This is a genomic window from Blautia difficilis (assembly GCF_014297245.1).
Taxonomy (GTDB): Bacteria; Bacillota; Clostridia; order Lachnospirales; family Lachnospiraceae; genus Blautia_A; species Blautia_A difficilis.
On the sequence record NZ_JACOQG010000015.1, the window covers coordinates 1 to 57,671 of the forward strand.

At 43.0% G+C, this 57,671-nt stretch carries 52 protein-coding genes, 1 tRNA gene, 1 pseudogene and 1 riboswitch (1 of these 55 running past the window's edge); of the genes and pseudogenes, 49 read left to right on the forward strand and 5 right to left on the reverse strand.

The window, feature by feature from the left end; genetic code table 11:
- Positions 1–116 precede the first annotated feature (116 nt).
- The 12 genes from H8Z82_RS10090 (at position 117) to H8Z82_RS10140 (ending at position 17,436) form a co-directional block, all read left to right on the forward strand.
- Positions 117–4,175 (forward strand): fibronectin type III domain-containing protein, encoded by a 4,059-nt coding sequence (locus H8Z82_RS10090; RefSeq protein WP_186995046.1) that lies wholly within the window; start codon positions 117–119, stop codon positions 4,173–4,175.
- Positions 4,176–4,233: 58 nt separating this feature from the next.
- Complete coding sequence (locus tag H8Z82_RS10095; protein ID WP_117844730.1) at positions 4,234–4,575, forward strand: hypothetical protein; 342 nt, start codon at positions 4,234–4,236, stop codon at positions 4,573–4,575.
- A 9-nt stretch (positions 4,576–4,584) separates the two neighbouring features.
- Positions 4,585–4,806, forward strand: a complete 222-nt coding sequence (locus H8Z82_RS17140) for a hypothetical protein (protein WP_156331203.1) — start codon at positions 4,585–4,587, stop codon at positions 4,804–4,806.
- Positions 4,807–4,931: 125 nt separating this feature from the next.
- Positions 4,932–7,469: an Ig-like domain-containing protein gene (locus H8Z82_RS10100; protein WP_186995047.1), complete on the forward strand. Its 2,538-nt coding sequence runs from the start codon at positions 4,932–4,934 to the stop codon at positions 7,467–7,469.
- A complete protein-coding gene (locus H8Z82_RS10105; protein WP_243176443.1) occupies positions 7,466–8,716 on the forward strand; it encodes a DUF4430 domain-containing protein in 1,251 nt (416 codons plus the stop codon). Before H8Z82_RS10100 ends, H8Z82_RS10105 begins: the two co-directional genes overlap by 4 nt.
- Entirely contained in the window at positions 8,709–9,701 is a 993-nt protein-coding gene (locus H8Z82_RS10110; RefSeq protein ID WP_186995048.1) for an energy-coupling factor transporter transmembrane component T, read from the forward strand. Before H8Z82_RS10105 ends, H8Z82_RS10110 begins: the two co-directional genes overlap by 8 nt.
- Entirely contained in the window at positions 9,698–11,455 is a 1,758-nt protein-coding gene (locus H8Z82_RS10115; RefSeq protein ID WP_118330059.1) for an ABC transporter ATP-binding protein, read from the forward strand. Before H8Z82_RS10110 ends, H8Z82_RS10115 begins: the two co-directional genes overlap by 4 nt.
- A complete protein-coding gene (locus H8Z82_RS10120) occupies positions 11,434–12,324 on the forward strand; it encodes an ECF transporter S component (protein ID WP_243009328.1) in 891 nt (296 codons plus the stop codon). The genes H8Z82_RS10115 and H8Z82_RS10120 overlap by 22 nt, the downstream gene beginning before the upstream one ends.
- Positions 12,311–14,446 carry a fibronectin type III domain-containing protein gene (locus H8Z82_RS10125; RefSeq protein ID WP_178761952.1) on the forward strand — a complete coding sequence of 712 codons (2,136 nt, stop codon included), beginning with the start codon at positions 12,311–12,313 and terminating at the stop codon, positions 14,444–14,446. Before H8Z82_RS10120 ends, H8Z82_RS10125 begins: the two co-directional genes overlap by 14 nt.
- Before the next feature lie 321 nt (positions 14,447–14,767).
- Positions 14,768–15,034, forward strand: a complete 267-nt coding sequence (tenpIN, locus tag H8Z82_RS10130; RefSeq protein ID WP_117887189.1) for a type III toxin-antitoxin system TenpIN family toxin — start codon at positions 14,768–14,770, stop codon at positions 15,032–15,034.
- Positions 15,035–15,260: 226 nt separating this feature from the next.
- Positions 15,261–15,971 (forward strand): tRNA (N6-threonylcarbamoyladenosine(37)-N6)-methyltransferase TrmO, encoded by a 711-nt coding sequence (tsaA, locus tag H8Z82_RS10135; RefSeq protein WP_186995071.1) that lies wholly within the window; start codon positions 15,261–15,263, stop codon positions 15,969–15,971.
- A 145-nt stretch (positions 15,972–16,116) separates the two neighbouring features.
- A complete protein-coding gene (locus H8Z82_RS10140; RefSeq protein ID WP_025580286.1) occupies positions 16,117–17,436 on the forward strand; it encodes an aspartate kinase in 1,320 nt (439 codons plus the stop codon).
- Between the two features lie 375 nt (positions 17,437–17,811).
- Here the strand turns inward: H8Z82_RS10140 and H8Z82_RS10145 are convergent.
- Positions 17,812–18,209: pseudogene (locus tag H8Z82_RS10145) on the reverse strand (IS1634 family transposase); the annotation flags it as partial.
- Between H8Z82_RS10145 and H8Z82_RS17145 the strand changes: the two are divergent.
- The 15 genes from H8Z82_RS17145 (at position 18,184) to H8Z82_RS10215 (ending at position 33,126) form a co-directional block, all read left to right on the forward strand.
- Positions 18,184–18,468 carry a restriction endonuclease gene (locus tag H8Z82_RS17145; protein ID WP_019161061.1) on the forward strand — a complete coding sequence of 95 codons (285 nt, stop codon included), beginning with the start codon at positions 18,184–18,186 and terminating at the stop codon, positions 18,466–18,468. The pseudogene H8Z82_RS10145 and the gene H8Z82_RS17145 overlap by 26 nt on opposite strands.
- Positions 18,469–18,890: 422 nt before the next feature.
- A riboswitch (cobalamin riboswitch) is annotated at positions 18,891–19,087 on the forward strand.
- A gap of 118 nt (positions 19,088–19,205) precedes the next feature.
- Entirely contained in the window at positions 19,206–20,198 is a 993-nt protein-coding gene (locus tag H8Z82_RS10150) for an ABC transporter substrate-binding protein (protein ID WP_186995049.1), read from the forward strand.
- Position 20,199: 1 nt separating this feature from the next.
- Entirely contained in the window at positions 20,200–21,285 is a 1,086-nt protein-coding gene (locus H8Z82_RS10155) for a FecCD family ABC transporter permease (protein ID WP_173716563.1), read from the forward strand.
- Complete coding sequence (locus tag H8Z82_RS10160; protein ID WP_019161065.1) at positions 21,282–22,055, forward strand: ABC transporter ATP-binding protein; 774 nt, start codon at positions 21,282–21,284, stop codon at positions 22,053–22,055. The genes H8Z82_RS10155 and H8Z82_RS10160 overlap by 4 nt, the downstream gene beginning before the upstream one ends.
- A gap of 22 nt (positions 22,056–22,077) precedes the next feature.
- The gene (locus tag H8Z82_RS10165; protein ID WP_186995050.1) at positions 22,078–22,866 is read left to right on the forward strand and encodes a sirohydrochlorin cobaltochelatase; all 789 of its coding nucleotides are present in this window, start codon (positions 22,078–22,080) and stop codon (positions 22,864–22,866) included.
- Positions 22,863–23,219, forward strand: a complete 357-nt coding sequence (locus tag H8Z82_RS10170; RefSeq protein ID WP_186995051.1) for a CGGC domain-containing protein — start codon at positions 22,863–22,865, stop codon at positions 23,217–23,219. Before H8Z82_RS10165 ends, H8Z82_RS10170 begins: the two co-directional genes overlap by 4 nt.
- Before the next feature lie 486 nt (positions 23,220–23,705).
- The gene (locus H8Z82_RS10175) at positions 23,706–26,063 is read left to right on the forward strand and encodes an ATP-dependent DNA helicase (RefSeq protein WP_186995052.1); all 2,358 of its coding nucleotides are present in this window, start codon (positions 23,706–23,708) and stop codon (positions 26,061–26,063) included.
- Between the two features lie 125 nt (positions 26,064–26,188).
- Positions 26,189–27,682, forward strand: coding sequence for a serine hydrolase (locus tag H8Z82_RS10180; RefSeq protein WP_186995053.1), 1,494 nt, complete (start codon positions 26,189–26,191; stop codon positions 27,680–27,682).
- A 181-nt stretch (positions 27,683–27,863) separates the two neighbouring features.
- On the forward strand, positions 27,864–29,138 hold the full coding sequence (locus H8Z82_RS10185) for a sn-glycerol-1-phosphate dehydrogenase (protein WP_186995054.1): 1,275 nt from the start codon (positions 27,864–27,866) through the stop codon (positions 29,136–29,138).
- Between the two features lie 2 nt (positions 29,139–29,140).
- Positions 29,141–29,623 (forward strand): 2-C-methyl-D-erythritol 2,4-cyclodiphosphate synthase, encoded by a 483-nt coding sequence (gene ispF / locus H8Z82_RS10190; protein ID WP_186995055.1) that lies wholly within the window; start codon positions 29,141–29,143, stop codon positions 29,621–29,623.
- Between the two features lie 27 nt (positions 29,624–29,650).
- Positions 29,651–31,060: a cysteine--tRNA ligase gene (cysS, locus tag H8Z82_RS10195; protein WP_186995056.1), complete on the forward strand. Its 1,410-nt coding sequence runs from the start codon at positions 29,651–29,653 to the stop codon at positions 31,058–31,060.
- The gene (locus H8Z82_RS10200) at positions 31,045–31,524 is read left to right on the forward strand and encodes a Mini-ribonuclease 3 (RefSeq protein WP_019161072.1); all 480 of its coding nucleotides are present in this window, start codon (positions 31,045–31,047) and stop codon (positions 31,522–31,524) included. Before cysS ends, H8Z82_RS10200 begins: the two co-directional genes overlap by 16 nt.
- Positions 31,521–32,258 carry a 23S rRNA (guanosine(2251)-2'-O)-methyltransferase RlmB gene (gene rlmB / locus H8Z82_RS10205; protein WP_019161073.1) on the forward strand — a complete coding sequence of 246 codons (738 nt, stop codon included), beginning with the start codon at positions 31,521–31,523 and terminating at the stop codon, positions 32,256–32,258. Before H8Z82_RS10200 ends, rlmB begins: the two co-directional genes overlap by 4 nt.
- A gap of 80 nt (positions 32,259–32,338) precedes the next feature.
- A complete protein-coding gene (gene sigH / locus H8Z82_RS10210; RefSeq protein WP_044997041.1) occupies positions 32,339–32,941 on the forward strand; it encodes an RNA polymerase sporulation sigma factor SigH in 603 nt (200 codons plus the stop codon).
- A 113-nt stretch (positions 32,942–33,054) separates the two neighbouring features.
- A tRNA-Thr gene (locus tag H8Z82_RS10215) sits at positions 33,055–33,126 on the forward strand.
- Between the two features lie 816 nt (positions 33,127–33,942).
- Here the strand turns inward: H8Z82_RS10215 and H8Z82_RS10220 are convergent.
- Positions 33,943–34,398, reverse strand: coding sequence for a Uma2 family endonuclease (locus H8Z82_RS10220; RefSeq protein ID WP_330607920.1), 456 nt, complete (start codon positions 34,396–34,398; stop codon positions 33,943–33,945).
- A 488-nt stretch (positions 34,399–34,886) separates the two neighbouring features.
- Here H8Z82_RS10220 and H8Z82_RS10225 point away from each other — a divergent pair, with 488 nt between their 5' ends.
- Positions 34,887–36,554, forward strand: a complete 1,668-nt coding sequence (locus tag H8Z82_RS10225; RefSeq protein ID WP_019161076.1) for a glutamine--tRNA ligase/YqeY domain fusion protein — start codon at positions 34,887–34,889, stop codon at positions 36,552–36,554.
- A gap of 128 nt (positions 36,555–36,682) precedes the next feature.
- On the opposite strand, the gene H8Z82_RS10230 is transcribed toward H8Z82_RS10225, so the two are convergent.
- Positions 36,683–37,075: a hypothetical protein gene (locus tag H8Z82_RS10230; protein ID WP_019161077.1), complete on the reverse strand. Its 393-nt coding sequence runs from the start codon at positions 37,073–37,075 to the stop codon at positions 36,683–36,685.
- A gap of 180 nt (positions 37,076–37,255) precedes the next feature.
- Here H8Z82_RS10230 and H8Z82_RS10235 point away from each other — a divergent pair, with 180 nt between their 5' ends.
- The 7 genes from H8Z82_RS10235 to H8Z82_RS10265 all read left to right on the forward strand — a co-directional run bounded on the left by H8Z82_RS10235 (position 37,256) and on the right by H8Z82_RS10265 (position 45,293).
- Positions 37,256–37,849 carry a Maf family protein gene (locus H8Z82_RS10235; RefSeq protein WP_019161078.1) on the forward strand — a complete coding sequence of 198 codons (594 nt, stop codon included), beginning with the start codon at positions 37,256–37,258 and terminating at the stop codon, positions 37,847–37,849.
- A 31-nt stretch (positions 37,850–37,880) separates the two neighbouring features.
- Complete coding sequence (locus H8Z82_RS10240; RefSeq protein ID WP_186995058.1) at positions 37,881–38,546, forward strand: HAD family hydrolase; 666 nt, start codon at positions 37,881–37,883, stop codon at positions 38,544–38,546.
- Positions 38,539–39,342 carry an HAD family hydrolase gene (locus H8Z82_RS10245; protein ID WP_186995059.1) on the forward strand — a complete coding sequence of 268 codons (804 nt, stop codon included), beginning with the start codon at positions 38,539–38,541 and terminating at the stop codon, positions 39,340–39,342. The genes H8Z82_RS10240 and H8Z82_RS10245 overlap by 8 nt, the downstream gene beginning before the upstream one ends.
- A 1-nt stretch (position 39,343) precedes the next feature.
- Positions 39,344–39,601 (forward strand): glyoxalase, encoded by a 258-nt coding sequence (locus H8Z82_RS10250; RefSeq protein ID WP_186995060.1) that lies wholly within the window; start codon positions 39,344–39,346, stop codon positions 39,599–39,601.
- A gap of 243 nt (positions 39,602–39,844) precedes the next feature.
- Complete coding sequence (locus H8Z82_RS17355; protein WP_243176444.1) at positions 39,845–42,421, forward strand: COG1470 family protein; 2,577 nt, start codon at positions 39,845–39,847, stop codon at positions 42,419–42,421.
- 145 nt (positions 42,422–42,566) lie between these two features.
- Positions 42,567–44,639: a molecular chaperone HtpG gene (htpG, locus tag H8Z82_RS10260; protein WP_019161083.1), complete on the forward strand. Its 2,073-nt coding sequence runs from the start codon at positions 42,567–42,569 to the stop codon at positions 44,637–44,639.
- Between the two features lie 318 nt (positions 44,640–44,957).
- Entirely contained in the window at positions 44,958–45,293 is a 336-nt protein-coding gene (locus H8Z82_RS10265; protein WP_019161084.1) for a sporulation initiation factor Spo0A C-terminal domain-containing protein, read from the forward strand.
- 7 nt (positions 45,294–45,300) lie between these two features.
- On the opposite strand, the gene H8Z82_RS10270 is transcribed toward H8Z82_RS10265, so the two are convergent.
- Positions 45,301–45,801, reverse strand: a complete 501-nt coding sequence (locus tag H8Z82_RS10270) for a DUF5721 family protein (protein ID WP_186995061.1) — start codon at positions 45,799–45,801, stop codon at positions 45,301–45,303.
- Between the two features lie 220 nt (positions 45,802–46,021).
- On the opposite strand from H8Z82_RS10270, the gene H8Z82_RS10275 reads away from it, so the two are divergent.
- Complete coding sequence (locus H8Z82_RS10275) at positions 46,022–46,861, forward strand: DegV family protein (RefSeq protein WP_019161086.1); 840 nt, start codon at positions 46,022–46,024, stop codon at positions 46,859–46,861.
- 118 nt (positions 46,862–46,979) lie between these two features.
- Positions 46,980–47,402 carry a hypothetical protein gene (locus H8Z82_RS10280; RefSeq protein WP_186995062.1) on the forward strand — a complete coding sequence of 141 codons (423 nt, stop codon included), beginning with the start codon at positions 46,980–46,982 and terminating at the stop codon, positions 47,400–47,402.
- A 112-nt stretch (positions 47,403–47,514) separates the two neighbouring features.
- Here H8Z82_RS10280 and H8Z82_RS10285 read toward each other — a convergent pair whose 3' ends face one another.
- Positions 47,515–47,715 carry a cold-shock protein gene (locus H8Z82_RS10285; protein ID WP_008705499.1) on the reverse strand — a complete coding sequence of 67 codons (201 nt, stop codon included), beginning with the start codon at positions 47,713–47,715 and terminating at the stop codon, positions 47,515–47,517.
- A gap of 323 nt (positions 47,716–48,038) precedes the next feature.
- Between H8Z82_RS10285 and H8Z82_RS10290 the strand changes: the two genes are divergently transcribed.
- From H8Z82_RS10290 to purN, 12 genes are all read left to right on the forward strand, one after another.
- A complete protein-coding gene (locus H8Z82_RS10290; protein ID WP_019161088.1) occupies positions 48,039–49,328 on the forward strand; it encodes a dihydroorotase in 1,290 nt (429 codons plus the stop codon).
- A gap of 23 nt (positions 49,329–49,351) precedes the next feature.
- Complete coding sequence (gene pyrF, locus H8Z82_RS10295) at positions 49,352–50,278, forward strand: orotidine-5'-phosphate decarboxylase (protein ID WP_019161089.1); 927 nt, start codon at positions 49,352–49,354, stop codon at positions 50,276–50,278.
- Positions 50,279–50,288: 10 nt separating this feature from the next.
- Positions 50,289–51,077, forward strand: a complete 789-nt coding sequence (locus tag H8Z82_RS10300; RefSeq protein WP_019161090.1) for a dihydroorotate dehydrogenase electron transfer subunit — start codon at positions 50,289–50,291, stop codon at positions 51,075–51,077.
- Positions 51,077–51,979, forward strand: coding sequence for a dihydroorotate dehydrogenase (locus H8Z82_RS10305; RefSeq protein ID WP_186995063.1), 903 nt, complete (start codon positions 51,077–51,079; stop codon positions 51,977–51,979). Before H8Z82_RS10300 ends, H8Z82_RS10305 begins: the two co-directional genes overlap by 1 nt.
- Before the next feature lie 52 nt (positions 51,980–52,031).
- On the forward strand, positions 52,032–52,712 hold the full coding sequence (gene pyrE / locus H8Z82_RS10310; RefSeq protein WP_019161091.1) for an orotate phosphoribosyltransferase: 681 nt from the start codon (positions 52,032–52,034) through the stop codon (positions 52,710–52,712).
- 24 nt (positions 52,713–52,736) lie between these two features.
- The gene (locus tag H8Z82_RS10315; protein ID WP_019161092.1) at positions 52,737–52,889 is read left to right on the forward strand and encodes a hypothetical protein; all 153 of its coding nucleotides are present in this window, start codon (positions 52,737–52,739) and stop codon (positions 52,887–52,889) included.
- Between the two features lie 110 nt (positions 52,890–52,999).
- Entirely contained in the window at positions 53,000–53,473 is a 474-nt protein-coding gene (locus H8Z82_RS10320; protein ID WP_186995064.1) for a VanZ family protein, read from the forward strand.
- A complete protein-coding gene (locus H8Z82_RS10325; protein ID WP_173743737.1) occupies positions 53,457–53,780 on the forward strand; it encodes a DUF6142 family protein in 324 nt (107 codons plus the stop codon). Before H8Z82_RS10320 ends, H8Z82_RS10325 begins: the two co-directional genes overlap by 17 nt.
- Positions 53,781–53,807: 27 nt before the next feature.
- Complete coding sequence (locus tag H8Z82_RS10330; protein ID WP_186995073.1) at positions 53,808–55,832, forward strand: aminopeptidase; 2,025 nt, start codon at positions 53,808–53,810, stop codon at positions 55,830–55,832.
- A 128-nt stretch (positions 55,833–55,960) separates the two neighbouring features.
- Positions 55,961–56,461: a 5-(carboxyamino)imidazole ribonucleotide mutase gene (gene purE / locus H8Z82_RS10335; RefSeq protein ID WP_019161096.1), complete on the forward strand. Its 501-nt coding sequence runs from the start codon at positions 55,961–55,963 to the stop codon at positions 56,459–56,461.
- A 68-nt stretch (positions 56,462–56,529) separates the two neighbouring features.
- Positions 56,530–57,555 carry a phosphoribosylformylglycinamidine cyclo-ligase gene (gene purM, locus H8Z82_RS10340; protein WP_186995065.1) on the forward strand — a complete coding sequence of 342 codons (1,026 nt, stop codon included), beginning with the start codon at positions 56,530–56,532 and terminating at the stop codon, positions 57,553–57,555.
- On the forward strand, positions 57,549–57,671 hold the beginning of the coding sequence (gene purN, locus H8Z82_RS10345; RefSeq protein ID WP_019161098.1) for a phosphoribosylglycinamide formyltransferase. Its footprint extends 501 nt past the window's final position; the window shows 123 of its 624 coding nt (coding positions 1–123); it begins with the start codon at positions 57,549–57,551; its stop codon lies off the right edge, out of view. Before purM ends, purN begins: the two co-directional genes overlap by 7 nt.

The following is a 57,671-nucleotide window of genomic DNA, read 5'->3' on the forward strand; positions in this document are numbered from 1 at the left end:
CCCCCCCCCCCCCCCCCCCCCCCCCCCCCCCCCCCCCCCCCCCCCCCCCCCCCCCCCCCCCCCCCCCCCCCCCCCCCCCCCCTTTTACCATATTTTTCAATAATAATGTTGTAAATGTGATAGGTGTAAAATTTACAGATTTAACTGATGAACAACAATCTATTATTGAAAAATATGGTATAGAAGTAGTTTTGCCATCTGATGATGTAAAGAAAGATATAAAATCTGCTACAATTGATACGAGTTTTTTAGGCGAACGTCCATTAAGCGTAGAATGGATTAATATGCCTATTTTGAAATTTGCAGATGGAAAAGAAGCACAAGCAGAAGAAGATGGGTATAGTTTCAAAGTTGAAGTAGTTGACGGTACTGGTGAAGTTGTAGACAATGGAGCTAAGGGAAACTCAAGTAATCCAAGTAATTGGCCATCTTACTATGAAAAAGCTAAAAAGGCTTGTAACATTATTATGAACTATTGCCAAAATAAAAATGCCTTTGGATCTAAAGAATCCCCATCCTATGAAAATACAGATATTTGGGCCATTTTTACAGCAGCTAGATGCGGCTATATTCCATATGGAGATACAAATTATTTTGACAAATGGTTTGCAAATACCAAAGAGTATTTGCAGTTACTTAAAAATCAGGGAACTGATGTTTCTCAATGGAAGACAACAGAACTTTCGAAATTAATTTTAGCTATTGAAGCTATTGGATATGATCCAAGGGACATTTCGTCTGTAGACCTTCTTTCGGCAGTTGGATCAAGAAAAAGCACAGAACTTACTTACACAACTGTATATGCTATTAATGCAATAAAAGCAGGTGGGTATACCGCTGACACTTTTAAAGATACAGAACTTAACCAATGGGCACATGATACAGCAAAAGCTTTGTCAAATGCCGAAGACAAAATTTTTGCAAATGCCGACAATACCATAGGATGGCAGCCACTTATTTTCTGGTACAAAAAGCCTGGTTACGATGATGTAACAGAAGCTGTAGACAAGGCATTACATAAGCTTCCAGCAATTGCACAACGTTCAACAGGTTCATTCTGTACACCAGGATTTGAAACAGGATGTATGTCTTATGGAAACAACGCATGGAATGATGCACAGGCAATGCTTTTTGCAGGAACATTTGGTGTAAATGTTTTAGATTCTTCCAGTGGATATACTAAGAATGGAAACAATATTCTTGATGCATTCTTTGATTTGGTAGATGTAGACGGAGTTCTGGATGGAAGTATTCATGGATTTACAAACTATGATGTACCACAGATTGCCCGTGGTTTGGATGCATTTATCAGACAATACGAAAATACCGCAAGCTTCTGGGAGTTTACAGACGTAAAAGTCCCAACCAAGTCCGTCAACGACATGATTCTTGCCCTTAACGATAACAGTACAAAAGAAGAAATTGAAGCAGCAAGAAACGCTTACAATGCATTAGACGAAAAACACAAAGCAATCTTTAACAAAGACACACTGAGAAAGCTTCTTGCAGCAGAGAACGGTAAAGGTGATTCTATTACAAAAGTAATCGCAGCTATTGATGCTCTGCCGGCAGCAGATAAGCTGACATTGGAGGATAAGGATGCTGTAGTAAAGGCAAGAAATCTTTACGATGCACTTGATGATGAAGCAAAATCTGTAATCTCCAATTATTCTAAGCTGACAGAAGCAGAAGCCAGGATAAAAGAACTGGAGAAGGGGCAGACACAGAAAGAAAAGGATAAAGCAGCTGCTGAGAAGGTGGTTGCGGCAATTAATGCACTTCCTTCTTCAGATGCATTAACCCTTGATCCGTATGTTCTGCAGCTTCTTGACCGCGTACAGGCAGAGTACAATGCTCTTACGGATGCGCAGAAGGCTCTGGTTACGAATTACAGTACGTTACAGTATCTGAGAAATCTGATCCCTGATCTGAAGGCTGCGGCTGCAGTTGTTGATAAGATCAAGGCGATCGGTGAGGTTACTTCCGATAATTATCTGAAGAAACAGGCTCTTGTAGTGGAAGCCAGAACGGCTTATGATGCCCTGACAGCAGATCAGAAGAAGCGTGTGACAAACTATGCAGAGCTTGAAAAAGCAGAACTGTTTATCAGCAGACAGAGTACAGATGAGAAGGTTGCTTATGTGATCTCCTTTATCGATGAACTGAATATCACTACTTCATCTTCAGGCGCTCTTTCTGACGGACCTCTGAGACTGACAGAGAAGAATAACAATGTTCCGACAGAGAAGATCTGGAATGACTGGAAGGCTTATGTGGTAAATGCAAGAGCATTGTATGATACGCTTGATGACCAGCAGAAAGCCCAGGTTACAAATACAGCTTCTCTGGAGAAAGCAGAAGGTTATATTTACCAGCTGAAAGCCGATGCACTCAAGGCAATGCTTAAAGCACTCCCGGATGCGCAGACAGTACGTGGATATGAGGCACCTCAGCCGACTACAGTTCCATCAGCACAGGAGGCAGCTTCTGTTGAAGAGGAACAGGCGGTACCGGCACAGTCTGAGGGATCTGATTTCTCAGATGGAAGTGCGGACGCATTCAGCAGTGATGCAGTTGATGAGCAGGCAGCTGAGACAGTGGATATCCCTCAGGCAGAAGCAGCAGAAGCTGAAGATACTGAAGATGTCCAGACAGATGTTGATTTCTCCTCTGATGAGGAAGTTCCGGCAGCAGGTGATACCTCTAAGCGTGAACTTACAGAAGCAGAGCTGAAACAGATCGCAGAAGCCAAGAATGCTTATGACAGATTAACAGAAACAGAAGAGAAGAAATTCAGAAGCGAGAACACCGCACTGGTTGAGAATATGGAGAAGCTTCTTGCCATGGCACTGACTTATGAGAAAGGCCAGAGTGCATATCAGCAGTTCTTCGCAGATGAAGCAGCACAGATTTATGCAACAGTAAAAGATCACCCGGTAGACAGAGATTCCTACGCAGATGTTAAGGCTTTCCTTGACCGTTATGCTAAGGATTATCAGGGACAGGAAGATGCCATGGCAGGCCTGAAAGTCAAAGTCGGCAGTCAGGAGATGACTTTTGCAGAGGTTATCGCAGCACTGACGGCACAGGCTGACAAGGCAGGTAAGGACATTTCAGATGCACAGCAGGCAGATGAGTGGATCAGCAATCTTCCGACTGCCGTTACCAAAGAGAACATTGCAAATGTAGAAGCAGAGCTTGCAGCACTTCAGAAGCTGATTGACGGCATGAGTGTGGAAGGCAAGTCCTACATGTGGAATGCGAAGCAGTTAGAGCTGATCAAGACGATCGTGGCAGATTACCACATTGAACTTGCGGGTAAACAGGGTGCATTTAAGGCAGATATGCCTGCAGATCTTCAGACAAAGGCAATCAACTATAAGACTGTCCAGATCAGCTGGAGCAGCGTGGATAACGCAGACGGATACATGGTATACCGCAGAACTGCAGACAGCGGATGGAAGAAGATCGCATCCCGGGTAACAGACATTTCCTATAAGGATCAGAAAGCAGTTACAGGAACAACCTATTATTATACTGTTAAGGCGTACTCTTACGCATGGGGCGAGATGACTGTAAGCAGCTATGACAAAGATGGTGTTGCAGGAAAAGCCAGACTTGGCAAAGTAAAGATTGCTACGGCAAATTCTGAAAGCTACAGTACGATCCGCGTAACATGGAATAAGGTTTCCGGTGCAAATGGATACAGAGTATACCGTTCTACTTCAAAGGATGGCAAATATGCAGCCATTGGTTCTACTGCAAAGAACAGCGCAGTTACTTTCCTTGATAAGAAAGCAGTTACCGGTAAGACTTATTATTACAAAGTACGTGCTTACCGCAATGTAAGCGGAAAGAAAGTATACGGAAGCTATTCAGCAACAGAGAAAGCAAAGGCAGTACTTTCTGCTCCGACCCTGTCCGCAGGCTCAACTTCAAAGACAGCAGTGCTTGAATGGAGTAAGGTAAAGGGTGCCGATGGCTATCAGGTATATGCCAGCGATTCCCAAAATGGTACCTATACCCGCATAAAGATCACCAAAGGTACAGGTGCGACAGACGAGAGCCTCCTCACCGGAAAGACCCGTTACTATAAAGTACGTGCTTACAGAAAAGTAAACGGAAAAGCAGTTTATGGCTCTTTCTCAAAGATTAAAAAAGTAACTGTTAAATAATAAAATCAGTATGCAGTGTGTTATCAACACACTGCATACCCCAAAAGAAGATAAGAGAATGAAAAAAGCATTTATAATTATAATTTTATGTATGATTTTGCAAATTTTTACAGTTACTGTATATGCAAATGATAGCAATGTAAATATTGTAAGCGCTGATAATTATGAATCGCGGGAATTTAATCAATGGAAGCGCGCTAAGTATAATTTTTCATTTAATGTATCTACCGAAAAGAAAACTATAAAGGCATTATGTAGTGCTGTGTTAACTGCAACTGGAACAGCAATTACAGCTATGTATGGTTCAAAATTGCGCGTGATTATATCAATATATTCAGATTCAGCAAGAACAAAATTAGTTTCTGAATATAAAATGTCTACAGATTCCTATCCTGTATAATTTATATATATGAATAAAATAAAAATATTTTTGCTGACTATTTCATTAATGTTTTTGGCGAGCCTGGCAGCTATATTTATATCAAGAGAATTTATATTCCACAATAAAATTTCAGATTTGAGCTGCCTGTTAAACATATGGAAAGATACTTATGGATGGAATTTTCTGATAAATGTAATAATCGCTCTGATAATTGCTGCAAAATTTGGAAAGAATGATACAAAAAAATAAGGCAGATGTCCTTTCTACCTGCTATATGACAGGGGGAGAGTCATCTGTCATTTTGTAATTTCAGGAATTGCGGGTGCTATTTTACCCGGATGTAATTTTTTAGATTAAAAACGCGGAGGAAACAAATGAATAAACAATGGATGGCACTGCTTCTCAGTACAGGAATTGCTGTGACCGCATGTCCTGTACCCGCAGCCCAGATGCCACCGGCTGAGCAGATACACGGGGAGGCAGAAGAAACTTCTGTCCCTGTACAGCATGATGATTCTGACGACAGAGAAACTGCGAATGAATTCCAGTCTGACACCGAACCATCTCAGTCAGAGACAGACGATGGCGCGGCCGGAAATGAAGAAGAAAATAATGAAGCCGGTGAAGAAAAGCTGGATATACCAGCCATGATTTCCTGTATTCAGGAAGCAGCGGCGCTCGAAGAAATTGATCTGTCCTCAGAAACGGTCTCGAAGTTCTTTCTTGCCAGTGACACCTATGACAGTCTGACAGAAGAGGAGCAGGCAGAAATTGATGCCGGAGTCAAAGAGGCTCTTGAAACTGTCCGAAACCGTATTGCGGCACTGATTTCTTCTGACAGTGGAGTGACCGCCACGGGAAATCCCTGGTATGTGCAGACCCATGTGCAGGAGAACCCGGATCAGGAACAGACTATACAGGAGCTCTCCGAAGCATATCCGGGGACTCTTCCACAGCTTCTTTATGATATAAATATTTCCTATACGGATATCCGTACGGGAGAAAGCTATCAGCCAATGACGATGATCTCTCTGACCTTTCCTGTTCCGGATGGCTATGAGAGTCTGACGAAGCCGAGGATCCTTAGAAGTACCGGGGATTCGTTTATGGAACTGACTCCTCAGACGACAGAAGATAACTGTTTCTATCTGGATAGTGCCAGAACTTTAAACCATCTGATCATTGCTGACTTTCCCGCAGGACTTCAGGGAATCTCTCTTAACAGTAAATCCGTTAAGATCAACCGGGGGCAGAAATACACCCTGAAGGTGGTCCCGGTACCGGAATCGGTTACGGAAGAGTATACAGTGACATGGAAAAGCAGTGACACTTCTGTTGCGAAAGTAAGCAAAAAGGGAGTTGTCACAGCAGTAAAGAATGGCAAAGCTACGATTACCGCTTCTGTAACACAACACCCGGAAATGACGGCCTCCTGTAAGGTAACGGTCATGCAGGGAGCAAATGCCCTGAAGAAATCGGTCAGTCAGGTTATGGCAGAGACCAGCGCCTATATGCGTGCAACAGATACCAATCCTTCTGTTGGCAGCGAATGGTATGTGCTTGGACTGGCGAGAGGCGGTTTAAGCCTGAAGGAGAAATATTTTTCTACCTATTATAATCACACGGCAAATTATATCGAGGAAAAGAAGGGAATCCTTACCAATACTTCCAAATATACAGAGTATTCCAAGAGAATCCTGGTCCTGACCTCAGAGGGGAAGGATGCCCGCAATGTGGGTGGTTACAATCTATTTCAATATATCTCTGATTTCAGCCTTGTGAAGGAACAGGGATTAAACGGTCCGATCTGGGCACTCCTTGCCCTTAACTGCCACCCGGAATATTCTTTCCCGGAGAACCCGTCTGCGAAGGAGCAGAATTCGGAATCTGCGCTGGTGAATTTCCTGCTGCAGAGTGAACTCCCGGGTGGCGGATGGACGCTGATGGGAAGTAATGCGGATTCTGATATTACCGGCATGACACTGCAGGCGCTGGCACCGTATTATCATAAATCAGGTTATGAGAATGTGACTGCTGCCATTGACAGAGGGCTGAATAAATTGTCGGAAATGCAGAATGACAGCGGCGGATATTCCACGATGGGTGTGGAGACAGAGGAGTCCTGTGCGCAGATCATCACGGCTTTATGCAGCCTTGGGATTGACCCGGAGACAGATTCGCGTTTCATCAAGGGCGGTCACTGGACAATAGAGAATCTTCTTTCCTATCATATCGATGGAAGTGGATTTATGCATGTAAAGGCAGGTGCCGGAAATAACGGAGGTGCGGCAGCAGGTACTCTGGACGGGATGGCTACAGAGCAGGGATATTATGCACTGGTTGCCTACCAGCGCCTGAAGGATGGCAAGACGAGCCTTTATGATATGTCAGATGTGAGTATCAAAAAAGGTGGCAAGGGAGATGGTTCCGGTACCGGTCTGAAAGAACCCACGCCGATTCCTACCCCGACGCCGGTTCCTGCCACAACACCGTCAGGCGGCAATACGAAAACGCCGGGTGGATCTGGGAAATCTCTGGGTGGTAAGTCTTCCGGCAGCAAAAGCTCCACGGGTTCCGAAAGCTCAGGAAAGGATAGTGGCTCTGGTTCAAAGGATTCTAAAAACAGTAAATCAAAGAACAGTAAGTCATCAAAGGATAAGAATTCCGGCGGCTGGGATTTCGAAGCAGAGCCTTATACAGAGTCGGAAGAGACTTCACAGATGGATACCGGTGAGGATGGATATCAGGAAACTGCCGGGGAGAGTGGAACCGGAAGTCTGACCTCAAAGAAGAAAGAATATGGTATGATCTTTGGTTTTGCGGCAGGCGGTGCTCTGGCGGGAGGACTGGCAGGCAGCGGCATTAAGGCCGGAGTGAGGGCTCTTATTAAGAAGCGGAGGAAGAAGAAATGAGGATAAAGAAAAAGGGACTTGCCCTGTGGCTTGCACTGTTTCTGGGGATAAGTTCGCTCTCAGGTTGTGGCGGCGGGGATGACGGCATGACACAGCTTTCCGAAAAAGGAGCTGAGATCTTAAACAGCACGGAGGAAGATTCTGATACAGATGTGGAACCTTTGAAGCAGAAAACAAAGCTTCCTGAGGACGGAATCATCACCCAGGCACAGATGGAAACGATCGCCGGAAAGGACGAAAAGTATTATTTTACCGGAAAAACGGACAGCGGGATCAGTTATAAATGGACTTACAATGGAAGCCAGATTCAGAATCCGGTGGAGCAAAAACTTCTGGTACAGTGCAGTGAAGATGGAACAGAAGAGGTAAAGAAGCTTGCCAATGATGCGCCTTATGCGTTGAAAGTCACACTGGAGAAGATGAATCTGGCAGCGCCTGCGAAGCTGACCCTAAATCTGAAAGAAAAATGGGACGCGGATAAGGTTCTTTACTGTCTGGAAGAAGATGGAAAGCTTTATCAGCTTGATACTGCAAAGATTACTACCAGAGAAACCGGAAAGAAAAAAACAGAGCGCACAACACTTACCTTTAACGTGACTAAGACAGGAGGAGATTTCTATCTGATCGGCGGTTCTACCACAGGTGAATCTACGGATGAATCCGATGACAAATCCAAGGGCACTGCTGATAATAAGGATACACAAAACGGTGAAAATTCCACTGGAAGTTCTGGCGGTCAGTCCAGCACAGATGGAAATACCAGTTCCGGACAGACAGACTCTTCCGGCGATGGAACAGGCAATACAGACACTTCCGGTGGCGATGACAGCTCAGATACAGCCATGACCTGTACTTTCTCTATCGAGTGTTCTACGATCCTGAATAACTGGGATGATCTGAAAGAGTCCAAGGCAGAATTTGTGCCTGCGGACGGCTGGATCCTGTATCCTTCGGAGGTGGAGTTCTATGAGGGGGAGACGGTATTTGATGTGCTGAAGCGTGTATGTAATCAGGCCGGTATTCAGATGGAGTCGGAGTGGACACCTATGTATAACAGTTATTATGTATCCGGTATCAATAACCTGTATGAGTTTGACTGTGGCAAGGATTCCGGATGGATGTACTGTGTCAACGGCTGGTATCCGAATTATGGCTGCTCGAAATATACGCTGGAGGACGGCGATACGGTAGAATGGCGTTATACCTGCAATCTTGGCAGGGATGTGGGGGATCAGTATTATGACTGATGCTTTTTCCAGGTGCCATCCTGTTTTAAATTTCTTTTATTTTGCCGTGGTGCTGGGGTTTACCATGTTTATCCAGCACCCGGTTTACCTGGCAGTCTCTTTTGTGGCTGCCACAGCTTACTCCATGTGGCTTAACGGAGTAAAGAAGGTTCTGAAGATCAATTTTCTTCTGACGCTACCGAGTCTCCTTATCGTGGCACTCTTAAACCCGATGTTTAACCATTACGGAGTCACACCGCTTCTTTATATAGAAAGCAGCGGAAACTGGGTTACGCTGGAGGCAATGGTATATGGAATCGTTCTGGGATGTGTACTTTTTATTATGATTTTGTGGTTCTCCTGCTATAACCAGATCATGACAAGTGATAAATTTATCTATCTTTTTGGCAGGATTATCCCTGCGATGTCTCTGATGCTGTCTATGGCGCTTCGGTTTGTGCCTCACTTTATGGCCCAGCTGAAGGTGATCCGCAATGGACAGAAATGCGTGGGGATGGATGTGAGCAATGGCAAATGGTTTAAGAAGATCCGTTATGCGTTAAATATGGTGTCCATTCTTGTCACATGGGCACTGGAAAATGCGATTGAGACGGCTGATTCCATGAAAAGCCGCGGCTATGGGTTAAGAGGACGTACGGCTTTTTCTATTTACCGTTTCAACAGAAGGGATAAACTACTGGGAACTATGCTTGTCGGGCTTTGTGTGATTTTCGGATATGGATGCTGCCGGGGAGCTGCTTTTGCACAGTACAATCCCAGAATCCTGCTTGCCGGTTTTACTGTTTTCGGAAGGGTTCCGAAGCAGTCGTGCAGTCCGCTGCTGGCTGCTGTCACATTTGTCAGCTTTGGCGTGTTCTGTTTTCTGCCGCTGATTCTGGATCTGTGTGAGGAATCTGCCATGAAGAAAAGCAGAAGCCATATGCGGGGAGAGATGGCAGTGACCTACAGAAAGATTTATGAAGATATGGAAGGAGAAGCGAGATGAAGATAATAGAAGTGAAAGATTTTTCCTTCTGTTATGCGAATGGCAGCAGGGAGTCACTGTCTCATGTGTCACTGGATGTGGAGGAAGGTACGTTTAATGTGCTGTGCGGTAAGAGTGGCTGTGGCAAGAGTACGCTGCTTCGCCAGCTGAAGTCGGATCTGGCTCCTTTTGGCAGCAGTTCCGGGAAAATCTGTTATTATGGGCGGGATTTAAAGGAAGTCGGCCACCGGCAGCAGAGCCAGGAAATCGGCTATGTACTGCAAAATCCTGAAAATCAGATCGTGACAGATAAGGTGTGGCATGAGCTTGCGTTCGGTCTGGAAAGTCTGGGATATGATACGCCTACGATCCGTCTGAGAGTGGCAGAGATGGCGAGCTATTTCGGGATTCATCAGTGGTTTTATAAGAATGTCTCGGAACTGTCCGGAGGGCAGAAGCAGCTTTTAAACCTGGCGGCGATCATGGCTATGCACCCGAAACTTCTGATTCTGGATGAACCGACTTCTCAGCTTGATCCGATCGCGGCTTCTGATTTTCTGGAAACGGTGAGAAAGATTAACCGGGATATCGGCACTACCATAATTCTGACGGAGCACCGGCTGCAAGATGTCATCCCATGGGCGGACAGGGTATATGTGATGGATAAGGGCAGTCTGCTCACGCAGGGGGCACCACGGGAAATCGGTGAGTTTCTGAAGAGGGAACATCATGGAATGTTTCTGTCCATGCCGGTTCCCATGCAGGTTTATGCAGAGGTAGAAAATGATCTGCCATGTCCGCTGACTGTAAGAGAGGGAAGGAACTGGATCACACAGGTGATGGCAGCAGCTTCTGATACAGTTTCTGTTTGTGAAGAAAGTTATTTTTGTAAAAATAAACAAAAACTGCAAAAAAAGCTGAATACAGTCAGAGATAAACTGCTGCCTGGTTCCAAAAGCTCTATGCCACCGGCTATTGAGGTAAAGGATGTGTGGTTTCGTTATGAAAAAGACGGAAAGGATGTTGTGCAGGATCTGAACCTGGAAGTAAAGCAGGGAGAATTTTATGCGCTTGTCGGTGGAAACGGAACGGGGAAAAGTACGACTTTATCGCTGATCAGTCGTGTCCGTGCTCCCTACAGAGGCAAGATTCTCCTGAATGGGATTGATATCCGCAGGTATACGGATACCCAGCTTTACAGAGGGTATCTGGGTGTGCTGCCACAGAATCCCCAGAGCATGTTTATCAAGAAGACAGTCCGGGAGGATCTGTATTCTATCATCGGTGGGGCAAAGGAGAAGAAATCTTCCGAATACACTGCCAATATGAGGAAGGCAGAGGCAATCGAGGGAATCGTAAGTCTGACCAGACTGGAAGGACTGCTTGACCGTCATCCGTATGATTTAAGCGGTGGAGAACAGCAGCGTCTTGCACTGGCTAAGGTTCTGCTGTTGCAGCCGAGGCTTCTTCTGATGGATGAACCAACGAAGGGGCTGGATGCAGAATATAAACAGGAACTGGGAGACATTTTAAAGAAGCTCAAAGCTCACGGGATCACTATCTTTATGATCTCGCATGATGTGGAGTTTGTCGCAGAATATGCAGACAGGGTCGGCCTGTTCTTTCAGGGAAATGTGGTGACGTGTAAGAGTGCAAGGGATTTCTTTGCGGGAAACAGCTTTTATACGACTGCTGCCAATCGCATGGCAAGGCATTATTTTCCTGATGCTGTTACCGGAAAGGAGGTGGCTGCGTGCTTGAAGGCAAGGCTTTAGACCAGTTTATGGACCGTTTCTTCGGGGATTCCTGTGCACAGAGCCTGCCCGGGGAAGAGGAATCCGGACAGGAATTAGAGGAATATGAACTGAAAGAGGATGGAATCATTATCCAGCCGATCCATAAAGGAAAGATTGAGAAGCGTACCTGGATTGGTCTGATCATGTTTCTGGCTTTTGTTCCGCTGGTGCTTTTTATCCTGGTTCATAAGTTTCATGGTAAGCATGATGTAGTGATCAGTCTTTTAATACTTGCCTATGCCACGATCCCGTTCTTTATGGTATTTGAGGGCCGGCATCCACAGGCAAGAGAGATTATGGTCATTGCCGTAATGGCGGCTCTTGGGGTCGCAGGCAGGAGTGCTTTCTTTATGATCGGAAGCTTTAAGCCGATTGCGGCCATCGTGATCATTACCGGGGTTTCCTTAGGTGGTGAGGCGGGGTTTCTGTGTGCCTGTTTGATCATGATGATCTCAAATATGTTTTTCGGGCAGGGACCGTGGACACCCTGGCAGATGTTTTCCTATGGAATGATCGGATATCTGGCAGGAATCCTTTTTCAGAAAGGGATTCTCAAAGCCAGGAAGGTGGATCTGTGTATTTACGGATTCTTAAGTGTATTTCTGATCTTCGGCGGGATCATGAACCCGGCATCTATCCTGATGGCATATGGACACATCACAAAGAAGAGCCTGATCGCATTTTATATCTCAGGTGCGCCGGTAGATCTGGTGCAGGCAACTTCTACAGTGATTTTCCTGTGGATCCTAAGCAGGCCACTGCTGGAGAAACTGGAAAGAGTAAAAAGAAAATACGGGCTGCTGCAGCGGCCCGAAAATAAGGAGGAAAATGAATATGGCAAAGAATAAGCTATGGCAGGCCATTAAGGGGCTGACTCTTGCAGCCGGAATGGCAGTGGGGATTTTTGCGCTGGGACAGACCGATGTTCTGGCAGATACCCTGACGCTGACTGTGGAAAAGAACACGATTGGCCAGGGTATGATCCTGGATCCTGTACAGGTGGAATTTACGAAAGGAGAAACCTGTGCAGATGTTCTGCTCCGCGGGTTAAGTGAGAACGGGATTACGCCGCTTTATGACACAAATACAAGTTATGGTTTCTACTTAAGGGGAATTGCCAACTGTGACAGTGGAAGCCTGAATCCACCGGCATGTATCCAGAAGGTTCTCTCCGAGACTTCTACCTGGACCGGTGATGCCTATAAGCTTACTGGTAACAAATATGCACCGGATCTGACAGAATTTTCCTATTGTTCCGCTTCCGGATGGACATATACCCTTGATAATGTATTTATGGGTGTCGGAATGGGTGCGAGCCATCCGTCAGACGGAAGTGTCCTGCGTGTTATGTTTGCCCTTTGCGGCGGTACGGACATTACAGGATGTGATCCGTATAATAATAACAGGCAGATTTTTGAGGCGGCAGATAAGAGCGAGCTTATCCGCATGATGGGAAAGGCAAATGCAGAGCGTTCCAGATGGTCCCAGGTCAGCGGATTCTCCGGCGCATATGCCGAAGCGGACAGTGCGCTGACTACGCTGGATGCGTCCGCAAACAGAGTTTATGAAGCGGTTCAGCTGCTTAAAAGTATTGAGTCAAAGCTTCCGGCAGCACCGAAGCTGATCAGCTTGAATGCTTCTGATCTGACTCTTACAAAGGGAGATAGCTATACACTGACTTATACGATTGTTCCGTCTGATGCGGTGGGAACTGTAAGCTGGACTTCTTCCAACAGTTCTGTTGCAAGCGTAAACAGTGGTGTGGTAACAGCAGTGGGAGAAGGTTCGGCGGTAATTACTGCGAGAGTTTCCGGAAGTGTCTATGCGACCTGCAATATTTCCGTTTCTTCCAGACTGGTCAGTGTGACAGGAGTGAGTATTTCTCCGTCCAGCCTGAATCTCTCAACCAAAAGTGGTTCCAGGACACTGGATTACATGATCACGCCGAATGGAGCAAAACCGTCCTCTTTGTACTGGGAATCTTCCAACTCTTCTGTAGTAACCGTAGATGGCTCCGGCAAGGTAACTCCTGTGGGTGCCGGTTCTGCAGATATTACACTGACTACGGACAATGGAACGAAAGGCACCTGCCACGTGACTGTTACAGCACCGGCACAGAGCATTGCTTTGAGTGACAAAACGCTGACTCTGGCAATTGATCAGGGAACCTATACCCTGACCTGGACGTTCAGTCCGAAGGGAAGCGGCGGGGAACTGGTATGGACCTCTGATAATGCAGGCGTTGCCAAAGTAGACCAGAAGGGTGTTATCACACCTGTTTCTGTAGGAGAAACCGATATCCGTGTAAAAACCGATCAGAATGTAACCGCAGTATGCCATGTAGTTGTAAAGGGTACTGCGAAAGATCTCTTTGCAGCAGGAATGCCAGAGATCACAACCTGCAAGGCGGCAGGAAATACAGTTCTTCTTACATGGAATAAATATGAAAATGCAGATTCTTACATTATTTTAAGACGTAAGATGGGTGAAAGTAAATTCGCAAAGATTGCTACGGTCAAAGACCTCTCCTATACAGATACAGCGGTTTCTCCGTCAACTCCTTATTATTACAGTGTACAGGCTGTTTCCACCAAATGGGGCGGCGCCATTAAAAGCAGTTATGACAAAAACTTCTCTGTAACAATCAATGGAATTGCACCGACACCAACTCCGGCACAGACAGTAAAACCGAAAACCCCGGCTGTCACAGTAACTGCCGGTAAGAAACAGGCTACACTGAAATGGAAAAAGGTAAGCGGTGCCAAAGGGTATGTAGTATACCGTGCCACATCCAGATCCGGTAAATATAAGGCAGTATCAACGATTAAAAAGGGAAGCACTGTTTCTTATATAAATAAGAAGCTTACGTCTAAGAAAACATACTATTACAAGGTGCGGGCATATCGTACCGAAAACGGTAAAAGAATATACAGCAGCTATTCTAAAGCAAAGAGCGCTAAGATCAAATAATATAAATTCACACAAGTCCAGTGTGTTAGAAAGCATATTGCTGTGAACAGAAACGATGTTAGAGCGTGTTTGAAAAATTAAAAATATAGGATTGTGCTATTTAAGAAAATATGTTATATAATACAATATATAGAGAGTTAATTCTCTATTCGCATGATGAGATGAGTGACGGTTCTGACTCATCGGTAAAATAAATATAACCGAGAGATGAGATGAGTGACGGTTCTGACTCATCGGTAAAATAAAATATGACCGAGCGAAGAGCATAACGAGAGGGAGTTCATTTTCCCTCTCGTTTATATGTATATAAGGAGAATAAAATTGGAAATTGACTATGCTGTTTATAGCCTTTCAGATAGATTTTACGAGAAATATCCGAATCCGCCATATAAAGAACTTTTAAAGAAAAAGGAAAGAGGATATGCTTGTTTACTTATTCAAAGTCATTATGGATATTTTATATGCATTCCATATAGAACAGAGATTTCCCATAAATATGCATATCACTTTCGCAAATCGTCTCGTTCGCAAGAACATAGATCAGGACTTGATTATACTAAAATTGCTATTATAAAAGATATTTCGTAACTATTCAGCAGTCTGCTATCCCGCGAGGTGTTTTGGCATGAACATGCCAAAATCCCGAGACATACAAGTCAAAATCCCTCCGGGCAGGATCGCACTGCGATGGAGAGGAATTATGTCGCTGAAGCGACCCGTCGCAGGCGGAGAATCCTGCAAGCAGGATTCTTTCTTGTGGATTTTGACTCGTAACTGTGAAGGTACTGAACAGTTACAAAAGGAGAATAATACAATGGTTCCAATCGCACATATAGAAAATAATTTTCCAACCAAATTCGGTATTCCCAGGCAGAGTGGCCGTGTAGGGGCACTTAAAGCGAGAATTGTATTCGAACCGGAATATCGAAATGTGGATGCATGCCGTGGTCTGGAGGAGTTTAGTCATATCTGGCTGATCTGGGAGTTTTCGGAGGCAAAGAGGACAAAGTGGTCACCGACTGTCCGCCCGCCCAGACTTGGGGGAAATGTGAGAAAAGGAGTTTTTGCCACAAGATCTCCCTTTCGTCCCAATTCCATAGGATTATCCTGTGTGAAGCTTGAGAAAGTAGCTCTGGATGAGCCGGACAGCCCTGTACTTTATGTAGAAGGTGCAGATCTGATGAATGGAACACCGATTTTCGATATTAAACCGTATATTCCTTATGCGGATTGCCATCCGGAAGCAACAGGAAGTTTTACCGAATATTCCAAAGATCATCATCTGAATGTAGAATTTCCCCAGGAGCTCCTGGAAAGAATACCCGGGGAAAGCAGAGAGGCTCTGATCGCAGTGCTTGCAGATGATCCCCGTCCTGCTTATCAGAATGATCCGGAACGGTCTTACGGAATGCCTTTTGGAGAGAAGGATATTCATTTTCGGGTGGATGGAGATATCCTTCGTGTTTATAATGTGACAGAATTTGTAAAAAAACAGCAGGAATCTTCGGCAGATTGTGGAAAATAACCATTTTCGGATATTTCTGTAAGAAAGGCTTGCAAAATTGGTGTTTATTCAATACAATATTAAACAGACTTTATGTTGGTAGAGTGACAAAGACTGATGGGAGATCGGTCTGAAAATATTTAGTGACATATGAGGAGCAGGAAAAATGAAGAAAATTGTTAAATTCGGAGGAAGTTCTCTGGCAAATGCAGAACAGTTTCAGAAAGTAGGGGAGATCATCAGAAGTGATGAGAGCAGACGTTATGTGGTTCCGTCCGCTCCCGGAAAGAGATTTGATGGAGATACAAAGGTTACAGATTTACTTTATAAATGTTATAATACTGCAGTTGAAGGGGAGGATTTCATACCGATCCTGCAGGAGATCAAGGGAAGATATTATGAGATCATCCGCGGACTGAACCTTGATCTTTCTCTGGAAGACGAATTTGTTCAGATCGAAGCTGATTTCAAAGCACAGGCAGGCACAGATTATGCAGCATCAAGAGGAGAATTTCTTAATGGTAAGGTGATGGCAGCATATCTGGGTTATGAATTTGTTGATGCAGCAGATGTGATCCGCTTTGATAAGAACGGAAATCTGGATGCCGAGAAGACAGACAGACTTCTGTCCAAAAAGCTGGCAAAATGTGAACATGCCGTTATCCCTGGATTTTATGGCGCTGGTGAAGATGGAAAAGTTAAAACTTTCTCCAGAGGCGGTTCTGATGTGACTGGTTCCCTTGTGGCAAAGGCTATTAAGGCAGACCTCTATGAAAACTGGACAGATGTTTCCGGTTTCCTGGTAACAGACCCACGTATTGTTAAAAATCCGGAAGTGATCGAGAGCATTACCTACAGAGAACTCAGAGAGCTTTCTTATATGGGTGCAACTGTTCTTCATGAAGATGCAATCTTCCCGGTTCGTAAAGAAGGAATTCCGATCAATATCAAAAACACAAACAGACCGGAAGACAAGGGTACTTTTATTGTTGAGAGTACATGCAAGAAACCGAAATTTACAATCACAGGTATTGCAGGTAAAAAGGGATTCTGCTCTATCAATATTGAAAAATCCATGATGAACAGTGAGGTTGGTTTCGGACGTAAGGTACTTCAGGTATTCGAAGATCAGGGAATCAGCTTTGAGCATGTTCCATCAGGAATCGATACAATGACTGTATATGTACATCAGGATGAATTCGAAGAAAAGGAACAGCAGGTAATCGCAGGAATCCATCGCGCAGTACAGCCGGATTTCGTAGAAATGGAATCTGACCTTGCACTGATCGCTGTTGTAGGACGTGGTATGAAATCCACCAGAGGTACAGCAGGAAGAATCTTCTCAGCACTTGCTCATGCAAATGTAAATGTGAAGATGATCGATCAGGGTTCCAGTGAGCTGAATATCATTATCGGTGTGGAGAACAGAGATTTTGAAACTGCGGTAAAGGCAATTTATGATATCTTTGTAATTACCCAGATCTAATTGAGAATTGCAGGAGCTCCTTCACAGCGGAGCAATTTGTGGATATGATGTTTACCAATTATAGGATAAACAAAATAATGGACCGTCAGAAATCAGCATAGAGATTTCTGGCGGCTTTTTATATTATAGGAAATTACTCCGTAATGTTCCTATAACATAAAAAAGCCCTCCGGGCAGGATCGCACTGCGACGGAGCGGGATTATGTCGCTGAAGCGACCTGTTGTAGGCGGAGAATCCTGCAAGCAGGATTCTTTCTTGAATTCAGGAGTTTTTACATGATCCTGCCTTTGACAGTTATTAGAAGAAAAAATCGCTGTATCCATTGATTTTACTGGGGTTCAGCGATTTTTGCCGTTGTTTTGAAGTATAATAATTTATTCCTTCCCTTTACTTTTTTTCTGTATTGTTTTCATTTTGCTCTTTGTTATAAATTGATAGTCTGTCCTAAAACCACAGCTTTCATGAAGAGCATTCGTAATCTTTTCGCGTTTATACAGCGGGATGAATCCCTGTTCCTGTATTTCTGCAAAATTCATTGCCTTTAGAGAGTCCAATAATTCTTCACAGGTATATTGCAAATTTAACTTTTTCTCAAGATAACGGTAGATTGTTAATGAGAGAAAACAGATTAGAAGATGAGCTTTAATCCTGTTATCATCCTGTAAATAAACTGGTCTTGCAGAAAAATCAGTTTTCATAATACGAAAACATTCTTCAATCTGCCTTCGCTTACTTTTAAAATATCATTGACATCATCATCCAAAAGATCTGTACTGCTGAATGGATTCTATATTTCGACACCGGTAGGAAATTATAATCCTGACTGGGCAATTGCTTTCTATAAGGGAAAGGTAAAGCATATTTATTTTGCAGCTGAAACCAAGGGCTCTATGTCCTCTATGCAGCTGCGTTCGATTGAGGAATCTAAGATACACTGCGCACGGGAACACTTTAAGGCTATCAGTAGTGACAGCGTTGTTTTTGATGTTGTGGATAGTTATCAGAGTCTTTTTGATATGGTGATGAGATAAGGCGTTAAGGGATAATATTTCCTCAACAATCATAGGAAAGAGTGCTGTGTATGTCATCTTTTGTATCTCTCTGTGAATAGCACGAATGTAATTCAATGTCTTATGGATTGCAAGACATGCTATATGAGTGGTGCGCGAACTTTATCCCCCCCCCCGGCAGGGGCGGTCAACCTCTGGGAATTCCAGCAAATACAAAAAAGTAAGATTATCAAAAATATTGTTAAAGAAAATTCTTTACTTTGGTTAAAGCGTAAGTTATAATAATTTTGCTTAAAAGCTATAAATGAGCAAATACCGAAAATTGCACAAAATTTGTAGCTGGTTGTACACATTACGCGAACATTAAACTACTTTATTCTTTTTTACTGTCCGCATACTGAAGATTTAATTGTGCAGTTTCTCAAATTTGCTCATTTATAGTTAAAAGAATAAATGTGCCAAGTGCTGAAAAATATATAAAATTTACACTATTTTCAGAAGAGGGAATCAGGTGAGAATCCTGAACGATCCGGTCACTGTATTCAGTTATGCCACATTCATATCCATTGCATTTTTATGTGAGAAGGGAATGGGGATTTAAGCTGTAAGCCAGGAAACCTGCTTGGTTCATAGAAAGAAACTTCCGTGTAAAGTGCTGTCTTTCGTATCATGTTTTTTTGTGATGCCCGCTTTTTCATGGAAGCGGACTTTTTTCTTTTAAAAGCAAAAAAACAAAAGAAAAAATAAGGAGAAAAAGCATGAAAAACATGAAAACAGCAGCAGGAATGTTATGTCTGGCAGGAATTCTCAGCCTGGGAATGGGAACAACTGTATTTGCGGAGGATGGAGACAGCCATTATCCCGTAACAATCACAACCTACAATTATGAGAACGAACCGGTTGAAATGACTTTTGAGAAAGCTCCGGAGAAAGTATTTGCATATGCAAACTCCAATATCGAAGAGCTTCTGGCACTTGGTCTCGGTGATAAGATCGTAGCTGCTTGCGGTCTGGACGGTGATGTGCGTGAGGATTTAAAAGATGAATTTGACAAGATTCAGTATATGGATACCAAGCCATCCAAAGAGGAAGTTGTTGCAATGGAGCCTGATTTTATTGCGGCATGGTATTCTTCTTTCGATGATGACTGGCTTTCTGATGTAAGTTTCTGGCAGGAGAGAGATGTAAATACATACATGTCCCTGAACAGTGCTGCAAAGGGACCGGCTTCTGAGTTCCCACGTACAATTGAAGACGAATATGAGGATATCCTGAACATTGGCAAGATCTTTGATTGCGAAGACAAGGCAGAGGAAATCGTTGATCAGATGAAGGGTGAGATTGATAAAGTAAAAGAGCATGTAGAAGGAACAGACCCGTTATCCGTAGCAGTTCTTGAGGATGAGGGAGATTCCTTCCGTGTATATGGAACAGAGACACTTGGCGGAAATATTCCGGAGACACTTGGTGCAGAGCTGAAGCTTGGTGCAGAGAACTCTGAAAACGTTGGTGCAGAGGATCTGATCGCAGCTGATCCGGACGTATTATTCATGATCAACTATGATGGATTTATGACATCTGATGAGGCAATCGCTGATATTACAGATAACCCTGCATATGCGAGCCTTTCAGCAGTTAAGAACAACAAAGTATTCTCTGTAAACTTGAATGAAGTATACTGCAGCGGTGTCAGAACCTATGACGGAATTATGACATTTGCAAAAGCATTATATCCGGATCTGTACGAATAAAATGAAAAGAAAACCGGATTTTAAAAATGGAATTTTTCATGGAAAGCCGATCTATGTGCTGGCGGTGATATTACTGACTGTGCTTCTGGTGATATCCATTCTGACTGCAGTTACCATTGGTTCTGTAGATCTTTCTGTGAAAGATGTGTATAGTGTAATTTTGTATAAAGTGTTTGGAATCGGGGATCCGGAGGTTTATGGTGTAGGAGCCATGTCTGATATTGTGTGGTTTATCCGCCTTCCCCGTATTCTTCTTGCAACAGCCGTTGGCATGGGTCTGGCAGTTGCAGGTGTGGTAATGCAGGCCATTGTGAAAAATCCGATTGCAGATCCGTATATTCTGGGTATTTCCTCTGGTGCATCTCTTGGTGCAACAGTGGCAATCTTTCTTGGAGTTGGAGCCGTATTTGGCTCCAACTCTATTGGAATCTGCGCATTTATCGGAGCCTTCCTTATTTCTGTACTGGTACAGATCACTGCAAATATAGGAGGCCGGGCAAATTCAGTCCGACTTCTGCTTGCAGGTACAGCACTTGGAAGTGTGTGCAGTGCATTTTCAAACTTTGTTGTCTATATTGCGGGCGACAGAGATGGAATCCAGACAGTTACTTTCTGGCTGATGGGAAGTTTGGCAGGTGCGAAATGGGAAAATCTGGCTGTGATTATTCCCTGCGTTTTTATAGCAACCCTGTTTTTCTGCACCCAGAGCCGTATTCTCAATATGATGCTGCTTGGAGATGAGGTATCCATCACATTAGGAACTGACCTGCACAGATATCGTCAGGTGTATCTTGTAGTGACAGCACTGTTGATCGGTTTTGTGGTATATTCCGCAGGTATCATTGGATTTGTAGGACTCATTATTCCTCATGTGGTACGAATGTTCTTTGGAACCGATCACAAGAAAATGCTTCCACTGTCAGCACTTAGCGGTTCCATTTTCCTGATCTGGGCAGATGTTGCTTCCAGGATCATTATTCCCAAGAGTGAAGTCCCAATCGGAATCCTGGTATCCATGATCGGAGCACCTTGCTTTATTTATCTGCTGGTACGCAGATCTTATGGATTCGGAGGTGAGAAATCATGAAACTGACAGCTTCTGATATCCATGTGGAGCTTGGCGGAAATGAGATTCTTAAGGGAATTGACGCAGCCATAAAGGAAAAGGAATTTGTAGGAATTATAGGACCAAACGGAAGTGGAAAAAGTACATTGCTGAAATGTATTTACCGTGTACTGAAGCCAGATACCGGTGTGATCATGCTGGATGGAAAACCGCTGAACGAATATAAGGTAAAGGATTCTGCAAAAGCACTGGCAGTGGTGTCCCAGCACAACTACTATAATTTTGAATTTTCCGTACAGGAAATTGTAATGATGGGAAGGGCTCCTCATAAGAAAACCATGGAACGGGATAATGCCGAGGATTATAAGATCGTGGAAGAATGTCTGGAAAAAGTGGGAATGCTTCCCTATCGGCACCGTGTTTTTTCAAGTTTGTCTGGCGGTGAGCAGCAGCGAATCATTCTGGCAAGAGCTCTGGCACAGAAAACTGACTGTCTGATCCTGGATGAGCCTACCAACCATCTTGACATCAAATACCAGCTCCAGCTTCTGGATATTGTAAAAAGTCTTGGGGTTACTGTGATCGGTGCTTTGCATGATCTGAATATTGCAGCAGCATACTGCGACCGGATCTATGCCATGAAGAACGGTCGTCTGGTGGCTTGCGGAACTCCAGAAGAAGTCATTACAGAAGATTTTATACATATGTTATATGAAGTAGATGCAACTGTAAAAAAGGATGAATACGGCATGCTGAATGTTACATACCATCCTTTGCATGTGAAAAAATAAAGGAAAAGTGGAGGAAAGCTGAATGAGCGATACAGCAAAAAAAGGAATTCTTGTAGTCAGCTTTGGTACCAGTCATGAAGATACCAGAGTAGTGACCATTGATGCGATTGAGAAAGAAATTGGAGCTGCTTTTACAGATTGTAAAATTTATCGCGCATGGACCAGCAAAATGATTCTCGCCAGAATTGAAAAGAGAGATCATATTCACTATGACAATGTGGCAGAAGCAATGGAGCGTATGAAAAAGGATGGAATTACAGATGTGATCATTCAGCCTACTCATGTAATGAACGGTGTGGAAAATGATCTTATGAAAAAGGATGTTCTGGCGTATGCAGATCATTTTCAGTCTGTGAAATTCGGAGCTCCTCTGCTTACAACAGAAGAAGATAATGAGTATGTGGTGAAAGCGGTTGCAGATGAGTTCCCTGTAATTAAGGATAAGGAAACGGCACTTGTGCTTATGGGGCATGGAACCGAGCACTACGCAAATGCCGTTTATGCCGCACTGGATTACAGATTCAAGGATATGGGATATGAAAATGTGATCGTAGGAACTGTGGAAGGTTATCCTGAAATTGATCAGGTCATGAAACAGCTTGGAAAATGCGGGGCAAAAAAAGTGGTAATCGCACCGTTTATGATCGTTGCCGGTGACCATGCGAAAAATGACATGGCAGGAGAGGAAGAAGACTCCTGGAAAAATATCATCAGCAAAGCTGGCTATGAAGTGCAGACAGTTCTGAAAGGACTGGGAGAATATGAAAGCATTCGAAAACTCTTTGTGGAACATGCGAGGGAAGCGGTATGATTAAAATTGGGACACTGACCTGCCTTCACTCCAATAATGTGTGTGCCAGAGTGGGATGCCTGAAGGCTTTTCAGAATCGCAGTGACTTTTTTGATGGATATTCTCCGGACACACTTCTGGGAGCAATGATGACCTGTAATGGATGCAAAAGTGCAAATCCCAAAGAACCGGATGTAGATGAGGGAATTCAGGAAAAAATAGACAGGCTGGTCAGCGAAGAAATTAAGGTGATGCATGTGGGAGCCTGTCGTCTGGACAGGGAGAAAAAAGAGTGCCCACGAATTGCCAAAATCTGTGAGATGATAGAATCCAGGGGAATCCAGGTGGTAAGAGGAACTCACAGAGAATCATGAAACAGGATAGAGAAATCGTATAGGGGAAACTTCCAGGCAGATTGTGGAAAATAGTCTGTCTGGAAGCTTTTTTTATTGCTGTGTTTTGCCTGGTTTTATTGACAATATACGTAGGAATTAGTAAAATCCTGTCTTTGACAGTTATTAGAAGAAAAAATCGCTGTATCCATTGATTTTACTGGGGTTCAGCGATTTTTTCCGTTGTTTTGAAGTTTCATATGCAACACCTCCTTACCCCTTATTACACCACACAATAACAGAAAATAACATGCATAAAAACAAAAAAATGACACAAAAAAAGCAGGTTTTACAAGGCCTGCAAGTACTTTTTCTATTATTCAACTGTCAAACTCCCGTGGAGAATCCTGCAAGCAGGATTCTTTCTTGAATTCAGGAGTTTTTACATGATGATGAATTCTGTGTTATAATGAACGGACGATGTTGGATAATTATTTGGCAGCTATTGTTGCGTGAGGTGTTTTGATTATGGATAAGCCGGTGGTTCGTATTTCCGTCAGAAATCTGGTGGAGTTTATATTAAGAAGCGGGGATCTTGACAACCGGGGAGGATCTTCTGACAGAGAAGCAATGCAGAAGGGCAGCAGACTGCACAGAAAAATACAGGGCAGGATGGGAAGTCATTACAGAGCGGAGGTCTCTCTTAAATATAAAACAGAATATGAAGATGTAAGTATCCAGGTAGAGGGCAGAGCTGACGGAATCTTCACAGAAGATGGACAGTGCTGGATCGATGAGATCAAGGGTGTTTATGCAGATGTCAGTCAGTTGGAGAAGCCTGTGGAGGTTCACCGCGCACAGGCAATGTGTTATGCCTGGATCTACGCACAGGAACAGAAAACAGAGAAGATCGGAGTGCAGATGACATATGGGAATCTGGACACAGAGGAGCTTAAGTTTTTCAGAGAGGAATATATGCTGGAAGAACTCAGACTGTGGTACCAGGAACTTCTGGACAGATATCATAAATGGATCGCATACCAGATTGCATGGAAAAAAGAACGGAATGTGTCCATGAGTGATCTAGAATTTCCTTTTGAATATCGTGAGGGACAGCGAAAAATCGTATCCGGTGTATATCACACGATATCCACAGAAAGACAGATTTTTATCCAGGCACCTACAGGAGTTGGAAAGACCATGTCCACGATCTTTCCTGCAGTGAGAGCAGTTGGTGCAGGATTAGGGGAAAATATTTTCTATCTTACAGCAAAGACTATTACCAGGACTGTAGCTGAAGAAGCGTTCTCCATATTGAAGGCGCATGGACTGAAATTTAAAGTGATTACCATTACTGCGAAAGAAAAACTGTGCTTCTGCGATAAAACAGAATGCAATCCTGAGAACTGTCTGTGGGCAAGAGGACATCTGGACAGAGTGAATGATGCTGTTTTTGAACTGTGGACTACGCAGGACAGCTATGACAGGAATACTTTGCTGGAATATGCGAAGAAATGGCAGGTGTGTCCCTTTGAAATGTGTCTGGATCTGGCAGTCTGGGTGGACGCTGTGATCTGTGATTATAATTATGTATTTGATCCCAATGTTTATCTGAAAAGATTTTTCGGGGAGGGTACTTCCGGAGAATACATTTTTCTGATCGATGAAGCTCACAATCTGGTGGACAGGGGAAGGGAAATGTACAGTGCTCATGTGGACAGAGCGGACGTACTGGAGGCGAAGAGACTGGCCGGGGATTACAGCAAAGGTCTGGTGCGAGCACTGGAAAAAGTGAACCGACAGCTTCGAACTCTGGAAAAGGAGTGTACAGAGTATGAAATCCTGCCAAATCCCGGAGCAGTTTCCCTGGGAATGCTTCAGGTGATGGGGGAGATGGACAAGCTTCTGGAGGAGCTTCATGGAAAGGAACTTCCGGAGCAGCTGCTGGAGTTTTATTTCTGTGTGAGAGATTTCCTGAACATTGATGAACTTCTGGATGAAAATTATGTGGTTTATACAGAAATAGGAGAAAGGGGAAAGGTGATCCTGCGGCTTTTCTGTGTAAATCCTGCAGCAAATATCCACAGATGTCTGGAAAAGGGAAAAAGTGCGGTTTTCTTTTCTGCGACCCTGCTTCCCATGGACTATTACCGTACACTTTTAAGCACCAGAAAGGATGACTATGGGATTTATGTGACTTCCCCTTTCCGGCAGGAGAACAGGTGCATTCTTACAGGACGGGATGTGAGCAGCAGGTATACCAGAAGAGGATATGAGGAATATCACAGGATTGCATCTTACATTGCCAGAACTGTATGGACAAGAAAAGGAAATTATATGGTATTCTTTCCTTCTTATAAATTTATGGAGGATGTTCTGGAGGTGTATGAGAATGAGTTTTCAGCAGAATGGGTTCGCTGTATTTCGCAGACATCAGGAATGAATGAGAGGGAGAAAGAGGAATTTCTAGAGGAATTTTCTGCATCAGAAGGAACACTGGTAGGATTTTGCGTAATGGGCGGGATTTTTTCAGAGGGGATTGATCTGATGGGAGAGAAACTGATCGGAGCGATCATTATAGGAACCGGTCTTCCTCAGATCGGAACAGAAAGGGAGATCCTCAGGCAGTATTATGATAAAAAGGGTGTGAATGGATTTGATTATGCATACAGATATCCGGGAATGAATAAGGTGCTGCAGTCAGCCGGGCGTGTGATCAGAACTCAGGAGGACACAGGCATCATACTTCTGTTGGACGAGAGATTTGCAGGGGGAGATTACAGGAATCTGTTTCCTGCTGAGTGGTCTGACAGGGGAAACTGTACTTTAAATACTGTGGAAGAACAGCTAGGAAGCTTCTGGAACAGGATCAGAGAAAAGGACTGAGTTGTAATACTGGAATCCTGGTCTTTGCTGGAAAAGAGATAAAAATCTTGATATCCTGAATAAAACAATATATACTTTGCTTACTGTGAATGGGATGTGAAAAGAAACCGTAAAAGGAGTTTTGCATGAGAAAAAATAGACAAACAGCTAAATATTATATTAAAAGTTATATCATAGCCGGAAGTCTGGCCGGAGTCATTTCCATGGCACTGGCTTTGCCGGCTCCTGTTATGGCTGCACAGCAGAGTCTTGCATCTGTCACCGGGCAGGCACAGATTCAGCCCATGGGAGATGGAAGCGGTAAATATATGATGAAGAGTGACGGATTTTACTGTCTGGATGTAAACGGTGCCGGAAGTACCCAGGCAGAGATCCATTATTTTGAGAATTATGAGATAGACGGAACTGTATTTGATGGATATTATTATCATGATACAGATGGGAAATTCAAAGCCTGCAGTCCACATATGGAGCATCTGAAAGGTGTTGCAGTGTTTGGGGACAAGACAGAGGAGGAATCTGATACACAGAATACCCAGGAGGCAGAGAAATTTGACGGATATTACTTTGTGAACAATCTGGGGCGTCTGTCAGCAGCACCGCAGGTAAGGTATATTGACAATCTTACAATAGACGGGATTACTCTGAACGGATATTACTATTTTGATGAAAATGGCAGACTGGTAACAGAACCGGGTATCCATTCACTTGAAATGGACTGTTATGAAATGAATTTTGACGGGAGCTATTATTTCGGCGGTGCAAATGGTGCCCTGCTTCAGGAAAGTACAGTGACGGATGATGGTTTTATTGTGGATGATACGGGAAAGATCGTGAATATGGATGAGCTTGGGATGGATAATCTAGAGCCCCAGATTGAGAAGATGCTGTCTGGATATCAGGGAACATGGAGCGTTTACGTGAAAGACCTTAATGAAGAAAAGGAAATCCTGATCAATGATACTTCCCTTTATTCTGCAAGTCTGATCAAAGCCTTTGTAATGACAAAGACATATGAGGATATGGAGCAGGTAAAGGCAGACGAGGCAAAGAAATTAAATACTGCAGATACAAAAACTGTAGATGTAAAATTAAATGACTTGCTGTGGAATATGATCACAGTCAGTGACAATGAATCCTGCAATGAACTGGTGAAGCTTCAGACAGATTCCCTTGATTTCAAAAAAGGTGCGGAGGATATTAATAAGTATCTGGAGAAAGAGGGCTATACAGAGACAAGTGTGCAGCACACCCTCCATCCTGCAGCATCCGCACAGGAGAGCCTTGGAGGCAGAAATATGACTTCTGTGAAGGATTGCGGTACTTTGCTTGAAAAGATTTACAAGGGGGAATGTGTCAGTAAAGAGGCGTCAGAAGAAATGTTAAATCTTCTGTCAAATCAGGAAAACACCTGGAAAATTCCACAGGGATTGCCGGAAGGGATAAAGTCAGCGAATAAGACCGGAGAGACAGATCAGGATCAGCACGATATCGCAATTGTCTATGGCGAAAAGACAACATACATTCTGTGTATTATGTCGGAAGGTTGTCCAGAGGAAACAGCGGTGACGAATATACAGAACATTTCAAAGATTGTATATAATTATTTAAATCTGTAGCTGCCAGACATACGTGGAATGATTGATTTTTACAGGGAAATCATGTATAATACCAACGAACTATGCCTATAGAAAAAAGTTTAACCGAATCAGGCTGTAAAACAACTATTCAATTATGAGCAGGTAGTCAGGTGGATGATTTTATCCGCTTGATTCAGGAAAGTCAGGAGGAAGAATTTAAATGCGAGTTGATGCGGACGATTTTGCCCGACCTTGCAGCTGCGGCAGGGAACACCAGATTGCAGTGAAAGAGATTTTGATAGAAGCCGGAGCTGTAGAGAAGCTTGAAGAAGAGATGTCAGAGGGAATGCTCAGAGAGTACATATCCCCGCTGGTCATTTGCGATACCAATACCTATGCGGCAACAGAAGAACTTATGGAGGATATCTATGACAGGTGCCAGGTACTTGTTCTGGATGCAGAGGGACTTCAGGCAGACCGGCATGCAATAAAAATTGTGGAGAACAACATGGAAGAGGACATTGACCTGATCCTTGCAGTAGGAGCAGGCACGATCCATGATATCAGCCGTTATATTGCACATAATTACAAAGTACCTTTCATTTCAGTGCCTACCGCAGCAAGTGGAGATGGATTTGTGACAACAGTAGCAGCAATGACCCTGGATGGAGTGAAGAAGACTGTGCCTTCAGTAGCTCCGATCTGTGTATATGCAGATACAGATATTTTTTCAAAAGCACCAAAGCGTCTGACAGCAGCCGGGATTTCAGACCTGATGGCGAAATATATCTGTCTCGCAGACTGGAAGATTGCGAACCTGGTTACCGGAGAGTATTTTTGCCGCGAAACTGTAAAACTGGAAGAGAAAGCGTTAAAAACCGTAAAATCTTCGATTCAGGATATTACAGAGGGAGAGGAAGATGAATGCGAACAGCTTATGTATGCGCTGATTCTTTCCGGACTAGCAATGCAGATGATCGGTAATTCAAGGCCTGCGTCCTGCGCAGAACATCAGGTCACACATCTGTGGGATATGGAAGTGATCAATGGTCCGCTGGATGCACTTCACGGTGAGAAAGTTTCTGTAGCAGCACTTCTTGTACTGGAAGAATACAAGCGTATTGCTGCAGCCATCACACAGGGAAGATGTCACGCAAAACCCTATGAGAATGAAGATGAGGAGCTTCTGAAAGAAACTTTTGGAAAAAAAGGACTTCTGGAAGAAATAAGAAAAGAAAACGAGCCGGAATTGTTAGAAACTATTTCACCCCAGCATCTGGAAAAATGTCTGAACGGGATAGAGGAGATTATTGATGAGCTTCCCAGTGAACAGACCATGTTCCGTTTGCTGGAGAAAGCCGGATGTGCGAAAACCGTTTATGATATTGGACTTGATGAATCGGCTGTTTTGCCAAGCCTCAGACTTGCTCCTTATACAAGGAGACGGTTAAGCTTATTAAGAATCAGCAAGATGCTGGATATAAGAGGAGAATGATTATGCGTGTTGGAATGGGATATGATGTACACAGGCTGGCCGAAGACAGAGATCTGATCCTAGGTGGTGTGAAGATAGACTGGGAGAAAGGCCTCCTGGGACATTCAGATGCAGATGTACTGATCCATGCAGTTATGGATGCACTTCTGGGAGCAGCAGCACTGGGCGATATCGGAAAACATTTTCCTGATACAGACCCTGCATATAAAGGAATTTCCAGTATTCTGCTGCTGGAGCATGTAACGAAGCTTTTGAGAGAGCACCACTATGAAATCGGAAATATAGATGCAACGATCATTGCACAGAAACCAAAGATGGCACCTCATATTCCACAGATGAGAGCCAATATGGCGAAAGCAATGGGAATCAATGAGTCTCAGCTGAACATTAAGGCCACTACAGAGGAGAAACTGGGATTTACGGGAAGAGAAGAAGGAATTGCGTCTCAGGCGATCTGTCTTCTTAATGAAAGAAAAGAGAGTTAATGATAGAGAAAACTGGAGGAATAAAACATGAAACTTTTTAACACACTGACACGTAGAAAAGAAGAATTCGTACCTCTTGAAGAGGGAAAAGTTCGTATGTATGTCTGCGGTCCGACTGTATACAACCTGATCCATATCGGAAATGCACGTCCGATGATCATCTTCGATACCGTACGCCGATATATGGAATACAAAGGATATGAAGTAAACTATGTTTCCAATTTTACAGACGTAGATGACAAGATCATCAAGAAAGCAATCGAAGAGGGCGTAAGCGCACAGGAAATTTCCGAGCGTTATATTGCAGAGTGTAAGAAAGATATGGATGGCATGAATGTAAAACCTGCCACAACCAATCCACAGGCAACACAGGAAATCGACGGAATGATCAGTATGATCCAGACTCTGGTTGATAAGGGATATGCTTATCCGGCAGCAGACGGTACTGTTTATTTCAGAGTTAAGAAGTTCAAAGAATATGGCAAACTTTCGCACAAGAACCTGGATGATCTGCAGTCAGGCTTCCGTTCCCTGCAGGTATCCGGTGAAGACCAGAAAGAAGATCCGCTGGATTTTGTTCTCTGGAAACCGAAAAAAGAGGGAGAACCGTCATGGCCTTCACCATGGTGTGACGGACGTCCGGGATGGCATATTGAGTGTTCCGTTATGGCGAAAAAATATCTTGGCGATGAGATTGATATTCATGCAGGCGGAGAAGACCTGATCTTCCCTCATCATGAGAACGAGATCGCACAGAGCGAATGCTGCAACGACAAAATCTTTGCAAAATACTGGATGCACAATGCATTCTTAAATATTGATAATAGAAAAATGTCCAAGTCTCTTGGAAACTTCCGTACTGTTCGTGAAATCAGTGAACAGTATGACCTGCAGGTGCTTCGTTTCTTCATGCTGAACGCACATTACAGAAGTCCGCTGAATTTCAGCGCAGATCTGATGGAAGCTGCAAAGAATGCATTAGAGCGTATCACAGATGCAGCAGCAAACTTAAAGGACAGAAAAGCAGCAGCACAGACAGACACAGCAACAGATGCAGAGAAAGAACTGCTTGCACAGGCACAGGAATTCGTAAAGAAATTTGAAGAAGCTATGGATGATGATTTCAATACAGCAGATGCACTGGCAGCAATCTTTGAACTGGTTAAATTTGCAAATACAAATGTATCAGAGACAAGTTCTGCAGAATTTGCAGGAAGTCTTTTAGATACGCTGGTCAAACTTTGTGATGTACTTGGTCTGAAGGCTGTGAAAACAGAAGAAATCCTTGACAAAGAAATTGAAGACCTGATCGCAGAGCGTCAGGAAGCAAGAAAAGCAAAGAATTTCGCAAGAGCAGATGAGATCAGAGATGAGCTTCTGGCTAAGGGAATCATCCTTAAGGATACCCGTGAGGGCGTAAAATGGAAACGAGCTTAAATGATATGAGTGAAACAAACGGGTTTAATGAAGAGAATTTAAGTAATCTGAAAGATTTGCTTCATCAGGTGTTTCATTTGGAAGATAAAGACTTGCGAACCTATTCTCCGCTGACATTGGCGTATATCGGAGATGGCGTCTATGAACTGGTGATCCGTACGATCCTTGTAAAAAAAGGCAATTGTCCGGTTAACCAGCTTCACAGAAAGGCCAGCAGTCTGGTTAAGGCAGGAACTCAGTCTTCCATGATGGAAGTGATCGAACCTATGCTTACAGAGGAGGAACACAGCGTTTACAGAAGAGGCAGAAATGCTCATTCTCCTACAATGGCGAAGCATGCAACTATGGCAGACTACCGCAGGGCAACAGGGTTTGAAGCTCTGATGGGTTATTTATATTTAAAAGATGATTTCAGCAGGATCATAGAGCTGGTCCGTGCAGGAATCGGAGAGGATAAGATATGAGTGAACAGATAGAGGGACGTAATGCAGTCTTGGAAGCTTTTCGTTCCGGAAAATGTGTAGATAAGCTTTTTATCCTGGACGGATGCCAGGACGGACCGGTTCGTACTATTGCCAGAGAGGCAAGAAAAAAAGATACGATTATTAACTATGTGGCAAAAGAACGTCTGGATCAGTTAAGTGAGACAGGCGCACATCAGGGCGTGATCGCTCAGGTGGCAGCCTATGAATATGCAAGTGTAGAAGATATTCTTGCGAAAGCAAAGGAAAAAGGAGAAGATCCGTTTATCTTTATCCTGGATAATATTGAGGATCCTCATAATCTCGGTGCAATCATCCGTACAGCAAACCTTGCAGGTGCACATGGGGTAATCATTCCCAAAAGAAGAGCAGTTGGCCTGACTTCCACAGTTGCCAAGACTTCAGCAGGTGCGTTAAACTATACACCTGTTGCAAAGGTTACCAATCTTGGACATACTATCGATGAACTGAAAGAACAGGGTATGTGGTTTGTTTGTGCAGATATGGGCGGCGAAACCATGTACAATCTTAACCTGACAGGTCCGATTGGTGTAGTGATCGGAAATGAAGGGGAAGGTGTAAGCAGACTGATCCGTGAGAAGTGTGATTTCGTGGCATCTATTCCTATGAAGGGTGACATTGATTCCCTTAATGCATCTGTGGCAGCCGGAGTACTTGGATATGAGATCGTACGTCAGAGACTGCAGAAGAAATAAAATTATTCCACAATATTGTTATGTTATAAGAAGCCCTCTGGGCGAATGATAGAGATTTTCAGAAAAACGGAAGGGTTAAATTGATGAAACAGTATGACGGAATTAAAGATGAAGAATTAATTTCCCGTTTCAAAAACGGGGAATCAGAAATCCTCGACTATCTGATGGAGAAATACAAGAACATGGTCCGCAAGAAAGCAAGGACCATGTTCCTGATAGGCGGGGAGAACGATGATTTGATACAGGAAGGTATGATCGGACTGTTTAAGGCAGTCCGCGATTACCAGCCGGACAGAGATGCTGCATTTCAGACCTTTGCCAGTATATGTGTGGACAGACAGATCTACAACGCCATCCAGAGTTCCAACAGGCAGAAGCACCAGCCGCTGAATTCCTATATTTCTCTCAGCGAACAGGATGGGGAAAATGAAGAACATCTTGGAGATAACTGGGGAGAGAACCCGGAGTCTATCATTATTGACCAGGAGAATGTCCAGGATCTGGAGCAGGAGATAACAGCAACGTTAAGTCCAATGGAGAACCAGGTTCTTGAATATTATCTGGCAGGAAACGGATACGGAGAGATTGCCCGGATCATGGGAAAAACACCCAAGTCCATAGATAATGCATTACAGCGTATCCGAACCAAGATCAGGGAGCAGCTGGAGCAATATCAAAAATAGAAAGATATCTGTATAAAATCAAAAATAAAAATCAAAAAGTTGAAAAATAGGGATTGACAATACAAACAAGTTCTGGTAACATATTCAAATGTGAGCGGTAAATCCGACACAATGCTGATGTGGCTCAGAGGTAGAGCACTTCCTTGGTAAGGAAGGGGTCACGGGTTCAATTCCCGTCATCAGCTTTTTTTATTGCTTAAAAATAAAAGATTTCTTGAATTTTGGTAACTCAAAAGTAATCAGAACAGAAGTTTTGATATACTTTTAAGAACTGTTTGTACTTCCAGAATGACAAGAGATATGTTATACTTACAGCGTTGTCCAACCGATACCCGGCAACGGGAGGAGGTGAGTTCCTTGTCAGAAATTATTATTTCTTTTCTTGTCTCCTTTGCGGCTGGTATAGCTTGCCACTATATCATCAAATGGTTAGACGGCGACAAGTAGGGCAACGCTAGCCTAGCAGTTTCTTGTCTGCTATAAAAAATAAGAAGAAGCCCCCGGTATTAGCGGTACCGAGGGCTTCATTTTTGTCCTTGCCAGACAAATTATTATTTCTTTGCCTACTGGCATTATAGCATATGCGGATTATGAAATCAATATGCAGATGAGCTTGAAAAAATAAAAAAGAACAAGCTAGTTACTGTTCACACACCATTATTCCGCGAGGTGTTTTGACATGAATATGCCAAAATCCCGAGACATACAAGCCAAAATTCCATTGCCGCAGGCAATCTGGAATGAATTTTGGCTATGTTACTGTGAACGGAGTGAACAGTAACACAAGCTATCCCCTTGGTTTATGCGTTATTTTTCAAAAATGGCTCAGTTGATCGGTTTATTCTTTTTAGCAGTCTGCATCCCTGCCTATTGCTAGAGTTTTGCAATGGAATGCGAAAAGGAATCGAAGGGAGCGTATTTATATTTCCTATGATTCTACGAAACAGAAAAAACGTATTATCAAAAAAGAGCAGATGCAGCAGCACCTACTCTTTGTAGTGTTAATATTCACCAATGTCGAACAGCTCGTCAAAGGTTATCTTTAGATTCGGAAACATAACCAGATGTAAATCTTCTTTATTCTGGGCTGTGACAGTCTTATAAAGATACGGATAACCAGTGCCATCTTCTTTGAAATCGAAGAGATAAATCTCTACAGATTTTTTTCTCCAGTCAACGATCCAATACTCAGAGACACCGACCTTGCAATAAATATCCATCTTTTCATGTCGATCATATTCTTCTGTGGCATTGGACAAAACTTCCATCACAAAGCGGGGAATGCCAGTGAAAGAAATGTTCTTACGGTCTCTCAGATTACAGATGATTGATACGTCAGGAATGATTACTTTATCATCATTTTCACGCCATTCATACTGAACACCATCACCAAAGACACGATATAAGCTGTCTTTGATTTGGCTGCCGATCTTAATAACAAAGTTATTGATAACCATAGAATGTTCTAGGTAAGTTTTACTTAAATCTCCAATTGGTAGTGCATTATTCATATTTCTGCATCTCCTTGATATGTTAATATAATTATAATATTTTGCAAGATGTTAGTCAAGGATATGAGCTAGCTGCTGAAAGAGAGTGTATATGTGTGGTTACTGTTCACTGGTAATATCCCGCGAGGTGTTTTTTGTGAGCAAAGGTCACAGAAAACCCGAGACATACCGCGCGAATTTATGCGATCAGCATAAATTCTGTGCATCGCGAAGCGTGTTACTGTGAACGGAGTGAACAGTAACTATGTGTGAACAGTAACACTGTAACAAATTTACAAGCTGAATATAAGGCCTGTCACTGTTGCGTAAACGGTTGACAGATGGAATTTCCAATGATAATATAAATTCATTCGACATAAAAAATATTCAGTTGTATTTTTTATATATAGATGTGTGAAAAAACAGTATAAAATACGACAACAGGAGGGAAGAAGATGGAGAACGAAACAGTTTCCAAGAATTTTATTGAGAATATCATTGATAAAGATTTAGCAGAGGGTGTTTATGACACCGTGCATACGCGTTTCCCACCGGAACCGAATGGATATCTTCATATCGGTCATGCCAAATCTATTCTTTTAAACTATGGCCTTGCACAGGAATATAACGGCAAGTTCAATATGCGTTTTGATGATACAAACCCGACCAAGGAAAAGAGTGAGTTTGTAGAATCCATCAAGGCAGATATTAAATGGCTGGGTGCAGACTGGGAAGACAGATTGTTTTTTGCATCTGATTATTTCGGACAGATGTATGAAGCTGCTGTAAAGCTGATTCAGAAAGGCAAAGCCTATGTATGTGACCTGACAGCAGATCAGATCCGCGAATACCGTGGAACTCTTACAGAGCCGGGCAAAGAAAGCCCATACAGAAACAGAAGTGTAGAAGAGAACCTGCAGCTTTTCGAAGAGATGAAAGAAGGCAAATATGCAGACGGAGAGAAAGTGCTCCGTGCCAAGATCGATATGGCATCTCCGAATATGAACATGCGTGACCCGGTTATTTATCGTGTTGCCCATATGACACACCACAGAACCGGTGACACATGGTGCATCTATCCAATGTACGACTTCGCTCATCCTATCGAAGATGCCATTGAGGGAATCACACATTCTATCTGTACTCTGGAGTTTGAGGATCACAGACCGCTGTACGACTGGGTTGTAAAAGAACTGGAATATCCGCAGCCACCGAAGCAGATTGAGTTTGCAAAACTGTATCTGACAAATGTAGTTACAGGTAAACGTTACATTAAGAAACTGGTAGAGGAAGGCATTGTAGACGGATGGGATGATCCACGTCTGGTTTCCATCGCAGCGCTGCGCCGCCGTGGATTTACACCGGAATCCATTAAAATGTTTGTGGAACTCTGTGGTGTATCTAAGGCAAACAGCTCTGTTGACTATGCAATGCTTGAATACTGTATCCGTGAGGATTTGAAACTGAAACGTCCTCGTCTGATGGCTGTTCTTGATCCGATCAAGCTTGTGATCGATAATTATCCGGAAGGCGAAGTAGAATATCTGGAAGCTCCGAACAATATGGAGAACGAAGAACTGGGAACCCGTAAAATACCGTTTGGCAGAGAACTCTATATTGAGAGAGAAGACTTTATGGTAGATCCGCCTAAGAAATATAAGAGAATGTTCCCGGGCACAGAGGTTCGTCTTATGAACGCATATTTCGTAACCTGTACAGGATATGAAGCTGATGAAGATGGAACTGTACGTGTGGTGCACTGTACTTATGATCCAGCAACAAAGGGCGGCAATGCACCGGATGGCAGAAAAGTAAAAGGAACCATCCATTGGGTGGAAGCAAGCCAGGCAGGAAAAGCAGAAGTACGTCTCTATGAGAATATCGTAGATGAGGAGAAAGGTGTATATAATAAAGAGGATGGTTCTCTGAACGTAAATCCTAATTCTCTGACAAAAGTTACTGCATATGTAGAACCTGCACTTATGGAAGCAAAAGGCTATGACAGCTTCCAGTTTGTAAGAACAGGATTTTTCTGTGCAGATATCCATGACTCCAAGGAAGGCGCTCCGGTATTTAACCGTATTGTATCTTTGAAGAGTTCATTCAAACTGCCGAAAGCCTGATAAGGAATGTGCTTCATAGTAAGAAGTTAAAGTTGAAATAACTATTATATAATGAAATAGCTATTATATAAATAAAAACGGATCAATCTGAATAGTATCAGACGGATCCGTTTTTTTATGTTGTTATGTTATTCTGCGTCAGTATCTGCTTTAACGTCAGATTCGGCATCTGCTTCAGTATCCTGAATAGTGCCAGTTTTTACATCATCAGAGCTTTCAGTCTCTTCGTCAGTTTCGGCATCATCAGAGCTTTCAGGCTCTTCATCAGTTTCAGTGATGTCACCCTGTTCTAAATCAGCGTCCCAGGATTCAAAATCTTCAGCACTTTCCTGCAGAACTTCCTTTTCCTCTTCTTCATCGGAGTCAAAGGCGATATCAAATGCATCGTCAAAATCCTCTGTGAAATCCTCATCTTTTGTATGAGGATGTTTTTTTGTGATCACTGCTGCCACCGCGCCGGCTGCTGCCGCGGTCAGGGCACCTACTGCTACAAATCCCCAATATTTATTAAGCTTTGCCATAATAATACTCCTTTCTGATATTGGTCATTTCGCATATGAATAAAGATATTTTAATACATTTCTGCCAAAAAGAAAAGGGGTAAGTTTTGGCTTGTTCACGATCCGACAAAAAGCAATAAAAACCGGTTGCGTCAGAGAAAGATACAAGGTATACTATGACAGGAAAGAAGAGGGTACATTATGAGAAAAATTATTTTGGCATCTGCTTCCCCAAGAAGACGGGAGCTGTTGACTCAGGCAGGAGTGACCTTTTCGATCATACCTGCCCATGGGGAGGAGAAACGGACTTCGGATGAGCCGGGAGAGGCAGTACAGAAGCTGGCTTTTGATAAGGCAGTTTCCGTGGCAGAGGAGCTTGGGGAATGCGAGGAAAAGACACTGGTGATCGGTTCAGACACAGTTGTGGTTTTTCAAAACAGCATTCTGGGCAAGCCGGCAGATGAGGAGGATGCAGTTCATACTTTGCAAAGGCTTCAGGACAATACACATCAGGTATATACGGGAGTGGCAGTTCTGGAGAAAAAGCAGGGACAATGGATAGAACATACCTTTTATGAGAAAACAGATGTGAAATTTTATCCGGTGTCTGAGAATGAAATCAGGGCTTATGTGTCTACCGGAGAACCCATGGATAAAGCCGGAAGTTACGGAATCCAGGGCAGATGGGGGATTTATGTAAAGGGAATCTGCGGTGACTATAATAATGTGGTGGGACTGCCGGTGGCAAGGCTTTTCCATGAAATGAAGAAGCTGGGAATTTCCCTTGTTGACTAAAATGCAGACAAAATAAAGAGGATGATACAAAATGATAAAAGCAGGTATATTTGATCTGGACGGAACTCTGGCATATACACTGGATTCCATGGCATATATTGCAAATGAGGTAATGGAGAAGCTGGGACTTCGCCCTCTACCTCTGGATAATTTCCGCTATTATTGCGGAGAGGGTGCGGATATGCTGGTGCGCAGGGCGTTGAAGGATGCGGGAGATCCGGAACTGGTTCATTATGAAGAAGCACGGAAGATGTACAGAGAGAGGTTTGACGAAGATCCGCTGTATAAGGTGACCCGGTATGAGGGAATGCAGTCAACGGTAGAGAAACTGAGAAAAAAAGGAATGAAGCTGGCTGTATGCTCCAATAAACCCCATCCTGCAGCACTGAAGGTAATGGATTATCTTTATTCGGGAATTTTTGACCTGGTGATTGGACAACAGGAAGGAATCCGCCGTAAACCTGCACCGGATGCACCGCTTCTGGCAGCAAAGAAGCTTGGGGTAAAACCGGAAGAGTGTATGTATATCGGAGATACCGGTACAGACATGCAGACCGGTAAAGCTGCAGGAATGTTTACCGTAGGTGTATTATGGGGCTTCCGTGACCTGGAGGAGCTTAATGCTAACGGAGCTGATCTGGTGGCAGAGAAACCGACAGATTTATTAAAGATATGTGAGGAATACAAAAATGATTAAACTGATCGCCAGTGATCTGGACGGAACCTTACTTTTAAACAAAGCCCAGACCCTGCCTGATGATCTGTTTCCTTTGATCAGGGAACTGAATGAACTGGGAATCCGGTTTGTGGCAGCCAGTGGACGCCAGTATCCGAATATGAAGAGATTGTTTGCACCGGTTGCTTCAGATATTTCTTTTATCTGTGAGAATGGTGCGCTGGCAGTGGAAAAGGGGCAGGTTCTTTATCAGGATCGATTTGATAAAGAACTGGCAAATGAGATTCTTACTGCAATTATAGAAAAAAAAGACGCAGAATTTACCTGTTCTGCCAAGGATTATCATTATCTTATGCCAAAGACAGAAAGCTTTCGCCATTATATGGTGGATCTGGTGAAAAATGAGTGCAGGATCATAAACAGCCTGGATGAAATCACAGAGCCCATTATGAAGCTGGCGGTATATGAATCTGCCGGTCTGACAGATGAATATGTACGTTACTGGACTGGACGGTTTGGACAAAGATGTACAGTAGTGACATCAGGCAATGACTGGGTAGATTTTATTCCTTTTGGTACGAACAAGGCAAAGGGAATCCGGGAGTTCCAGGAAAAATATGGGATTTCCCCGGAGGAGTGCATTGCATTCGGAGACGAATATAATGATATAGAGATGCTTAAGGCAGTGAAATATGGATTTGCCATGGCACATTCCAAGGAGAAGGTGCGGGAATCGGCGGCATTCACTGCAGATCGGGTACAGGATATTCTGGAAAAGGTAATCAGGGCGAAAGGAAATATGGAGGAGGTAATTTAAAATGTACACAGAAGAATGCATCAACACATTTCTGGAAAAGCAGGGACAGCTTTTTCCGCAGCCGGTGGCGGAGTCTTTTGAGGAAGCAGAGGCTTTTCTGGAGGACTGCATGGCTGCAGTGGTAGATTCTATTGACGAAGTGAGGGAATATCTGGATGACATGGGAGCTGATGTAGAAGGCATGTCAGACGGAGAATTGGAAGAGGCCAGTGAGGTATTTGCACTTCCTGACGGAAAATATCTTATTGTGGAAGGCTGAATAGAAATTTGATATAGAATAAATAAAAAGAGGAAGAAGCTATTTCAAAGAGCAGTTCTGCAAAATAGAACTATGCAGATTGAAACAGCTTCTTTCATTTATGCACAGAAGAAATATGAAATATGCGAATTACATTTGGAAAAACCATAGTGTTATAATAACACTGTATAAAGAACTGCCGGTCAAAAATAAAACGGCAGTTATAAAAAGATATATAAATGATAAAGAAAAGGAGGATGGCACATGAGGAAAAAAAGAATTCTTGCAGTGCTGATGGCTGTGCTGATGATCGTTACCCTTCTTCCATCCATGGCTTTTGCAGCGGAAGTAGGAGAGCTTGGAGGCAAGCTGAAGGTAAAGGGACTGCCGGCAGTGGGAACAGTACTGAGTGCAGATTATTCCAAGGTGACTCCCGAGGGAGTGACAGATGATGATGTTATCTTTTCCTGGTCCAGACAGACCGGTGAGAAGGAACTTACCCAGGTAGGTACAGAAAAAACTTACACAGTGACTCAGGAGGATCTGGGTTATGTGCTGGTACTGGATATCACACCGGCAGAGAAGTCAGGATTTACCGGGAAACTCCAGGCCAAGACTCGGGAGGTGACAGCTACTCAGGAGGAAGCCCAGGCTGCTGCTGATAAGAAAGCTCAGGAGGAGCAGGATACAGAAGCCCAGCTGGAAGGCTCAGAAGAGGATGCAGAGTCGGAAGATGCTGAAAATGTCCAGCAGACAGAGGATGACAGTACAGAGGAAGATGATACACAGAATCCGGAACAGACAGAGGAAATGCAAATCTATACCCAGTCTGAGCTTCAGCCTGACGGTACAGAGAAAACTACAGATAAAACAGAGGATGTTCAGGAGACAGAAGCGCCGGAGAATGCAGAGAACACGGATGATGTGGAAAATGCACAGCAGGAGTTGTCCTATGAAGCAGTAGCTTCTGTAGAAGGTCAGGAAAATCCGGTGTGTGATTTTGGAACTATCCGGACAGAAGCCGGAGATAATGAATCCCAGACAATGTTTGTAGATATTAAAAATACCGGAACAGGTGCTCTGAATTTCAAAGCAATCAGCCCGGAGCATTTTATGGTAGCGGACATAGAGGAGCCTCTGGCAGCGGGAGAGTCTGTCAGCGTATGGATTCAGCCAAGGAAGGAACTGGAGGAAGGTACTTATGATGACACCATTACCTATGAGACGGAAGAGGGAGCTGAGGTTTCCTTTGAAGTGAAGGCTGTAGTGGAAGCGGAAGAAGAGCCTGTTCTTGAACCTGATGATTCTGAAACTCCGGATGATTCTGAGAATCCGGAAACTCCGGACAATACGGAGGAACCAAGTGCAGAGCTTGGAAAGCTATCTATATCCACAGATCCGGCAGTACTTTCCTTTGCTGATCTGACAGAAGGCTATACACAGATCAGTGAGAGCCAGACAGTTACTGTGACGAATACAGGAGATGAGACAGTTACAGTAAAGCTTCCGGAGTCTGAGCATTTTGATATTACGCCGATGGATACACAGGCTGTATATACACTGGAGAAGGGGGCATCCTGTAGCTTTCATGTTCAGCCAAAAGCAGGATTAGCCCAGGGTGATTACAGTGATACACTTGTTTTTGGAATTGAAGAGGATGAGGCTACTGTGGCACAGGCAGAGGCCGGAGTCAGTGTAAAAGCAGAGGAGAAGCCGCAGGTTTCCCTGAAAGCAGATCCTTCCGAGATTATTTATGACCCGATGGAGGAGGGATACAATACTCCGGATTATGTGTATCGGATCACACTTACTAACACTGGAAATACAGCAGTGGATCTGACTCAGCCGCAGGCTCAGTATTTTGAAATTGGAGAGCTGTCTGCAACACAACTGGATCCCGGAGCAGAAGCAACCTTTACTGCAGTGCCCAAAACCGGTATGACAGCAGGCGAGTACAGTGAATCTATTCAGGTTACAGCCACAAATACAGACAGCCAGATTTCTGCAGTGGCCGAGATCAGTGCTTCGTTCAGTGTGACAAAACCAGCATGCAGAATTACCGGAATCCAGAATCCTTCTCACGTGAAGGGAGTAAAGAATGGTTCAGAGAAATCTGCTAAGGCATTGGGACTTCCTTCAAAAGTAGTTATTAATACTACAGAGGGGGAAATGAAGGCGAAGGTAAAATGGAATGTAAAGGAATGTACGTATGATCCATCTGTAAAGCAGGAGCAGACCTTCAAAGTAAATGGAACTGTAGTGCTTCCTGATGGAGTTGAAAATCCGGATCAGATCAGCCTGATCACAGCTGTAAAGGTAACTGTAAAAGCCGGACGTACTGCTCAGATTGCAGATCCGGCAAATAATAAGATCACAGGAATCAGTGCTGACGGATATACCACTCAGTCCAAGATTACATTTACAGCGGTAGGTGCAGGAATGGACAATGAAAGCCCGGGAAAGGGAGATGTGCGTTATGTTCCGGATCGCTGGACGGTGATCAATACAAACAGCTGGAGCCAGGCTCCGTACACGGCTGCTTTTGGAATTACCAAAGAGGGCACATATAATCTGACTGTTGTATTTAATGCTCAGCAGTATGATGGCAAAAGCTGGAAAAATACGGGAAAACAGGATACAAAGCAGGTAAGCTTTACGATTTCACAGCCAAAGGTTGTAATTACAGCTACTCCTACTCCTGTGCAGCAGAATCCGGCTGCGAATCAGAAGAAGGCAGTGCAGACCGGAGATACCACCAATATCATGCCGTTTGTACTGATTCTTGCCATTGCAGCAGGTGCTATTGCGGGAGTTGTAGTTTACAAGAAAAAGAAAAAATAAATAGTTATGACAGTTAAATGTTAATGAATTATTAGCACTCATTTTAAATGAGTGCTAATTTTTGCTTGACTTTTAGTTCATAAGGTATTACTATATCTTTCAGAGTTACAGAAAATCTGAAAGATATAAAAGGAGTGTGGACAGCATGGCTGTAAAACATGGAAGTTTATCAATTAACAGCGAAAATATTTTCCCGATCATTAAAAAGTGGCTGTATTCAGACCATGATATTTTTGTAAGAGAGCTGGTATCCAATGGATGTGATGCCATTACCAAGCTGAAAAAGCTGGAGGTAATGGGCGAATATACATTCCCAGAAGGATATAAGCCGGAGATTCAGGTAATCGTAGATCCAGATGGAAAAACTCTGAAATTTATTGATAATGGTATCGGTATGACTGCGGATGAGGTAGAGAATTATATTACTCAGATCGCTTTTTCCGGTGCGACTCAGTTCCTGGAGAAATACAAGGATAAGACAACAGATGACCAGATGATCGGTCACTTTGGACTGGGATTCTATTCTGCATTTATGGTGGCAGATGAAGTACATATTGACACCCTTTCCTATACAGAGGGAGCGGTACCTGTGCACTGGTCCTGCGATGGCGGTACAGAGTATGATATCCAGGAAGGCAACAAGACAACTGTTGGAACAGAGATCACACTTTTCCTTAATGAAGACTGCCTGGAATTTGCCAACGAATACCGTATGCGTGAAGTACTGGAGAAATATTGTTCCTTTATGCCGGTAAATATTTATCTTTCTAAAGCAAACGCACCTCAGGAATATGAGACTATCGATGAATCAGAATTAAAAGATGATGATGTAGTGGTAGAGCATATCCATGAGGATGCTAAAACTGAAGAAAAAGAGAATGAAAACGGAGAGAAGGAAGTAGTTGAGATTTCTCCGGCAAGGGAGAAAGTTAAGATTAATAAACGTCCGGTTTCTCTCAGTGATACCAACCCGCTTTGGATGAAGCACCCCAATGAGTGTACAGATGAGGAGTACAAAGATTTCTACCGTAAAGTATTTATGGATTACAAGGAACCGCTGTTCTGGATTCATCTCAATATGGATTATCCGTTCAACTTAAAGGGAATTCTGTATTTCCCAAAGATTAACACAGAGTATGATTCTATTGAAGGAACCATTAAACTGTACAACAATCAGGTATTTATTGCTGATAATATTAAGGAAGTTATTCCTGAGTTCCTTCTCCTGCTTAAAGGCGTGATCGATTGTCCGGATCTTCCTCTGAACGTGTCAAGAAGTGCACTGCAGAATGATGGATTTGTCAAGAAGATTTCTGAGTATATTTCCAAAAAGGTAGCTGATAAGCTTACCGGAATGTGCAAAACAGACAGAGAAAGCTATGAAAAATACTGGGATGATATCAGTCCGTTTATTAAATATGGTTGTATTAAAGATACCAAATTTGCAGAGAAGATAGGTGATTACGTACTCTTTAAGAATCTGGATGGTAAATATCTTACTCTCAAGGATTGCATAGAAGAGAATAAAAAGACAACAGAGACAGCTGAGGAAGCTGCAGATCAGACAGAGTCAAAAGAGGCTGATGCAGCAGACACAGACAAAGCAGAAGAGAAAGAACCGGAGAAGACAACAATTTTCTATGTAACGGATGAAATCCAGCAGAGTCAGTATATCAATATGTTTAAGGAAGCCGGCAAGGACGCCGTGATTCTGAAACATAATATTGACAGCCCGTTTATTTCCAGCCTGGAGCAGAAACATCAGGATGTACAGTTCAAGAGAATTGATGCAGATCTGACAGAAGAAATGAAGGGTGAGGGTACTGCTGACGAAGCGGCTGCCAAAGAATTGACGGAGCTTTTCCGTAAGAATCTGAATAAGGATAAACTTGAGGTTCATGTAGAGAATCTGAAGAATGAAAATGTATCTGCAATGGTTACCCTTTCCGAAGAAAGCCGCCGTATGCAGGATATGATGAAAATGTATGGAATGGGTGGTATGGATCCGAATATGTTTGGCGGACAGGAAACACTGGTACTTAATGCGAACCATCCACTGGTAAAATATTTGGCAGAAAATAAGGATTCAGATAAAGCCCCTGTAATCTGTGAACAGCTTTATGATCTGGCAATGCTCAGCCATAAGCAGCTTTCACCGGATGAAATGACAAAATTTGTACAGAGAAGCAATGATGTGTTGATGATGCTTACAAAATAATGTGCAGTGATTTTGTGGTTTACTGTCCGTTGGGGAGAGTAGAAGCAGTTTTGTGAAAAATTACGATAGTCCTGGAAAAGTTTCGAAACATGGCGAAAAAACATGGAGAGAACAACCGGGACTATCGTTTTTAGTACTTTTATATTGACAAATGGCGTATAAATTTTTATCATTAATTTGCTGGTATTTTAATAATTATATATGATTCTCTTTATAAGTGACAATATTTCCGAAAAACTGAGTATGTCGTAAAAACGCTAAAGGTGTATTACAAAAAATGTAAAAAGGACGACTGTCCAGTTAAGGAGGAAAAAAAGTATGAGTGAAGTGTATGGACTGATCAGAAAATTAGGAGCGACATCTAAATATAAGGGATATTATTATGTCGCGGAAGCTGTGAATATGGCGAAAGAACTGCAGGAGCGGCCGATGAAGATCACAAAGGATATTTATCCTATTCTGGCAAGAAAATACAAGTCAACACCATCTAATGTGGAACATAATATCAGGACATTGGTAAATATCTGCTGGATCAATCACAAAGAAGATCTGGAACTGATCGCAGGATGTTCCATGGAGGATAAACCTACAAACAGTGAATTCATTGATATTCTGGCATATTATCTGAATAAAACAGAGGAAATGTCAAAATAGCAGAGGCTTATAGTCTCTGAAACTGAATATGATTTCCTTCAAGAAATCTGCACAGCATGTCGTCCCAGAGATGCTCGGGCTTCTTGTCCAGGGAAAAGGAGGAGTAGGAAACGCCGGCGGTACATAACAAAAATTTGCTTTTGTACTGAATGTTAAGATAAAAATTACATACTGAGGTTGTGGATTGACTTCCAAGATTCTTCAAAAGGTTCTGTGCTTGAAAAGGAGAGAGCTGGAACACGATTTTGAAGTGCAGTGGTGTGCGCTTACCGCGGATGATGGAAAAACAGTAAGGTTTGACATCGCGCCACAGGGAATATTCCACAGCTTCTTTTTTATATTCCTCTACAGTGTCTGTGTCAAAAAAATCCTGCTGGAGATGCCCGTCAATGGTGAAGGTATTAAATGTAGTGACGGAAGCTTCAACCAGAGAAAAATTGTCAAATACTTCACCGATAAGCAGTTTATTCATAAAATCCTTAACATCTGAAATAGTTAATGCAAGCATAGAAATCCTTTCATGACTCCTGAAATTACCTTGCTGGCAGGTTTGTGATATCTATAGATATTACAGACTTAGACAGAAGTGTAGGAGTATTTTATTATTATAAATCAGATTGAAAAAAAAGAACAGAGTTTTTGAGAAAAAGGCTTTTCAAAAGGAAAACAGTATGATAAGATATATCTGGTATTCGAAACTACATATAATGGAAAAGAGGACGATATAATTGAGATATAAGATTGTCATAGATAGTTGTGGAGAACTTTTAGATGAATGGAAACAGGATGAGCATTTTGAATCTGTTCCCCTGACGTTAATGGTGGGAGCAGAACAGATTATAGATGATGAAACATTTAAACAGGGTGAATTTCTGCATAAGGTAGCAGAGTGTCCGGAGTGCCCAAAATCAGCATGTCCTTCTCCGGAGAGATATATGAGAGCCTATGACTGTGAGGCAGAGCATGTATATGCGGTTACATTGTCAGCAGAGCTGAGTGGCTCTTATAATAGCGCACTTCTTGGGAGAAACCTGAGTCTGGAGGATCATCCGGATAAAAAAATTCACGTGTTTAATTCCAGATCTGCTTCCATTGGTGAGACATTGATCGCACTGAAGATTCAGGAATGTGAAGAAAAGGGAATGAGCTTTGAGGAAGTAGTTGCTACAGTGGAACATTATATTTCAGGACAGCATACATTCTTTGTTCTTGAAAATCTGGAGACATTACGTAAGAATGGAAGATTGAGTAAGGTAAAAGCACTGGTTGCCAGTGCTCTGAAGATTAAGCCTGTAATGGGATCTACAGATGAGGGAACAATCTGCCAGCTGGACCAGGCCAGAGGAATGAACCGTGCCCTGATTAAAATGGTTGAGCAGGTGATTGAAAAAACGGCAGATAGCGCGGACAAGGTTTTAGCGATCAGCCATTGCAACTGCCCGGCCAGAGCACAGGTGCTCAAGGAAGCATTTCAGGAGAGAATGAAGCTTGCCAAAGTTGTTGTATTGGACACAGCAGGTGTCAGCTCCATGTATGCTAATGACGGCGGTGTGATTGTTGCAGTGTAATATGTGAAAAAACTGTGTCAATTTCAACCAATCGGGATTCTCTATTTCATTTTAGAAAAAGATGTGCTATAATTATTTAGCCGATGAAAGGAAATATGAGAAGCAAAGGAGATACATCATGAGTCAGAAGAAAGTTGATGCCTATAAAGCTAGGAAGAGCACACGGGGAAGAGCAGATAAGAAGGAAAAAATGATGTTTACCCTGGAAATGTTTGCCTGGGCATTTATATGTGTTGTAGTAGTTGCCTGGATTGGATATTCTGCATATGTAAAAGTGGCAGGAACCAAAGCAGAGATCGTACAGAATACTGTGCTGGATACCAGTGCGCTGGATAATTATATTTCTGGTATTGATACTGATGAGGATGCAGACACTACAGAAGAGACTGCAGATGATACAGACGCTGCTGATACAACAGAGGATGAGAATGCAGAGGCAGCAGACGATACTACAGCCACAGAGGATACAGCAGATGACAGTACAGAGACTGCAGATGATACTGCGGCAACAGAAGAGACTGCAGATTCTGCAGCAAAATAATAAATAATAAATGAGAATAAAAAAATCCCCCGGAAGATCCGGGGGTTTTTTTGAGGTCTATCCGTGTTAAAAGTGCGGAATTCAATCCTCTTACGTTAACGGAAATTATAAATTATAATTTTGTAACGTTTGCAGCCTGCATGCCACGTGCGCCTTCTGTTAAGTCGTATGTTACAGCCTGGCCTTCTTCAAGGGATTTGAATCCTTCACCATTGATAGCGGAGAAATGTACAAATACGTCTGCACCGTCTTCACCAGTGATAAATCCGTAACCTTTTTCTGCGTTGAACCATTTTACAGTTCCCTTGTTCATGTTGTTACCTCCATAAAAAATAAAAAAGTTAAAAAGCTTCTGGCAAAAAAAATCACCAGATTTTACAGATTATATGAAGTAATATAATCTCTAAAAACCAGTGATTATATAATTTGATAATCCAGATATGAACTGATTATATATCCCGTATTTTAAAATGTCAAGCATAAAACAGAATGTTATTGTTTATTGATTTTAAAAGGGGAAAAAAAGACTTTATTAAATAGGCAGTTTCGTGTATTATGTATATTAGGTATGCTATAATGCTGACAAGACGCATTGTAAGTAAATAATATATTGAAGTGATGAAGGGAGAGAATTACATGGGGATTCTTATTCGTGGCGGCCGTATCATAGATGCAGCAACCGACACTGATAAAATCGGTGATATTTATCTGGAAGACGGAATGATCAAAGAGATTGGCGATCAGTTGACAACGAAAGAAAAAAGCGACAGAGTGATCGATGCAAAGGGCTGTCTGGTTATGCCTGGTCTGATCGATCTGCATGTACATTTCAGAGATCCCGGACAGACACAGAAGGAAGATATAGAGACTGGTTCACGGGCAGCAGCCAGAGGCGGAGTGACTACAGTGGTAGCTATGCCAAATACTTCCCCGGTGATCGACAGGCCGGACCGTGTAAACTATGTACATAATAAAGCAGCCCAATTGTCCGGTATCCATGTGCTTCAGGCCGGAGCTATTACACAGGGAGAGAAAGGACAGGAGCTTTCTGATATAGAGGGAATGGTAAAGGCGGGAATTCCTGCTCTTTCTGAGGATGGCAAATCTGTTATGAATTCTTTTCTGTGCAAAGAAGCTATGGAAATTGCCAGAGATCTGGATATCCCTATCTTTGCACATTGTGAAGACATTGATCTTAGAGGAAAGGGCTGTATGAATGATGATGAGAATGCAGCCAGACTGGGATTGCCGGGAATCTGTAATGCAGTGGAGGATGTGATCGCAGCCAGAGATATTCTGCTTGCCAGAGAGACCGGTGCCAGACTTCATCTGTGCCACTGTTCGACAGAGGGAGTAGCCAAAATGATGAAGATGGTGGAGAAAGAGGGGCTGAAGAATATCACTGCCGAAGTGTGTCCGCATCACTTTATACTTACCTCAGATGATATTAAGGAAGATGATCCGAATTATAAAATGAATCCGCCTCTCCGAACACAGAAGGATGTGGATGCACTGATCGCAGGTCTGAAGGATGGTTCTTTTCAGGTGATCAGTACAGATCATGCACCTCATACAATGTCTGATAAGGCTGGCTCTATCCGTAATGCAGCATTTGGAATTGTGGGAATTGAAACCAGTTTTGCATTGACTTATACAGCACTTGTAGATAAAGGTATTCTTACGTTAAAACAGCTTGTGGAAAAAATGAGCTGGAATCCGGCGCAGATATTAAAGAGTGAGCGTGGAACTCTGCAGGAAGGACATCCGGCAGATGTGATCATTGCAGATGTGGATCACGAATATGTTATTGATAAAAATGAATTTGCATCCAAAGGACAGAATACCCCGTTTGACGGCTGGAAGGTAAAGGGAAAGATTCTCTGTACCATCAGTGATGGAAAAATTGTATATCAGGATAAATTATAAAACAGATATCAGGAGGAAAAACCATGATTAACAAACTTGTTGAAAAAATTCAGAAAACAAACGCACCTATCGTAGTAGGACTGGACCCTATGCTTAATTATATCCCACAACATATCCAGGATAAAGCTTTTCGGGAACTGGGAGAAACTCTGGAGGGTGCAGCCGAAGCAATCTGGCAGTATAATAAGGGGATTGTAGATGCAATCTGTGATCTGGTACCTGCAGTGAAACCACAGATTGCCATGTATGAGCAGTTTGGAATTCCCGGAATGATGGCATACAAAAATACAGTAGATTACTGTAAGGAGAAAGGTCTGGTAGTGATCGGCGATATCAAACGTGGTGATATCGGTTCTACTTCTGCAGCTTATGCAGTAGGTCATTTGGGCAAGGTGCAGGTAGGAAGCAAGAAATATGCAGGCTTTGACGAAGATTTTGCCACAGTAAATCCATATCTGGGTTCTGATGGTGTGAAGCCATTTATTGATGTATGTAAAGAAGAAAATAAGGGTATTTTTGTACTGGTAAAAACTTCCAATCCTTCCAGTGGAGAATTCCAGGACAGAATGATTGACGGACGTCCTCTTTATGAGTGGGTTGGCGAGAAAGTTGCCCAGTGGGGCGAGGAACACATGGGAGACAGCTACAGCTATGTAGGTGCAGTAGTAGGTGCTACATATCCTGAGATGGGGAAAGTTCTCCGTAAGGTTATGCCAAAGGCTTATATTCTGGTTCCGGGATATGGGGCACAGGGCGGCAAGGGCGCAGACCTGGTACACTTCTTTAACGAAGACGGACTGGGCGCTATTGTGAACTCTTCCCGCGGAATTATTGCGGCATACAAGCAGGAAAAATATGCTTCCTTTGGAGAACTGAATTATGCAGATGCTTCCCGTCAGGCTGTTAAAGATATGATTGAAGATATCAGTAGTGCGTTAAACAACCGCTAGGAGGTCTGCTATGAGTGAGAAAAAAAGAGAAAACTGTACAGTTGTAAGTCAGGAATGTATTGCTGCAGGTATTTACAGTTTGTGGATCCAGACTGAAAAAATTGCAGCAGATGCGAAACCGGGACAATTTGTTTCTATGTATACAAAGGATAAAACAAAGCTTCTCCCCAGACCGATCAGTATCTGCGAGATTGATAAGGAACAGGGGCGACTTCATCTGGTATACAGAGTGACAGGAGAAAATACAGGTACAGAGGAATTTTCACATCTGCAGCCTGGAGATACCCTGCCTGTGATCGGGCCTCTGGGAAATGGCTTTCCGGTAGAAAAAGCAGAAGGAAAGAGAGTGTTCCTTATGGGAGGTGGTATTGGTGTTCCTCCGATCCTGGAGCTTGCCAAGGAGATGAACTGCGCAGAGAAGCAGATAGTAGTCGGATATAGAGATTGCCATACTTTCCTGCGTGAGGAATTTGAGGCAGCAGGGACTTTATACATTTCTACAGAAGATGGCAGTGTAGGTACAAAGGGAAATGTTATGGATGCGATCAGGGAGAAAAAGCTTCAGGCAGATATGATTTATGCCTGTGGACCCACTCCTATGCTTCGTGCGATTAAGCAATATGCCGAAGAAAATAATATGGAATGTTATATTTCGCTTGAGGAACGTATGGCTTGCGGGATTGGCGCCTGCCTTGCCTGTGTTTGTAAATCCAGAGAGAAGGATGCTCACAGCAATGTGAATAATAAAAGAATCTGTAAGGATGGTCCTGTATTTCTTTCTACGGAGGTGGAAATCTGATGAATATGAGCGTAAATATTGCCGGCGTAGAATGGAAAAATCCGGTAACTGTAGCATCCGGAACCTTTGGCTCCGGAGAAGAATTCTCTGAATATGTGAATCTGAACAAATTAGGTGCGGTGACTACCAAGGGTGTGGCAAATGTCCCATGGGCCGGAAATCCTACTCCCAGAGTGGCTGAGGTTTATGGCGGTATGATGAATGCCATTGGCCTGCAGAATCCGGGAATTGATCTTTTCTGCAAAAGAGATATTCCGTTTTTAAAAAAATATGATACCAAAATCATAGTTAATGTATGTGGCCATGCACCGGAGGAATATCTGGCTGTGGTAGAACGTCTGGCAGAGGAACCTATTGATATGATGGAAATCAATATTTCCTGCCCAAATGTAAATGCCGGTTTCCTTGCATTTGGACAGGATGCCCGTCATGTAGAGGAGTTGACTGCCCAGATTAAGAAAATCGCCAAACAGCCGGTGATCATGAAACTTACCCCTAATGTGACAGACATCACAGAAATTGCCAAGGGAGCAGAGGCTGGCGGAGCAGATGCAGTTTCTTTGATCAATACTCTTACAGGTATGAAGATTGACATTAACCGGAAGACCTTTGCACTGGCAAATAAGACAGGCGGTGTTTCGGGACCGATTGTGAAACCGGTCGCAGTGCGCATGGTTTATCAGGTGGCGCAGGCTGTGAAAATACCTATCATTGGTATGGGCGGTATTTCCTGTGCTGAGGATGCGATTGAATTTATTCTTGCAGGCGCCAGTGCAGTGTCTGTGGGAACTGCCAATTTCCACAATCCTGCAGTTACCATGGAAGTGATCGATGGAATAGAAGCTTATATGAAGAAGAATGGCTTTGAGTCAGTTAAGGATATGGTTGGTATTGTAAAATAATGTAACTGTGAAGAACTGTACAGCTACAAAAATGAAATTTAGGAGGCACAAAATGGAACAGTATAAAAAAGAATTTATTGAATTTATGGTAGACAGCCAGGTGCTGAAATTTGGCGAATTCACTCTGAAAAGTGGCAGAAAATCCCCATTTTTTATGAATGCAGGAGGATATGTGACAGGTTCTCAGTTAAAGAAACTGGGAGAATACTATGCACATGCTATCCATGACAAATATGGCGATGACTTTGATGTGCTTTTCGGACCTGCATACAAAGGAATTCCGCTGAGTGTAGTTACAGCCATTGCTTTCAGCGAATTATATGGAAAAGAGATCCGTTATTGTTCAGACCGTAAAGAAGAGAAGGATCACGGTGCTGACAAGGGAAGCTTTTTGGGAAGCAAACTTCAGGATGGCGACAGAGTGGTAATGATCGAGGATGTTACTACATCAGGAAAGTCTATGGAGGAGACAGTACCTAAGGTAAGAGGAGCTGCCAATGTAGAAATCGTTGGTCTTATGGTATCTCTGGACCGTATGGAAGTAGGCAAAGGCGGTGTAAAATGTGCACTGGATGAAGTACATGATCTGTATGGATTTGAGACCAATGCGATCGTTACCATGGCAGAGGTAATTGAGCATCTTTACAATAAAGAATATAAGGGTAAAGTAATTATTGATGATACATTAAAGGATGCTATTGATGCATATTATGCGCAGTATGGTGCAAAATAAGCAAATGAGCAGGGAGGAATGACCATGAATGAAAGAATTTATAAAACCATGTCTTCCACAGGTGCATGCAGTCTGGCAGTGGGAATTATCATACTTGCCACAGGAATAACTGCCGGTATTATGATGATCATAAACGGTGCAAGACTGCTGAAGAAAAAATCTGAAATACTTTTATAGTTGGTAATGTTGCCGTCTGGCAACATATCCGTTTAGACTGTAAAGCCGCGCGGAAACCGGATGTATACGTTCCGTGCGGCTTTTACGTAGAAATAGGGGAAAATAAAATTTTGAAAAAAGAAACAAAACATATTATCAGGGGACTGGGGCTGGTTTGTTTTACTCTGTATGTACTGGCATTGGTTTATTTCCTCTTTTTTTCGGAAAAATATGGAAGAGCAGTTGTGACAGAACAGGAATTCAGATATAATCTGGTACCTTTTGTGGAAATACGGAGGTTCTGGGTATACAGAAAACAGCTTGGATTTGCAGCAGTATTTACGAATCTGGTGGGCAATGTGGCAGGATTTTTACCCTTTGGATTTATTCTGCCTGTTATTACAGAAAAAATGCGAAGTGGTATTCTGATCACTTTGGCTGGGTTTGGATTAAGCCTGACGGTGGAGGTAATTCAGCTGATAACCAAGGTAGGATGCTTTGATGTGGATGATATGATTCTGAATACAGCAGGAGCAGCACTGGGATATCTGCTTTTTTTTATCTGTGATCATCTGAGGAGAAAGATTTATGGCAAAAAGATATAGATATGCTTTTGTGAAAAAGCAGGAAGCTCGAAAGGGAAAACTGTCCACAGGACTGGCAGCAGCTTCATTGGTTCTGTTTTTAGCAGCAGTGATGTTGGCCTGTGTATTTAATGGTGAAATGGGATATATTGTAGGAGGCATCAGCCTTTTTGCAATGCTGCTGTCTGTGTATGGTTTTATTATGGGGCTGCTGAGTTTTTCGGAAACAGGCAGAAATCATCGTACCAGTATGATCGGATCTATTTTAAATGGTATGATCATGATTGGCTGGCTGGGAATGTATCTGCTTGGAATGACTAATATTTAAGGAGATGAAGATTTGGACGAATGGGTTATGGAACGGTATAAGCTGGCGAAGGAAAGAATTGTACAGATACCTGAAGAAAATATAGTAAAAATGCCATATCAGGACTTTTTTATAAAAGAGGCAGAATTTCTGCAGAAAGTAATTTCTGTGATGGATGAAAATCAGGAGCAGGATAAGACTTTGGAGGAACTACAGGCACAGAACTATGAACTGTATCAGGATGTGCTTCCGCAGAATTATGAAAAGTCCTATGGAAATCCTGTTTATGCACAGAAAATGCTGGGAGAATATGGAAGAGCTTTTACTTTCCTTTATACAGAACTGCATGGAACCATTGGCTATGCTTTTGAAAAAAAAGTCTGGGATATTACAGTAGGTCTGGAACTTTTTCTGGAAATGTATTCTGCGTTTTCGGAAGAGGAACTGCCGGCTGAGAAGCAGGTGAGAGAAATCCTGCTTTCCTATGTGAATGATTATTGCCAGGATATGGTAGAGACCAGGATCAGGGAAGGGGTTGACCCGGAAGAAGATTTTGCTGTAAATATTATTATGAAATCTGATCTGAATGATCTGCGATATCTGTACAGATTTGGAGAATACATCTCAGAGAGCCAGCTGGAGACTGCCAGATTTTTAAACTCCATGTCCCAGGAAGAAATAGACAGTATGGCAGGTACTTATACAGAAGGGTACCGTATGGGCTTTGTTACAGGCAGAAAAGATATCAGGAAGAAGAAGACAGTAAATATCCGTTATGAGCTGGGATTTGAACGTATGGTTAAAGCTGCCATACTGCAGTTTGAGGAAATGGGACTGAAGGCTGTGATCTATCGTCATGCACTTCATGCAGTGAACAAAAGAAGTCAGAATCGTGTTGGTTTTACAGGTGCAGTTGCCAATCCGCAGTTTGATTATGACCACAGGCAGGATAGTGCTCTGTTTATGGATTCTGATTTTGTTAAACGTAAGCTTCGCGCAATGCAGACCTCTTATGATGAATATGCAGACCTGGCAGAGGTTCATGGTGGTCCTGCAGTGATCGAGACTTTTGGGGAGAAACCATTTTCGCCGGTGAACAAGGAAGAGTGCTGGACCTTTAGCGAAGCACAGCAGAAATTACAGGTGGAGCTGGATAATGAATCCGGGCAGATCGTGAACCGATATATTAAAGGCGAAGAGAGAAGTTTCACAATCATTGCTTATCCCATCCCTGAGATTGGAGAAAATTTCCAGGACATTTTCCGTGAGATTGTAAAAATAAATACATTGGATTATAAAAAATACCAGAAAATCCAACAGACTATCATTGATACTCTGGATACCTGTGAATGGGTGGAAATCAAGGGAAAAGGAGATAATGAGACAGATTTGCTTATCCATCTTCATACCCTTACAGATCCTCAAAAACAGACAAATTTCGAGAACTGTGTGGCAGATGTGAATATACCTCTGGGAGAAGTGTTCACATCTCCGGTGCTGGCAGGAACCGGCGGCATTCTTCATGTTTCCAAGGTATATCTTAATGGACTGCAGTTCTGTGACTTGAAACTGGTATTTGACTGTGGTCAGGTTATTGATTATACCTGTAGTAATTTTGATACGGAGGAAGAGAACCGGAAATATATTGAGGATAATATTCTGTTTCATCATCCCAGACTGGCTATGGGAGAGTTTGCGATAGGTACTAACACTACTGCCTATGTGGCAGCACAGAAATATGATATTGCAGACAAATTACCGATTCTCATTGCAGAGAAAATGGGACCTCATTTTGCAGTGGGAGATACTTGTTACAGCTGGGCTGAAGATACGCCTGTATATAATCCTGACGGCAAGGAGATTATCGCCAGGGACAATGAGATTTCAGAGATGCGTAAGGATGATGTAAGTCTGGCTTATTATGGATGTCATACGGACATTACCATTCCTTATGATGAACTGGGTAGTATCCGTGCAGTGGATGATGATGGCGGTATGATCTCTGTCATTGAGGACGGACGATTTGTGCTGCCGGGTACAGAAGCATTGAATGAAGCTTTCGGAGAATTGTAATTTTTAGGTTACTGACGTTATCTTTATTGACAGAACCGGAGAATCTTAGTAGAATCTACCATTAGAGAGAGTTGAAAGCAAATATCTTTCTAACGAATGAAGCATCTAAAGAGAAAAGGAGAATAATTATGGCAAAAGTAGGAATTGTGATGGGCAGCGACTCAGATATGCCAATCATGAGCAAGGCAGCAGCTATTCTGGACAAGCTTGGAATTGACTATGAAATGAAAATTATTTCCGCACACAGAGAACCGGATGTATTCTTTGAATATGCGAAAACCGCTGAGGAGAAAGGATTTAAAGTAATTATTGCCGGAGCAGGAATGGCAGCACATCTGCCTGGAATGTGCGCAGCAATCTTCCCAATGCCTGTAATTGGTATTCCGATGCACACCACCTCACTGGGAGGCAGGGATTCCCTTTATTCTATTGTACAGATGCCATCCGGAATTCCGGTAGCTACCGTAGCAATCAACGGTGGGGCTAATGCAGGACTTCTGGCAGCAAAGATCCTGGCAACTTCAGACGCAGAGCTTCTTGACCGGTTAAAAGCATATAGTCAGGAACTGAAAGAGCAGGTAGAAGCAAAGGATGCCAGACTGCAGGAAGTTGGATATAAGAATTATTGATCAATAATGGACTGAAAATAATAATAGGAAAGAGCCAGTACAGAAACTGAAGCTTATGGAGGATGATTATGGATTACAAGACAGCCGGAGTAGATATTGAAGCTGGATACAAATCAGTAGAGTTAATGAAGGAACATGTAAAGAGAACTATGCGTGAGGAGGTTCTGGGAGGCCTTGGCGGATTTTCCGGAGCTTTTTCCCTGGCTAAGATCAAGGATATGGAAGAACCAGTTCTTTTGTCAGGTACTGACGGTTGTGGAACAAAGGTAAAACTTGCCATGGTTATGGATAAACATGATACCATCGGTATTGATGCAGTTGCCATGTGTGTGAATGATATTGCCTGCGCAGGTGGTGAGCCATTATTCTTCTTGGATTATATTGCCTGTGGAAAAAATTATCCGGAAAAAATTGCTGCTATTGTAGGCGGCGTGGCAGAGGGATGTGTACAGTCTGAGGCTGCCCTCATTGGTGGCGAGACAGCGGAACATCCGGGACTTATGCCTGAGGATGAGTATGATCTGGCTGGTTTTGCAGTAGGAGTATGTGATAAAAAAGAAATGATCACAGGTGAGAAGCTGAAAGCAGGGGATGTACTGATCGGTATGGCTTCTACAGGTGTGCACAGTAATGGATTTTCCCTGGTGCGCAAGGTGTTTGAGATGACAAAGGAATCTCTGGATACCTATTATGAGGAACTGGGAATGACTCTGGGAGAAGCTCTTTTAGCACCTACCAGAATTTATGTAAAAGCATTAAAGAGCATCAAAAATACAGGTGTCTGTGTACATGCATGCAGTCATATCACAGGAGGCGGTTTCTATGAGAATATTCCGCGTATGCTTAAAGAAGGCACTCATGCAGTAATTGAAAAAGACAGCTATCCGGTACTTCCAATTTTTAAACTTCTGGCTCAGAAGGGAAATATTGATGAGCAGATGATGTATAATACATATAATATGGGATTAGGAATGATTCTGGCGGTAGATTCTGCAGATGTGGATAAAACTATGGAAGCAATCAAAGCAGCAGGAGATACTCCATACGTGGTTGGACGTATTGAGAACGGAGAAAAGGGAGTGACCTTATGTTAAAGGTTGGCGTACTGGTTTCCGGCGGAGGAACCAATCTCCAGGCAATCCTGGATGCCATTGATAATGGAAAAATCACAAATGCAGAGGTTTCTCTGGTGATCAGTAATAATCCAAAT

Excerpts from the sequence above, each read along its gene's own strand:
- H8Z82_RS10315 (WP_019161092.1), top strand. The coding sequence starts at position 52,737 with ATGAATGAAAGAATTTATAAAACCATGTCTTCCACAGGTGCATGCAGT.
- H8Z82_RS10160 (WP_019161065.1), top strand. The coding sequence starts at position 21,282 with ATGAAACTGACAGCTTCTGATATCCATGTGGAGCTTGGCGGAAATGAG.
- purE (WP_019161096.1), top strand. The coding sequence starts at position 55,961 with ATGGCAAAAGTAGGAATTGTGATGGGCAGCGACTCAGATATGCCAATC.
- rlmB (WP_019161073.1), top strand. The coding sequence starts at position 31,521 with ATGAGTGAACAGATAGAGGGACGTAATGCAGTCTTGGAAGCTTTTCGT.
- H8Z82_RS10100 (WP_186995047.1), top strand. The coding sequence starts at position 4,932 with ATGAATAAACAATGGATGGCACTGCTTCTCAGTACAGGAATTGCTGTG.
- H8Z82_RS10150 (WP_186995049.1), top strand. The coding sequence starts at position 19,206 with ATGAAAAACATGAAAACAGCAGCAGGAATGTTATGTCTGGCAGGAATT.
- H8Z82_RS10240 (WP_186995058.1), top strand. The coding sequence starts at position 37,881 with ATGATAAAAGCAGGTATATTTGATCTGGACGGAACTCTGGCATATACA.
- H8Z82_RS10330 (WP_186995073.1), top strand. The coding sequence starts at position 53,808 with ATGGAACGGTATAAGCTGGCGAAGGAAAGAATTGTACAGATACCTGAA.
- H8Z82_RS10270 (WP_186995061.1), bottom strand. The coding sequence starts at position 45,801 with ATGCTTGCATTAACTATTTCAGATGTTAAGGATTTTATGAATAAACTG.
- H8Z82_RS10155 (WP_173716563.1), top strand. The coding sequence starts at position 20,200 with ATGAAAAGAAAACCGGATTTTAAAAATGGAATTTTTCATGGAAAGCCG.
- H8Z82_RS10300 (WP_019161090.1), top strand. The coding sequence starts at position 50,289 with ATGAGTGAGAAAAAAAGAGAAAACTGTACAGTTGTAAGTCAGGAATGT.
- cysS (WP_186995056.1), top strand. The coding sequence starts at position 29,651 with ATGAAACTTTTTAACACACTGACACGTAGAAAAGAAGAATTCGTACCT.
- H8Z82_RS10200 (WP_019161072.1), top strand. The coding sequence starts at position 31,045 with ATGGAAACGAGCTTAAATGATATGAGTGAAACAAACGGGTTTAATGAA.
- H8Z82_RS10250 (WP_186995060.1), top strand. The coding sequence starts at position 39,344 with ATGTACACAGAAGAATGCATCAACACATTTCTGGAAAAGCAGGGACAG.
- pyrF (WP_019161089.1), top strand. The coding sequence starts at position 49,352 with ATGATTAACAAACTTGTTGAAAAAATTCAGAAAACAAACGCACCTATC.
- H8Z82_RS10170 (WP_186995051.1), top strand. The coding sequence starts at position 22,863 with ATGATTAAAATTGGGACACTGACCTGCCTTCACTCCAATAATGTGTGT.
- H8Z82_RS10175 (WP_186995052.1), top strand. The coding sequence starts at position 23,706 with ATGGATAAGCCGGTGGTTCGTATTTCCGTCAGAAATCTGGTGGAGTTT.
- H8Z82_RS10290 (WP_019161088.1), top strand. The coding sequence starts at position 48,039 with ATGGGGATTCTTATTCGTGGCGGCCGTATCATAGATGCAGCAACCGAC.
- H8Z82_RS10110 (WP_186995048.1), top strand. The coding sequence starts at position 8,709 with ATGACTGATGCTTTTTCCAGGTGCCATCCTGTTTTAAATTTCTTTTAT.
- H8Z82_RS10115 (WP_118330059.1), top strand. The coding sequence starts at position 9,698 with ATGAAGATAATAGAAGTGAAAGATTTTTCCTTCTGTTATGCGAATGGC.
- H8Z82_RS10235 (WP_019161078.1), top strand. The coding sequence starts at position 37,256 with ATGAGAAAAATTATTTTGGCATCTGCTTCCCCAAGAAGACGGGAGCTG.
- H8Z82_RS10285 (WP_008705499.1), bottom strand. The coding sequence starts at position 47,715 with ATGAACAAGGGAACTGTAAAATGGTTCAACGCAGAAAAAGGTTACGGA.
- H8Z82_RS10230 (WP_019161077.1), bottom strand. The coding sequence starts at position 37,075 with ATGGCAAAGCTTAATAAATATTGGGGATTTGTAGCAGTAGGTGCCCTG.
- H8Z82_RS10305 (WP_186995063.1), top strand. The coding sequence starts at position 51,077 with ATGAATATGAGCGTAAATATTGCCGGCGTAGAATGGAAAAATCCGGTA.
- H8Z82_RS10325 (WP_173743737.1), top strand. The coding sequence starts at position 53,457 with ATGGCAAAAAGATATAGATATGCTTTTGTGAAAAAGCAGGAAGCTCGA.
- H8Z82_RS10280 (WP_186995062.1), top strand. The coding sequence starts at position 46,980 with ATGAGTCAGAAGAAAGTTGATGCCTATAAAGCTAGGAAGAGCACACGG.
- H8Z82_RS10245 (WP_186995059.1), top strand. The coding sequence starts at position 38,539 with ATGATTAAACTGATCGCCAGTGATCTGGACGGAACCTTACTTTTAAAC.
- H8Z82_RS10220 (WP_330607920.1), bottom strand. The coding sequence starts at position 34,398 with ATGGTTATCAATAACTTTGTTATTAAGATCGGCAGCCAAATCAAAGAC.
- htpG (WP_019161083.1), top strand. The coding sequence starts at position 42,567 with ATGGCTGTAAAACATGGAAGTTTATCAATTAACAGCGAAAATATTTTC.
- ispF (WP_186995055.1), top strand. The coding sequence starts at position 29,141 with ATGCGTGTTGGAATGGGATATGATGTACACAGGCTGGCCGAAGACAGA.
- purM (WP_186995065.1), top strand. The coding sequence starts at position 56,530 with ATGGATTACAAGACAGCCGGAGTAGATATTGAAGCTGGATACAAATCA.
- pyrE (WP_019161091.1), top strand. The coding sequence starts at position 52,032 with ATGGAACAGTATAAAAAAGAATTTATTGAATTTATGGTAGACAGCCAG.
- H8Z82_RS17355 (WP_243176444.1), top strand. The coding sequence starts at position 39,845 with ATGAGGAAAAAAAGAATTCTTGCAGTGCTGATGGCTGTGCTGATGATC.
- H8Z82_RS17140 (WP_156331203.1), top strand. The coding sequence starts at position 4,585 with ATGAATAAAATAAAAATATTTTTGCTGACTATTTCATTAATGTTTTTG.
- H8Z82_RS10165 (WP_186995050.1), top strand. The coding sequence starts at position 22,078 with ATGAGCGATACAGCAAAAAAAGGAATTCTTGTAGTCAGCTTTGGTACC.
- H8Z82_RS10180 (WP_186995053.1), top strand. The coding sequence starts at position 26,189 with ATGAGAAAAAATAGACAAACAGCTAAATATTATATTAAAAGTTATATC.
- H8Z82_RS10125 (WP_178761952.1), top strand. The coding sequence starts at position 12,311 with ATGGCAAAGAATAAGCTATGGCAGGCCATTAAGGGGCTGACTCTTGCA.
- H8Z82_RS10265 (WP_019161084.1), top strand. The coding sequence starts at position 44,958 with ATGAGTGAAGTGTATGGACTGATCAGAAAATTAGGAGCGACATCTAAA.
- H8Z82_RS10185 (WP_186995054.1), top strand. The coding sequence starts at position 27,864 with ATGCGAGTTGATGCGGACGATTTTGCCCGACCTTGCAGCTGCGGCAGG.
- H8Z82_RS10140 (WP_025580286.1), top strand. The coding sequence starts at position 16,117 with ATGAAGAAAATTGTTAAATTCGGAGGAAGTTCTCTGGCAAATGCAGAA.
- H8Z82_RS10095 (WP_117844730.1), top strand. The coding sequence starts at position 4,234 with ATGAAAAAAGCATTTATAATTATAATTTTATGTATGATTTTGCAAATT.
- H8Z82_RS10105 (WP_243176443.1), top strand. The coding sequence starts at position 7,466 with ATGAGGATAAAGAAAAAGGGACTTGCCCTGTGGCTTGCACTGTTTCTG.
- H8Z82_RS10225 (WP_019161076.1), top strand. The coding sequence starts at position 34,887 with ATGGAGAACGAAACAGTTTCCAAGAATTTTATTGAGAATATCATTGAT.
- tsaA (WP_186995071.1), top strand. The coding sequence starts at position 15,261 with ATGGTTCCAATCGCACATATAGAAAATAATTTTCCAACCAAATTCGGT.